This window comes from Streptomyces flavofungini, from assembly GCF_014650815.1.
GTDB classification, from domain to species: Bacteria; Actinomycetota; Actinomycetes; order Streptomycetales; family Streptomycetaceae; genus Streptomyces; species Streptomyces flavofungini.
In genome coordinates, this window is sequence record NZ_BMVR01000002.1 from 230,686 (window position 1) to 286,521 (window position 55,836).

Sequence of the window (55,836 nt, forward strand, 5' to 3'; positions counted from 1 at the left end):
GACCAGCCCGGCCCGTCGGCGGGCCCCGAGGTGGTCGTCGCGTGCACCTCGCCGTCCAGCGTCCGGCTCGCCGCGGCCCGCGGTCTGCCGATGCTGCTCGGCATGCACGCGGGCGACGAGGAGAAGGCCGAAATGGTGGCGTTGTGGAACAGGCACGCGCGCGCCGCAGGGCGCACACCGGAGGAGGTGGCGCGCGCCGCGCACGTCTCGGCCGGGGTCGCGCAGATCGCGGACCGGCGCGTGGAGGCCAGCGAGACGCTCACAAAGGCCATGCCGGGCTGGCTGAAGTACGGCCTCGACGCCCATGTCACGGTCGACGGCCGCGTTCGCGCCATGCGCGACCCGCTCGGGTACACGGAACTGCTGTGCGGCATCCACCCCGTGGGGACCCCGCAGGTGTGCGCGGACCGCCTCGCGGCGACCTCGGAGCGCACCGGTATCACGCGCTTCGCATTGCTCGTGGAGGGCTCCGGCGACCTCGCGACGACGGAGGAGAACGTACGCCGTCTGGGCACGGAAGTACTGCCGCAGCTCACCTGAGACCCGCTGTGGCCGGATGCCCGGTTTCGATGGCCCCGTTCGACGGGGCGAACGCCGTATGAGGGGCTGCCGCCCCGGACTGAAACACCTCCCGCGTACGGAGCGGCAGCAACTGTCCTCAGCAGTCGCGAAGCTCAGGCGACTGATTCAGCAACTGGCCACGGATCGAGGTGAACTTGGCCAGCCTGTCGTCTGCGGAGCCGTCCAGCGGGAACACCGCCACACGGTGGCAGTTCTGGAACGCCAGACGGACCCCGAAGTGGCGCTGCAGGGCGCCGCGAATCGCGTCACTCGCGAGCGCGCGCAGCAACTGACCACGCGCCTGCTCGTCCGGCGGCGGCGTCTGGTTGTCGGCGAACTCGCCGCCGTCGACCTTCAGCTGGGCCACCAGTGAGCTGACCATCTCCCACGCATAAGGCAGGGAGGTCCGGACGCAGTCGACGAATGCTGCTTCGTCGACCTCGCCTCGCTCGGCCTGTTCCAACAGTGCCGGTGAGACGTCGAGCGACATGGGTTCTCCTCTCGCACCCCCAGGGAGCAGGGGCTCACGGACAGGGAAGGAGCTCGCATACGCAGCGTGCACGTGCGACGACCTCCTGCTTATACGGTAGGCAACGGCTCGGTAGGGCACCAGGAGATTGGGCGCATAACCGGCCAGGATCGAACGGGTTCATCGCTGGACAAGTGGTGCGGCCGAAGGGCCTGTGGAGCCGTGCGTGACCCACGGAATTCGCCGCACCACCCCGCGTCGAGTAGCGTTGCCGACCATGCGTCTCGTCATCGCCCGCTGCTCCGTGGACTACGCGGGCCGGCTCACCGCCCACCTCCCGTCGGCCCCCCGCCTGATCCTCGTCAAGGCGGACGGAAGCGTCTCCATTCACGCTGACGACCGGGCCTACAAGCCCCTCAACTGGATGTCGCCGCCGTGCACCCTGAAGGAGGGCTCCGGCGACGACGCCGGTGTGTGGACCGTCATCAACAAGGCGGGCGAGAAGCTCATCATCACGATGGAGGAAGTCCTCCACGACTCCTCGCACGAACTGGGTGTCGACCCGGGTCTCATCAAGGACGGCGTGGAAGCACACCTTCAGGAGCTGCTCGCCGACCGGATCGAGACACTCGGTGAGGGATATACGCTGATCCGCCGCGAGTACATGACCGCGATCGGCCCGGTCGACATCCTCTGCCGCGACGCCGACGGGCAGACGGTCGCCGTCGAGATCAAGCGCCGCGGCGAGATCGACGGCGTCGAGCAACTCACCCGCTATCTGGAGCTGTTGAACCGCGACCCGCACCTGTCTCCGGTCAAGGGCATCTTCGCCGCCCAGGAGATCAAGCCGCAGGCGCGCGTGCTCGCCACCGACCGAGGCATCGGCTGCGCCGTCCTCGACTACGACGCGCTGCGCGGCATCGAGGACGACAAGCTCCGCCTGTTCTGAACCGCCCGCCCCACGACCGGGGCGACGCATGAAGGGGCCGGACTCCCTGGGGAGTCCGGCCCCTTCATGCGTGCGTGCGCGTCCGCGGGGCGTGACCCGTTCGCGGGCGCGCCCCCAGCTGTCCGTACACCTCCGTCAGCGCGTACGACCCGTCAGATCACCGTCGACGACCCGGCCCCCGCCGTCCCGCCCGTCCCCGAGTCGGAGGCGGCCGGGCTGGACGACGCCGGTCCGCTCGCCGAGTCGGAGGTGTCCGGCGAGGACGGCTGCGTCGACGGGGTGGTCGGCGGCGGGGTCGTCGGGGGCGTCGTCGGCGGGGTGGTGGGCGGCTTCGTCGGCGGAGTCGTGGGGGGCTTCGTCGGCGGCTTCGTGGGCTTGGTGGGCTTGTCCGTGGGCTTGGTCGGCTTGTCGGTCGGCTTGGTCGGCTTGTCCGACGGCTTCGTCGGCTTGCCGCTCGGCTTGTCCGACGGGTCCTTCGGATCGTCGCTCTCCGAGGGCCTGCCGCTCGTCCCCGGCTTCGGGTCGTCGGAGGTGCCGGGCACGCCGTCCTGGCCGGGGTCGGCCGGGCCCGCCGTGGAGCCGTCGCTCGGCTTGTCCGCGCCGATCCCGCCGCCGTCGTCGTCCGCGCTGGCCGACTGGTCGGTGCGCACCCGGTCGGGCGGCCCGTCGTCCTTGTCGGAGGTCGCGCCGAGCGTCACCACCGTGCCGAGCACCGCGACGAGCAGCGCGCCCGCCCCGGCCGCGACCAGGTTGCGCCGCGTACCGCGCACGATCGAGCGGCGCCTCGATCCGGCGCCGTTGCCGGAACCACCGCCGGAACCCCCGGCACCCGCCCCGGAGACGGCCTGCCGGGTGACGACTGTGTCGGCCTCCGGAGGCGGCGGCGCGGGCAGCGCGAACGCCGCGGGGATGCCGCCGGGCGGCGACGCCGACTCCTCGTACCGGGCGTCGGGCACCTCCTCGCCCGCCGTGGCGTGGCCGTCCGGCAGCAGGGCGCCGGAGCGGTCGGCGACCAGGGCGAGGGCCCTGCGGCCCGCGATCATGCCGCGCTTGTCGGCGAGGGCGCCGCGCAGCCCGATGGAGGCCTCCAGCTCGGCGCGGGCCCGGTCGAGGCGTCCGGCGCAGAGCGCGAGGATGCCCAACTCGTGGTGGAAGTAGGCCTCTTCGGCGACCTCGCCGGAGGTGCGTGCGGCTTCCTGGCCGGACCGCAGGGCCCGCTCCCAGGCGCCCCAGTGCAGTCCCCCGGCGAAGGCGGGCGCGGCCGTGCGGGCGAGCAGCACCGCGGCGGACGGCTCGCTGCCGCCGCTGTCGGCCCCGGTGGCGGGGCCGTTGACCAGGGCGGTGAGCGCGGCGAGGACCGTGTCGGCTTCGGCGGCGACCCGCTCGGGGGCGACCGAGGGGTGTCCGGACCACCAGGCGTAGTGCCGGGCGGCGGACTGGGCGTTCGCGGCGGCGTCGTCGGCGTACCCGGCGCCCTCCAGTTGGGTGCGCACCCCGGCCGCGAGGCGGTAGTGGCCGCCGACCGGGGTGACGAGGGCGCAGTCGACCAGTTCGGCGAGCGCGGCGTCGGCATGGGTGTCGCCGACGAGCGCGGGCAGGTGGGCCGGGTGCGGCAGTTCACCGCCGAGCGCGACGGCGATCCGCAGCGTGGCGCGCGCGGACGCGCTGAGGCGGGAGGCGAGGAGCGCGGCGGGCGCGGCACCGTCGGCGAGGGACGGCAGCGGTACGTCGGCGCCGTCGAAGGGCGCGTCCTGGGCCGCGGCGCCGGGGTTCTCGTACGCGTCGTACTCGTCGAAGGCGCCCGGGTCGGCGAGCAGCCGGTCGCGCTGCCGCAGCAGGGCCCCGGCCTGGACGAAGCGCAGCGGCAGGCCCTCGGACTCGAACCACAGGTCCCCGGCCCAGTTGGCCTCGTCGTCGGTGAGGACGCGGCCGACGACGCGCTCCAGGAGCTCCAGGCCGCCGCCGCGGCCGAGCCCGCCGAGGAAGACCTCTTCGAGGTGGGACTCGGGCGAGGGCGCGGCGATGTCGGGCGTCGCGGCGACGAGGAAGGCGCACTCGGGCGTCGCGTCCAGGAGCTCTTCGAGGGCGGCGCCGCCGAACTCCAGGTCGTCGAGGACGACGACGGCGCCGATGTCGCGGAGCAGCTCGCGCAGCAGGGGCCGGTCGGGGCGGTGCAGGGGCGCGTCGTGGACGGCGGCGAAGAGGTCGTACAGGAGGTCGCTGACGGAGCGGTGGTAGCCGCTGAGGCGGATCACGCCGTCGGGGGCGAGGTCCGCGCAGTCGTCGGCGACGGCGCCGAGGAGCGCCGTGCGGCCGGATCCCGCGGGTCCGGTGAGGCGCACGGAGCGGCCGCGGGCGAGGAGGCGCACCAGGCGCTCGCGTTCCTCCTGCCGTTCGAGCAGCGGCAGGCGGGGCAGGGCGGGGCCCGGCGGTACGGGCGGCTGGGCGGCGCGGCGGCGTTCGGCGCGCTCGACGGCGGAGTGCTTGGGCGGGTGTCCGGGCTGCTCCCCCGGCGGGCAGGGCTCTATCTCGCTGCCGTCGACGGGGTTCACGGTGAGCAGGAAGTCGCCGGACACCACTTGGACGGTGCGGGCGACGGCGGGCGGCCCGAAGTCGGCACCGGCAGGACCGCCCGCGGCGGGCGGGCCCGGTGGGGCGTCCTGGGGCGCGTGCTGCTCGTGCGCCGCCGCGCTGTCGGCGTGGGTGCCCTCGTGGCCGATCCCCGCGTCGTCGTGGCCGTACTCTTCTGGTCCCCGGTTCATCGGGTCCATGGTCTCAGCCCCCCAGATGCGTCGTGTGCGAAGCCCCCTCCGGCCCCAGCACACCGCGCTGTCGCTTCTGGTCCGGTGCCTCCCGTGCGGGTTCGTCTCTCGGCAGGCGACCGAACCCTAAACCGTCCTCAGTATCCCCGCCGATGGCGGGGTACCGCCCGGTCCGAGACGTCACAGTCTCGTGAGGATTGTGCGTGAGGGAGCACTCCCGCCCCCCTCGCGCGGCTTATACGCGAGGGAGGGATTCGACCCCGATGCCGCCTTCGATGGCGAGGATGCGGTGGAGCCGGGTGGCGACGAGGAGGCGCTGCATCTGCGGGGGCACGCCGCGCAGTACGAGGCGGCGGCCGCAGCGTCCGGCGCGGCGGTGCGCGCCCATGATGACGCCGAGTCCCGTGGCGTCCCACGAGTCGAGTTCGGACAGGTCGAGCACCAGGTCGCCGGCGCCGTCGTCGACGGCCGAGTGCAGGACCGTACGGGCGTCCGCCGCGCTGCGTACGTCGAGGCGTCCCCCGACGACCAGCTGGGCCTGGTCGCCCCTGATGTGCATATGCGCTCCCCAAGAGTGCGGTGTCGTATGTGGCGCCTGTGCCGCGAGGCGTCTGTGTATGTCACAGCAACTGACTGCCGCTCGGGTACGGAAGTTGCCGTCTGTAAGCGAACCGATACCGAATTCACCCCGAGGGGTGATCCCAGGAGGCGTACAGGCGTCGGTATCCGCCGTCAGTGCTTGTAGAAGCCCTGCCCGCTCTTGCGCCCGATGTCACCGGCGTCAACCATCCGGCGCATCAGCTCCGGCGGGGCGAACTTCTCGTCCTGGGACTCCGTGTAGATGTTGTCGGTGGCGTGCAGCAGGATGTCGACGCCGGTGAGGTCGGCGGTGGCGAGCGGGCCCATGGCGTGGCCGAAGCCCAGCTTGCAGGCGATGTCGATGTCCTCGGCGCTGGCGACGCCCGACTCGTAGAGCTTGGCGGCCTCGACGACGAGCGCCGCGATGAGCCGGGTGGTGACGAAGCCGGCGACGTCGCGGTTGACGACGATGCAGGTCTTGCCGACGGACTCGGCGAACTCACGGGTGGCGGCGAGGGTTTCGTCGCTCGTCTTGTAGCCGCGGACCAGCTCGCAGAGCTGCATCATCGGCACCGGCGAGAAGAAGTGGGCGCCGACGACCCGCTCCGGACGGTCCGTCACGGCCGCGATCTTCGTGATCGGGATGGCGGAGGTGTTGGAGGCGAGCACGGTGTCGTCGCGCACGATCTTGTCGAGCGTACGGAAGATCTCGTGCTTGACCTCGAGCTTCTCGAACACGGCCTCGACCACGATGTCCGCGTCGGCGGCGGCGTCCAGGTCGGTGGTGGTCGTGATGCGGCCGAGCGCGGCTTCGGCGTCGGCGGCGGCGAGCTTGCCCTTGCTGACGAACTTCTCGTACGAGGCCTTGATGCCGTCGGTGCCGCGGGTCAGCGCCTCGTCGGTGACGTCGCGCAGGACGACGTCCCAGCCCGCCTGTGCGGATACCTGGGCGATCCCGGACCCCATGAGTCCGGCTCCGATGACGGCGAGCTTCCGTGCCACGTTACGACTCCCCTTACTTACCGACGACTGAGCGCTTACACGCTGTTTACGTATCGCTCTGGCCCGGACATTAGCGCTCACAGCCGCTCAGGGGACCGCTAAGAGACGCACGCCACGTCCCATTTGACGGACATCACACCGGGAGGGGTCCCCGGGGGGTCGTCAGGGCGTCATGTGGCCGTGCGGATCCCGTAGTTGAGGACCTGCTCGCCGAGCAGCTCCTCCAGTTCGTCGAGCAGATCGAGGGCCTCGCGGGAGACCTCCGCGGGCACCCGGCGCCGCGCCATCTCGGCGCCGATCCAGGCGAAGACGGTGCCGTACGCCCAGCCGAGCTGGCCCGCGACGAGCTCGGGGAGGCGGCCGGGGACCGGGCCCGCCTCCGCGCGCAGGGTGGCCTCCAGGTCCGTGAGGGTCTCCTGGCGCAGGGCCCAGAGGCGGGAGCGCAGGGCGGGCGACGCGGTGATGACCTCCATGAAGTCGGCGTACCCGTCGAAGAGCCCGACGGTCGGCGAGACGCCCTCGACGAGGACGCGCAGCTCGCGCAGGACGGCGTCGGCGGGCGACTCCCCCACGCGGCGGCCGCGCACCCACCGGGAGAGCCGGTCGACCATGTCCAGGCCGCGGTCGAGGAACAGGTCCTCCTTGGCGGGGAAGTAGTTGTAGACCGTGTTGACCGAGACGTCCGCGGCGTCCGCGATCTCGGCGACGGTCACGGCGTCGAACCCGCGCTCCAGGATCAGACCCGTCGCGATGTCCGAGATCCGCTGCCTGGTCTGGCGCTTCTTGCGCTCCCGAAGTCCCTCAGCCATGCCCCCATCGTAGCTTTGTTGGGTTCGATGAAAACTTGGGGGCGTTGCAAAATTTCAGTGGCTCTGTTTTTGTACTCCTCATGGCGATCATCAGCACGGCCGGACTGGCCAAGACGTTCACGACGAAGGCGGGCCCCGTGGCGGCCGTGCGCGGCATCGACCTGACCGTCGCCCCCGGCGAGATCCTCGGCTTCCTCGGCCCGAACGGCGCGGGCAAGACGACCACGCTGCGCATGCTCACCACGCTCCTCCCGCCCACCGGCGGCGCCGCCACCGTCGCGGGCTTCGACCTCGCCCGCGAGCCCGCCGCCGTGCGCGGCCGGATCGGGTACGTGGCCCAGTCCGGCGGCGTCGACCTGAACATCTCGCTGCGCGAGGAGCTGGTCACCCAGGGACGGCTCTACCGCCTGCCGAAAGCCGAAGCCGTCGCCCGCGCCGAGGAGTTGGCCCGCGACCTGGGCCTCACCGACCTGCTCGACCGCAAGTGCGCCGCCCTCTCCGGCGGCCAGCGGCGACGGCTCGACATCGCCATGGGCCTGATGCACCGCCCCGCGATCCTCTTCCTCGACGAACCGACGACCGGCCTGGACCCCGGCGCCCGCGCCGACCTCTGGGACCTGGTGCGCCGCCTGCGCGCCGACCACGGCACGACCGTGTTCCTGACGACGCACTATCTGGACGAGGCGGACGCCCTGGCCGACCGGATCGTCGTCGTGGACGAGGGCGTCGTGGTCGCCGACGGCACCCCGAGCGCCCTCAAGCTCCAGTACGCGGGCTCGGCCGAGGCCGCACTCCAGCACGCGTTCCTCGCCATCACCGGCCGTGGCCCGGCCCCCGCCGACCGCACCCCGGTCGCCGTCTAGAGCCTCGCCGACCCATCGGACAGGCCCTGGCCGCCTCCCCTACGACCTCAGGACTCCCCATGCCCGCGCTCCTCTCCGACACCGCCCTGGTCTTCGGCCGCTACGCCCGCCAGACCCTGCGCTCCAAGTTCCAGATGCTCTTCGGCGTGCTCACGCCGCTGCTCTACCTGCTCTTCTTCGGGCCGCTGCTCACCGACCTGCCACTGGGCTCGCGCGGCGACTCCTGGCAGGTCCTTGTGCCGGGGCTGCTGCTCCAGCTCGGCCTCTTCGGGGCGACGTTCAGCGGGTTCGCGATCATCATCGAGAAGCAGTTCGGGGTGGTGGAGCGGATGCGGGTGACGCCGGTGAGCAGGCTCGCGCTGCTGCTCGGGCGGGTGCTGCGGGACGCGACGCTGTTCGTGTTCCAGGCGGTGCTCCTGGTCCTCGCGGCGCTCGTCATGGGGCTGCGGGCGCCGGTCGCGGGCGTGCTCATCGGCTTCGCGTTCGTGGGCGTCCTGACGCTGTCGCTGGCCGCGCTCTCGTACTCCCTGGCCCTGAAGGTCTCCAAGCCGCACGAGTTCGGGCCCGTGGTGAACGCGGTGAGCATGCCGTCCACGCTGCTGTCCGGCCTGATGCTGCCGATGGCCCTCGCGCCGGGCTGGCTGGACGTCCTGTCGCACTTCATGCCGTTCCGCTATCTCGTGGACGCGGTGCGGGCGGCCTACGTGGGCGACTACGCGAGCGGTGCGGTGCTGTACGGCGTGGTGACGGCCGCCGCGTTCGCCGCGCTGTCCGTGATGGTCGGCACACGCGTCTTCCGCACGGCCGGGGCCTAACTACTCTGGCCGCATGGTCAATCTGACGCGCATCTACACACGGACCGGCGACCAGGGCACCACCGCCCTCGGCGACATGAGCAGGACCGCCAAGACCGACCTCAGGATCTCCGCGTACGCGGACGCCAACGAGGCCAACGCCGCCATCGGCACGGCCATCGCCCTCGGCGGCCTCGCCCCGGAGGTCGTGGCGGTCCTCACCCGGGTCCAGAACGACCTCTTCGACGTCGGCGCGGACCTGTGCACGCCCGTCATCGACGACCCGAAGTACCCGCCGCTGCGCGTCGAGCAGTCGTACGTCGACAAGCTGGAGGCGGACTGCGACCGCTTCAACGAGGACCTGGAGAAGCTGCGCAGCTTCATCCTGCCGGGCGGTACGCCGGGCGCGGCCCTGCTGCACCAGGCGTGCACGGTGGTCCGGCGGGCCGAGCGGTCCACCTGGGCGGCCCTCGACGAGCACGGCTCCGCCGAGCGGGGCGGCAGCATGAACGCGCTCACCGCGACCTACCTCAACCGCCTCTCCGACCTCCTGTTCATTCTCGCCCGTACGGCGAACAAGGAGGTCGGAGACGTGCTGTGGGTGCCCGGCGGGGACCGCTAGCCCGCACGCGCCCCGGCGCCTCGCGGACGACTCCGGCGCTCAGACCTTGGTGAGGTCGTGCGGCCGCTCGTCCCGCTCCCCCGGGGCCGGGGCGGGCTTCCGCTTCGGGAACAGCGTGTAGCTCAGCGCGATCAGGCCGTGGATGCCGGCCGTGCGCCACGCGGTGTACATCCACGAGTCGAGCGACCCCGTGCGGCCCGGGTCGTCCACGTACCACTTGGCGAGCAGCAGCAGCCCGGAGGCGACCGCCGCCGCGACCACCGTGCCCAGCCAGACCTTGCCCTCGTGCCGGGCGCGCGGCCAGCCGTAGCGCGGCGGGCGCGGCACCGGGGTGCCGTTGAAGCGGTGTGCGGCGTGGCCGTCGAGCCACTTCACGGTGCGGTGGCCGTGGCCGACGGTGTAGCCGATGTAGACCGCCGCGAGGCCGTGCTTCCAGCTCGGGTCGGCCCCGTTCTTCAGGTCGACGGCGGTGACGACCAGCAGGAGCAGTTCGAGCAGCGGCTCACAGAGCAGGATCGCGAGGCCGAGGCGCGGCATCTTCAGCAGATAGCGGGCGCCGAGGCCCGCGGCGAGGATCACCCAGAAGCCGACCTCGCAGATGATGATCAAGGTGACGATCACGGCTCGTTCCTCCTGACACCGGCCCCGACGGCCCTGGTCCTCGTGTTCACCTCTCCAGGCTCCCGCCGGGAACGCGGCGGATCGTCGTCGGCAGTGACGAAGTGCGGCTGCATCCTTCGATGTACCGGTGCTTCACCCGTCATAGGGAGGCCGGGGCGCGCCGGGCCGTGTTGGATGGAGTCATGCCGCTGCCGCTCCCCCGCCGCCCGGACGTCGTCGACGTACGCATCTGTGTGGCCAGTCTGCTCAGCGGGCTCGGGCTGTGGGCGCTCGGCATCACGATGCAGACCCGCCCGTTCGGCGAGAGCTGGTCGTTGCTGCCGCTGTTCGCCATGGCGGGCCTGGTGCTGCTGCGCCGCACGGCCCCCACGTTCGCGCTGTGCGCGGGCAGCCTGGCGTTGATCGCCGATCAGTTCACGACGGGGAATCTGGCGACGGTCGTGATGTTCACGGACATCGTGTACGCGGCCGTGGTGTACGGCACGCCCGCCCAGGCCCGGCGCATCCCGGTCACGACGGGCCTGATCACGGTGGCGGTGACCGTCGGCTTCCTGGCTTGGTTCCGGCAGGCGGACGCGATCCTCGTGGGCGCCGTGACCGCACTCGTGACGTTTGCTCCCGCGACGACGGGCGTCCTCGTCCGCAACCACCGGGAGGCCGCCGACCTGGCCCGGCTGCGCGCCGAGCAGACCGCGCTGCTCGCCGAGATGGACCGTACGCAAGCCGTCACCGCCGAGCGCGCGCGGATGGCCCGCGAACTGCACGACATGGTCGCCAACCACCTGTCGGCCATCGCCATCCACTCCACGGCCGCGCTGTCCCTGGACGACCCGCGCACCACGAAGGACGCGCTCACCGTCATCCGCGAGAACAGCGTCGAGGGCCTCGCCGAGATGCGCCGCCTCATCGGCATCCTGCGCGACTCCAGCGGCGACCTGGAACCGGCCGCCGCGCCCACCCTGGACGGCCTCGGCGCCCTCGCCGAGAACGCCCGCACCAACGGCCTCGACGTCCGCCTCGACGACGCCCGCACCCCGCACGACCCACCGCTGCCCGCGCCGGTCGAGCTGGCCGCGTACCGCATCGTCCAGGAATCCCTCACCAACGCCCTCAAGCACGCCGCGCCCGGCCTGGTCACGGTGGCCCTGGCCCGGGAGCCCGACGGCCTGCGGGTGCGCGTGAGCAGCCCGTTCGGCGAGGCCCGGGGGCCGCGCGCGCCCGGCTCCGGCGCCGGGCTCGTCGGCATGCAGGAGCGGGCCGCGCTGCTCGGCGGGACCTTCGAGTCCGGCCCCGAGCCGCATCCGGAGCTGCCCGGCGCCAAGGTGTGGCGGGTCGAGGCCCGGCTGCCCATCGACCCCAAAGACCAAGGAGTCACCGAATGATCCGCGTGCTCGTCGCCGAGGACCAGTCCGCCGTGCGGGCGGGCCTGGTCCTGATCCTGCGCAGCGCGCCCGACATGGAGGTGGTCGGCGAGGCCGCGGACGGCGAGCAGGCGGTGGCCCTGGCCCGGGAGCTGCGGCCCGACCTGGTCCTCATGGACGTGCAGATGCCCCGCCTCGACGGCGTCTCCGCGACCCGCCAGGTGGTGGCCGAAGAGCTGGCGGACGTGCTCGTGCTGACCACGTTCGACCTGGACGAGTACGTCTTCGGGGCGCTGCGCGCGGGCGCGTCCGGCTTCCTCCTGAAGAACACCGAGGCCAAGGACCTCCTGGAGGCGGTGCGCACGGTCGCCCGCGGCGAGGGCCTGATCGCCCCCGCGGTCACCCGCCGCCTGATCGCCGAGTTCGCCACGCCCCGGCGCACCCCGCGCCAGGGCAGCACCGTCGACCCGGCGGTCATCGACTCCCTGACCCGGCGTGAGCGCGAGGTCCTCTCCTGCCTCGGCGAGGGCCTCTCCAACGCGGAGATCGCGACCCGCCTGGACATGGCGGAAGCAACGGTGAAGACCCATGTGAGCCGCCTCCTGGGCAAGTTGGAACTGCGCAGCAGGGTGCAGGCGGCCGTGCTGGCCCAGGAGCTGGGGGTCTGACCGAGGCCGAGGGCGGCCAACTCCAGCCCGTGCGGCCGACGGCGAGCGGCATATAGAGCCCGTCCGGCGATTGAGGACGAGACCGAAGGGCGATCGGCGGCGCCCCGAGGGCAGGGGCACCCGACTGCCCAAGGCCCAAGGGCCCGGGTCCCCTTGACCGTTGGTCCAGACCTTTCTATTCTCGCGGCACTGCGGTGGGCACATGGCAGGCACAGAACACACACTTCGTGCTCACGGGCGTCGCAGGGCTCCACCCCCACCCCCGGAACTCGACCGAGGAGCACCCCTTGCGCGTCAGACACAGGTCAAGACATCGGCTGACAGCCGGGCTCACCACCCTCCTGCTCCCCTTCGCCACCCTCGTCGCCCTCGGCGGCTCCGCCGAGGCGGCCCCGGCCACCGCGCCGCAGAGCGCGCAGGCCGCGCCGAAGGCCGCCGCCGGTGCCACCGCCACGTACGCCAAGACCCAGGACTGGGGCTCCGGCTTCGAGGGCAAGTGGACCATCAAGAACACCGGCACCACCGCGCTCAGCTCCTGGACCGTCGAGTGGGACTTCCCCGCGGGCACCAAGGTGACGTCGGCGTGGGACGCGACGGTCACCAACGCGGGCAACAAGTGGACCGCGAAGAACCTCGGTTGGAACGGCTCCCTCGCCCCCGGCGCGACCGTCAGCTTCGGCTTCAACGGCTCCGGGCCCGGCTCCCCCGCCAACTGTCTGCTGAACGGCGAGAGCTGCGACGGCGGCGGCCAGCCCGGCGACAACCCGCCCTCCGCCCCCGGCACCCCGACCGCGTCCGACATCACCAACACCTCGGTGAAGCTGGACTGGAAGGCCGCGACGGACGACAAGGGCGTCAAGAACTACGACGTGCTGCGCGACGGCGCGAAGGTCGCGACGGTGACCGGCACCACGTACGCCGACTCCGGGCTCACCAAGGGCACCGACTACTCGTACAGCGTCCAGGCCCGTGACACCGCCGACCAGACCGGACCCGCCAGCGGCTCCGTGAAGGTGCGCACCACGGGCGGCGGCCCCGACCCCGACCCGGGCGACAAGGTGAAGCTCGGGTACTTCACCAACTGGGGCGTCTACCAGCGCAACTACCACGTGAAGAACATCGCGTCCTCCGGCTCCGCCGAGAAGATCACGCACATCAACTACGCGTTCGGCAACGTCCAGGGCGGCAAGTGCACCATCGGTGACGCCTACGCCGACTACGACAAGGCGTACACCGCCGACCAGTCCGTCGACGGCGTCGCCGACACCTGGGACCAGCCCCTGCGCGGCAACTTCAACCAGCTGCGCAAGCTGAAGGCCAAGTACCCGCACATCAAGGTCCTCTGGTCGTTCGGCGGCTGGACCTGGTCCGGCGGCTTCACCGACGCCATGAAGAACCCGGAGGCGTTCGCGGACTCCTGCTACAAGCTGGTCGAGGACCCGCGCTGGGCCGACGTCTTCGACGGCATCGACCTGGACTGGGAGTACCCCAACGCCTGCGGCCTGAGCTGTGACACCAGCGGCCCGGCCGTGATGAAGACGATGATGCAGGCGTTCCGGAACAAGTTCGGCGCCAACAACCTCGTCACCGCGGCCATCACCGCCGACGCCTCACCGGGCGGCAAGATCGACTCCGCCGACTACGGCGGCGGCGCGCAGTACGCCGACTGGTACAACGTGATGACGTACGACTTCTTCGGTGCCTGGGACGCCAAGGGTCCGACGGCCCCGCACTCGCCGCTGACCGACTACCCCGGCATCCCGAAGGGCGGCTTCAACTCCGCGGCGGCGATCAACAAGCTGAAGGCCAAGGGCGTACCCGGCAAGAAGCTCCTGCTCGGCATCGGCTTCTACGGCCGAGGCTGGACGGGCGTCACGCAGAAGGAGCCAGGAGGCACGGCCACCGGGGCCGCGCCGGGAACGTACGAGGCGGGCATCGAGGACTACAAGATCCTCAAGAACTCCTGCCCGTCCAACGGCACGGTCGCGGGCACGGCCTACGCCCACTGCGGCAGCAACTGGTGGTCGTACGACACCCCGGCGACGATCCGCGCCAAGATGGCCTGGGCGAAGGAGCAGGGCCTCGGCGGCGCCTTCTTCTGGGAATTCAGCGGCGACACGGCGAACGGCGAGCTGGTGACGGCGATCAATGACGGCCTGAAGTAAGGGCCCACACGACGAAGCCGGGCTGACGGGAACGCCCCCCGTCAGCCCGGCTTCTCCATGCGACAGCGCCCTCAGGCGACATTCACGCGCTGGCCAGGGGGTGCGGCCTCCAACCAGGCCAGGAACCCGGTCAGCGCGTCCTCGCTCATGGCCAGCTCAAGCCGTACGCCCCGGTGCAGACAGCCCAGCACGACGGCGTTCGAGAGCAGCGCCAGCTCCTCCTCGCCGTCCGGAGCGCGCCGGTCGACGACCTCGATCGCCGAGCGCTCCAGGGTGCGGCGCGGCCGGGGAGCGTACGAGAAGATACGGAACCACTCGACCCGGTCGCCGTTGTAGCGGGCGACGCCGTAGCCCCAGCCCTTGCCGGGGACTCCGACGGGCTCCTCGGGGTCGGGGGCGTGCCAGCGCAGGCTGCAGTCGAAGGTGCCGCCGGAGCGCTGGATCAGCCGGCGGCGCAGTCCGAAGACGAAGAGCCCCAGCAACACCAGCGCGATCAACACAAGTCCGCACACGAGCAGAACGAGGATCATCGGCACCGACCTCCTCGCCTCAACACGACTTCTCGAAACGGACCAAACAACCGCACCCGGAACCGCACCCGCATCGCCTCAGCCGCGACCAGGTCCGGAGAGCTCCGGTCCTGGCCGCGGCTGAGTCACGTTACGCCGCGCGCCGAGGGTCAGCGCGCCGCCACCGAACGAAGTCGAACGTCGGCGCGCCGCTCGGCGGAGGCGTCGGCCTCCGACTTGGCACGCTCGAACGCCCGCTCCGCACGCTGGACGTCGATCTCGTCGGAGAGCTCGGCGATCTCGGCGAGCAGTGACAGCTTGTTGTCGGCGAACGAGATGAATCCGCCGTGCACCGCGGCGACGACCGTGTCGCCGTCGCTCGTACGAATGGTCACCGGGCCCGACTCCAGCACACCGAGCAGCGGCTGGTGACCGGGCATGACGCCGATGTCGCCGGACGTGGTACGTGCGACGACCAGGGTGGCCTCGCCGGACCAGACACTGCGGTCCGCGGCGACCAGCTCGACATGCAGCTCAGCAGCCAAGGGTGGCTCCTCGGGTCACCACCCGGCGGTTCAGCCGGGTGTTGGGTCAAATTCTAGTGGGCGTGGGGAGAAGGGCGGACACGACCCCGTGTCGCGGGGTGCACCCGCCCTTCTCCCGATGAGCTGCTGGGCTCAGGAGACGCCGAGCTCCTTGGCGTTCTTCTTCAGGTCCTCGAGACCACCGCACATGAAGAACGCCTGCTCCGGGAAGTGGTCGTACTCGCCGTCGCAGATCGCGTTGAACGCCGCGATCGACTCCTCGAGGGACACGTCCGAACCGTCCACGCCGGTGAACTGCTTGGCGGCGTGGGTGTTCTGGGAGAGGAAGCGCTCCACACGACGGGCACGGGACACGACGAGCTTGTCCTCTTCGCCGAGCTCGTCGATGCCGAGGATCGCGATGATGTCCTGGAGGTCCTTGTACTTCTGCAGGATTCCCTTGACGCGCATGGCGGCGTCGTAGTGGTCCTGCGCGATGTAGCGCGGGTCCAGGATGCGGGACGTGGAGTCCAGCGGGTCCACGGCCGGGTAGATGCCCTTCTCGGAGATCGGACGGGAGAGCACCGTCGTCGCGTCGAGGTGGGCGAAGGTGGTGGCCGGGGCCGGGTCGGTCAGGTCGTCCGCGGGGACGTAGATCGCCTGCATCGAGGTGATCGAGTGACCACGGGTCGAGGTGATGCGCTCCTGGAGGAGACCCATCTCGTCGGCCAGGTTCGGCTGGTAGCCCACCGCGGAGGGCATGCGGCCGAGCAGGGTCGAGACCTCGGAACCGGCCTGCGTGAAGCGGAAGATGTTGTCGATGAAGAACAGCACGTCCTGCTTCTGCACATCGCGGAAGTACTCCGCCATGGTCAGACCGGCCAGGGCCACGCGCAGACGCGTGCCCGGCGGCTCGTCCATCTGGCCGAAGACCAGCGCGGTCTTGTCCAGAACGCCGGCCTCCTCCATCTCGACCATGAGGTCGTTGCCCTCACGGGTGCGCTCGCCGACACCGGCGAAGACGGAGACACCGTCGTGCAGCTTGGCCACACGGACGATCATTTCCTGGATCAGCACGGTCTTGCCGACACCGGCACCACCGAACAGACCGATCTTTCCACCCTTGACGTACGGGGTGAGAAGGTCGACGACCTTCAGGCCGGTCTCGAACATCTCGGTCTTGGACTCGAGCTGGTCGAAGGCCGGGGCCTTGCGGTGGATCGTCCAGCGCTCGGCCTCGGCGACCGTGGACGGGTCGTCGTTCAGGACCTCACCGAGGGTGTTGAACACCCGGCCCTTGGTCACGTCGCCGACCGGGACGGAGATGCCCGCACCCGTGTCGGTCACCGGGGCCTGGCGGACCAGACCGTCGGTGGGCTGCATCGAGATCGCGCGGACCACGCCGTCGCCCAGGTGCTGGGCGACCTCGAGGGTCAGCGTCTTCTTCGCGCCCTCGGTCGACGGGTCGTCGACCTGGACGTGCAGGGCGTTGTAGATCTCCGGCATCGCGTCGACGGGGAACTCCACGTCGACGACCGGGCCGATGACCCGGGCGACGCGGCCCGTGGCAACGGCCGTCTCAACAGTGGTCGTCATTACTTGTCACTCCCCGCGGTCGCGTCGGACAGGGCTGCGGTGCCGCCGACGATCTCGCTGATTTCCTGGGTGATTTCGGCCTGGCGGGCCGCGTTGGCAAGCCGGGACAGATTGTTGATCAAGTCTCCGGCGTTATCGGTGGCCGACTTCATCGCGCGGCGCGTGGCGGCGTGCTTGGAGGCAGCCGACTGCAGCAGCGCGTTGTAGATGCGGCTCTCGACGTAGCGCGGCAGCAGGGCGTCGAGGACGTCCTCCGCCGACGGCTCGAAGTCGAACAGCGGCAGGATCTCGTCCTTCGCCGTCGACTCCTCGGCCACCTCTTCGAGGCTGAGGGGCAGCAGGCGGCCGTCGACCGCCGTCTGCGTCATCATCGACACGAACTCGGTGTAGACGATGTGGAGCTCGTCCACGCCGCCCTCGGCCGTCTCCGTCTCGATGGCCTCGATCAGCGGGCCCGCGACCGCCTTGGCGTCCGCGTACTCGGGCTGGTCGGTGAAGCCGGTCCACTGCTTCGCGACCTTGCGCTCGCGGAAGTTGTAGTGGCCCACACCGCGGCGGCCGACGACGTAGACGTCGACCTCCTTGCCCGCGGCCTCGAGGCGCGCGGTCAGCTGCTCCGCGGCCTTGATGGCGTTGGCGTTGAAGGCGCCGGCGAGACCGCGGTCGCTCGTGAGGAGCAGCACCGCGGCACGCGTCGACGTCTCCGGCTCGGTCGTCAGCGGGTGCTTGGTGTTCGAACCGGTGCCCACCGCCGTGACCGCGCGCGTCAGCTCGGTCGCGTACGGCGTGGAGGCCGCCACCTTGCGCTGCGCCTTGACGACGCGCGAGGCGGCGATCATCTCCATCGCCTTGGTGATCTTCTTGGTCGCGGTGACGGATTTGATGCGACGCTTATAGACCCGGAGCTGGGCTCCCATGAGTCAGGTCCCTTCCGTCGTCACTTGCCGGCAGCGGCAGGAACGTCCTCGCCGAGAAGCTTCCCGTCCGAGGTCTCGAACTGCTTCTTGAACTCCGCGACGGCGTCACCGATGGCCGTGATCGTGTCGTCCGACATCTTGGCGCCCTCCTTGATGGAGGTCATCAGGCCCTGCTCCTTGCGGTGCAGGTAGTCGAGCAGCTCGCGCTCGAAGCGCCGGATGTCGTTGACCGGTACCTCGTCCATCTTGCCGGTGGTGCCGGCCCAGACGGAGATGACCTGGTCCTCGGTGGCCATCGGCTGGTACTGCGGCTGCTTGAGCAGCTCGACCATGCGCTGGCCACGCTCCAGCTGCGCCTTGGACGCGGCGTCCAGGTCGGAACCGAAGGCGGCGAACGCCTCCAGCTCACGGAACTGGGCGAGGTCCACACGCAGTCGGCCGGAGACCTGACGGATCGCCTTGTGCTGCGCGGAACCACCGACTCGGGAGACGGAGATACCGACGTTCAGCGCGGGACGCTGACCGGCGTTGAACAGGTCCGACTCCAGGAAGCACTGGCCGTCGGTGATGGAGATGACGTTGGTCGGGATGAACGCCGACACGTCGTTCGCCTTGGTCTCGACGATCGGCAGACCGGTCATCGAGCCCTTGCCCATCTCGTCCGAGAGCTTCGCGCAGCGCTCGAGGAGGCGGGAGTGCAGGTAGAAGACGTCACCCGGGTAGGCCTCGCGCCCCGGCGGGCGACGGAGCAGCAGGGACACGGCGCGGTAGGCGTCGGCCTGCTTCGAGAGGTCGTCGAAGACGATGAGGACGTGCTTGCCCTCGTACATCCACTGCTGGCCGATGGCCGAGCCGGTGTACGGCGCCAGGTACTTGAAGCCAGCCGGGTCGGACGCCGGGGCGGCGACGATGGTCGTGTACTCCAGGGCGCCGGCCTCTTCGAGGGCACCGCGCACGGAGGCGATGGTGGAGCCCTTCTGACCGATGGCGACGTAGATGCAGCGGACCTGCTTGTTCACGTCACCGGAGCGCCAGTTGTCGCGCTGGTTGATGATCGTGTCGACGGCCAGGGCGGTCTTGCCGGTCTGGCGGTCACCGATGATCAGCTGACGCTGACCGCGGCCGATCGGGGTCATCGCGTCGACGGCCTTGTAGCCGGTCTCCATCGGCTCGTGCACCGACTTGCGCTGCATGACCGTGGGGGCCTGCAGTTCAAGGGCGCGGCGGCCGGACGTCTCAATCTCGCCGAGGCCGTCGATCGGGTTGCCGAGCGGGTCGACGACGCGGCCGAGGTAACCCTCGCCCACCGCGACCGAAAGGACCTCGCCGGTGCGCTGCACCGACTGACCCTCCTCGATGCCGCTGAACTCACCGAGGACGATCGAACCGATCTCGCGCTCTTCCAGGTTCAGCGCGAGACCGAGGGTCCCGTCCTCGAACTTCAGCAGTTCGTTGGCCATGGCCGAGGGCAGGCCCTCGACCTTCGCGATGCCATCGCCGGCCAGGGTGACCGTACCGACCTCCTCGCGCGAGGCCGCGTCCGGCTTGTACGCCTGGACAAAGTTCTCCAGCGCGTCCCGGATCTCCTCCGGCCGGATCGTGAGCTCCGCCATCTGGGTTCCCTGCTCTCCTTGTTGGGCCCGAAGTTTCTTTGGGGGATCTGGGGGCTCCCCCCAGAAACTTTGCATCCTGTGCACGGCCCAACCAGGGCCGTAGATCTTGCTTGTTGAGTTACTGGCCCGCCATACGGCGGTGCGCGTCCTCGATGCGGTCCGCGATGGAGCCGTTGATGACCTCGTCGCCCACCTGCACCCGGATCCCGCCGAGGACCGTCGGGTCCACGTCGAGGTTCAGGTGCATCTGGCGCCCGTAGATCTTCGCGAGCGCCGCACCGAGCCGCTGCTTCTGCTGGTCCGACAGCGGAACAGCGGAGGTGACGACGGCGACCATGCGCTGCCGGCGGTCCGCGGCCAGCTTGGAGAGGGACTCGAGGCCCTCTTCCAGGCTACGTCCACGGGGCACGGTCACAAGACGCTCGACCAGACGCTCCGTGACGACGTCCGCCCGGCGGTCGAGCAGGCCGTGCACCAGGCCGCTCTTGGCCGTGGCGTTCGCGGCCCGGTCGGTGAGCGCCGACCGCAGCTCGGTGCTGGAGGAGACGATCCGGCCGAACCGGAAGAGCTCGTCCTCGACGTTGTCCAGCGCGCCCGACTTCTGCGCGGCGGTCAGGTCGGCGAGGTTGGTCAGCTCTTCCAGGCCGTCCACCAGGTCGCGCGACTGCGACCAGCGGGAGCGCACCAGGCCGGCCACCAGGTCGGCGGTCTCGCCGCCGACCTTGCCGCCGAGCAGCCGGGACACCAGCTCCGCCTTGGCCTCTCCGGACTGCGCCGGGTCGGTCAGGACCCGACGCAGCGAGACCTCGCGGTCGAGCATCGCGGTGACCGCGGCCAGCTCGTCCGCGAGCTGCTTCGCGTCGACCGAGGTGTTGTCGGTCAGCGCGTCGAGACGCTCACGCGCGGCGGCCAGGGCCTCGCGGCTGGCTCCATGCGCTGTCATCGAGTGGCCTCTGCCTTCGCGTCGAGGTCGTCGAGGAAGCGGTCGATGGTGCGGCTCTGCCGGGCGTGCTCTTCGAGCGACTCACCGACGAGCTTGCCGGCCAGTTCGGTGGCCAGCTGGCCCACGTCCTGGCGCAGTGCCTGCGCGGCGGCCTTGCGGTCGGCCGCGATCTGGGTGTGACCGGCGGCGACGATCTCCTCACGCTGCCGCTGGCCCTCGGCCCGCATCTCGGCGATGAGCTGGGCGCCCTGCTCCTGCGCCTCCTGGCGCAGCCGCGCGGCCTCGTGGCGGGCCTCGGCGAGCTGAGCCTTGTACTGCTCGAGGACGCTCTGGGCCTCGGTCTGAGCGGCCTCGGCCTTCTCAATACCGCCTTCGATCGCCTCCCGGCGCTCGTCCAGAACCTTGTTGATGTTCGGGATGAGCTTCTTCCAGAAGAAGAAGAAAACGATGGCGAAGGCGATGGCGCCGACAAGCAGCTCGGGGCCCGGAGGAATGAGCGGGTTCTGCTCTTCCTCGGCCGCCAGCTGAACCAGGTTGGCGATCACATCAGTGCCTTTCGTCGAACGGGACTATTCGTCTGCGGCGATCAGGAGCCGTAGACGAACGGCATGACGATGCCGATGAGGGCGAGCGCCTCACAGAAGGCGAAACCGAGGATCTGGTTGGCACGGATCAGACCGGCGGCTTCGGGCTGACGAGCCAGGGCCTCGGTGCCCTTACCGAAGACGATGCCAACACCGATGCCGGGGCCGATGGCCGCGAGGCCGTAGCCGATGGAGCCGAGGGCCTTGATGTCACCCTGGAGGGCGGCGAGCTCGAGAGTCGCGGACATGCCGTTACTTCCTTCTCTTTCTTGGACCGGTGGGGGTTGGCCACCGGGCGCTTAGGGGGTTGCGGGAGGGTGCTCAGTGATGCTCGGCGAGAGCGCCCTGGATGTACGAGCAGGCGAGGAGCACGAAGACGTACGCCTGGACGGCCTGCACGAAGAGTTCGAAGCCGATCATCGCGATGGTCATCACGAAGGAGACACCGGCGGCCGGGATCAGCCAGCTGTTCAGCAGGTACCAGGAGGCGACGGTGAACATCACCAGCATCAGGTGACCGGCGAACATGTTGGCGAAGAGTCGCACCGCGTGCGTGAAGGGACGCACCAGCAGGTTCGAGAAGAACTCGATGAAGGCGACGAGCCACTTGATCGGGCCAAGGGAGTTGTCGTAGCCGGTGATGTTCTTCCAGCCGCCGACGAAGCCGTGGCGCTTGAACGTCAGGGGCACCCAGACGAAGTACACGATGCCCGCGAGGACGAACGGGTAGGCGATGACCGACGACACCGGGAACTGGGCCAGCGGGATCACCGACCAGATGTTCATGATCCAGATGAAGAAGAACAGCGAGACCATCAGGGGGACGTACTTCTCGCCGTCCTTCTTGCCCATGGTCTCGTACACGATCCCGCGGCGTACGAAGTCGTAGCCGGCCTCGCCGATCATCTGGACCTTGCCGGGGACCATCTTCGCCTTGCCGAAAGCGGCGTAGAAGAAGGTCACCACGAGCGCTGTCGAGATCAGAGCGAGCAGCATCACCTTGTTGAACTCGAACCCACCGACCTCGAAGATCGGCTTGAAGAGGAACGAGTGCAGGCCCGGAGCCGGGAAGCCACAGCCGTTGTCGGACATGATCCGACAGCTCCAGTCAAAGGCGAGCTCAGTTTGGTCAGCACTCACCGCGGGCTCCTTCGGCGTGACGCATAGGTACGGCAACCTCGTTGTCGTGTCGGCGCGGCGCGCAGCCGCGGGTCGGCACCGGACTGGTGTTTCGGAAGTGTGAGCGGCGATCAGGCATCGAGCCTCGCGATGGTGCAGGCGTCAGCTCAGATGCCCGCGCCTGCAGTGCCGCAGTTGGCACCGGACGATAGCAGCATCTCGAACTGGCATTTATCCCGGCCCTACCACTCACGTCGAGGACCCCGACTTCTCCGCCTTTTCGCTCTTCTCGGAAGAGTTGGCGGAGGAAGGTTCGGGTTCCGGGTCGACGTAGAAAATCTTGGCCTTCATGTGCGCGCGCGCCTGCGACGCCATCCACACGACGGTCGAGACGGCGAGCGCGAGCGCGAAGACCTTCGGGTTGAACAAGGTGGTGTCCTTGAACAGACCCATGAAGACGAGAAGCAGCAGCAACTGGGCGACATAGAGCATCATGCCCATCGCCTGGAACAACTGCGGAAGCGATTTTGCCGTCCGCTGGAGGACGTACACACCGAGTCCCATGAAGGCGACGACCACCGCGGTGCCGATGACAGCGCCGAGCGCTCCCTTGCCGCCCGAGACGAAGCCGCTGACGACGGCGATGACCGCGCCGGCGGCGGCCGTGGGCACGGCGCACTGCAGGAGATTCCGGGTGTCTTGAGACGGCATGGCGGCAACTCCGCTTACAGATGGGGGCAGGGTGTCGTCATGGACGAGCGTAGACCCGGTCCGAGTGGGGTCCTCGGGCCAAGAGACCGTCGCACTACGGTCCTTCGGCTCTGTCGCCGGGTTTCGTGAACGGTATCACAAACTATTTGATGAGGTCTTTACCTGCCAGGTGTGCTCGCCGTCACACATGAGAAGTAATCCGCGCGTCTGTGCACGCGAGCGGGCGACTTGTCTGCTAATGGACCGCTTTGGCGGCCGCGTCAACGCGACGAACCGGCCTTGCGCCGGTCCAGGAAGCGCGGGCGGGTGCCCAGGGCGGTCGCCCCGTTGACGCCCGCGCCCACGGGGCGCCGGGAGTGCCCGTCGCCGTCCGCCGCCGCGTCCTCGCCGGTGGCCTCTCCCGCGCCCTCTCCGGGCGTCTCCGCGGCCCCACCGGCCCCGGCCGCCACACCCGCGCCCTGCGCCCCGTACGCCGCCTCGGCGGCCGCCGCCCGCGCCGCCAGAGCCGCCCGCCTGCGCCGGTACCGCGGCGGCACGAAGCCCTCCGCCCAGCCGGGCGTGTGCGGGGTGAAGCGGGGCAGCAGGAGCAGAGCGAGGCCGACCGCGCTGAGGGCGACGATCAGGAGCAGGATCCACATGTTCGTGGAGTGCACCGAGTACGCGACGGTGCCGAAGGCGATGAGGGCCGACCAGAAGTACATGATCAGGACGGCACGGCTGTGCGAGTGGCCGACCTCCAGGAGCCGGTGGTGCAGATGGCCGCGGTCGGCGGCGAACGGCGACTGGCCCTTCCAGGTGCGGCGCACGATGGCGAGCACCAGGTCCGCGAACGGGATCGCGATGATCGTCAGCGGCATCAGCAGCGGGATGAAGACCGGGAGCATCGCGTGCGTGGCGTCCCGGGTGCCGCCCAGGTTCAGCTTCATCGCGTCCGGGTCGACCTGCCCGGTGATGGAGATGGCGCCCGCGGCGAGGACGAGGCCGATGAGCATCGACCCCGAGTCGCCCATGAAGATCCTGGCCGGATGCATGTTGTGCGGCAGGAAGCCCAGGCACATGCCCATCAGGATGGCCGCGAAGAGCGTGGCCGGGGCGGCGGCCTCGATGCCGTAGCCGTACCAGATGCGGTACGCGTACATGAAGAACGCCGCGGCCGCGATGCACACCATGCCCGCCGCCAGGCCGTCCAGGCCGTCGACGAAGTTCACCGCGTTGATCGTGATGACCACCAGGGCGACCGTGAGGAGCGTGCCCTGCCACTGGGTCAGGGAGACCGTCCCGGCGCCCGGGATGGGCAGCCAGAGGATCGTCAGGCCCTGCATGACCATGACGCCCGCGGCGATCATCTGGCCGCCGAGCTTGATCAGCGCGTCGATCTCGAACTTGTCGTCCAGGACGCCGATGAGCCAGATCAGCGCGGCGCCGGAGAGCAGCGCGCGCGGCTCGTTCGACTTCGTGAAGACCTCATTGAGGTTCGGCAGGTGGTCGGCGACCAGGAGCCCCGCGCACAGCCCGAAGAACATCGCGATTCCGCCGAGCCGGGGCGTCGGCTCCCGGTGCACGTCGCGCGCGCGGATTTCCGGCATGGCACCGGCCACGATCGCGAACTTCCGCACCGGGCCGGTCAGCAGATAGGTCACCGCGGCCGTGATGCAGAGCGTCAGCAGATATTCACGCACGGGCTTCCCCACAGGTATCGCTGGCCATCTCAGCACCACACCCTAGCTTCGCGCGCATAAGGTTGGGGACGTCTGGGTAGCGACGATCGTTGCACAAGTCCGCTACGCGGGTGCCGATCCCCCTCTCTCCGCACTCGTCCCCGCACTCGGATACGGCGGAAATCGGCCCGCCAGTTCCCGCACCCCGTCCCTGACTTTGGCCTCCTCGCGGACCGCGCCCGCGAACAGGGCAGCAATTCTTGCCATTTCACCCTCGCCCATGCCCTGCGTGGTGACGGCTGCCGTGCCGAGCCGCAGTCCGCGGCCGTCGCCGTGCGGCAGCGCGCAGGTGTCGAGGACGAGACCCGCCGCGGCGAGCCGGCCGCGGGCCACCGCCGCGGTCACGCCCTGTGGTGCGGGATCCGCCAGGATGAGATGTGTGTCCGTGCCGCCGGTGCTGATGTCGAACCCCTCCCCCGCCAACGCCTCCGCCAACACCTTTGCGTTCGCCACGACTTGATGCGCGTACGCGGTGAAGGCCGGCGTCGCCGCCTCGCCGAACGCCACCGCCTTCGCCGCGATCGTGTGCATCTGGGCGCCGCCCTGCGTGAACGGGAACACCGCCCGGTCCACCCGCTCCGCCAGCTCCCCCCGGCACAGGATCATGCCCCCGCGCGGGCCCCGCAGGACCTTGTGCGTGGTCGCGCACACGACGTCCGCGTACGGCACCGGGTTCGGCGCCGCGCCGCCCGCGACCAGGCCCACCGGGTGGGCCGCGTCCGCGATCAGATGGGCGCCGACGTCGTCCGCCACGGCGCGGAAGGCCGCGTAGTCGATGTGCCGGGGGTAGGCGATCGAGCCGCAGACGATCGCCTTGGGACGGTGGGTTCTGGCCAGGGCTCGGACCTGGTCGTAGTCGATCAGGCCGGTCTCCGGGTCGAGGCCGTACCCGACGAAGTCGAACCAGCGACCCGAGAAGTTCGCCGGGGAGCCGTGCGTGAGGTGGCCGCCGTACGGCAGGCCCATCGCCAGGACCGTGTCCCCCGGGCGCAGCAGGGCCGCGTACGCCGCCAGAACGGCCGCGGAGCCCGAGTGCGGCTGTACGTTCGCGTGGTCGGCGCCGAACAACGCCTTCGCGCGGTCCGTGGCGATGCGCTCCGCCACGTCCACCAGCTCGCAGCCGCCGTGGTGGCGGGCTCCCGGGTAGCCCTCCGCGTACTTGTTCGCCAGCGGGGAGCCCAGGGCCGTCAGGACGGCCTGGGACGTGAAGTTCTCCGCCGCGATCAGCTGCAGGCTCGTCGACTGCCTCGCGAGCTCGCCGAGCACCACGTCGGCCAGCTCCGGGTCCTGCCGTCGCAGCCCCGCGTACGCCGCCGTAGCGGCGGCGGGTTCCGCGTCGGCCGTCGTCATCTCTCCAATGTAGGCCGGGGGTGGGGGTGCTGCCCGGTGGGCGCTACCGCGGGGTCCCCAACCCCGCCCCTTTCCCGAAACTGGGGCTCCGCCCCAGACCCCGCTCCTCAAACGCCGGAGGGGCTACAGATGGCCCGTCCGGCGCTTGAGGACGAGGCGCGAAGCGTCGATGGCGAGGGCCCCTACGCGCGCGCCGCCGGTACCCCCGTCAGCGCCGTCACCACCGGCTCCAGCGCCGTCTGGATCTCGCCGCCGACGGAGCGGAAGAAGGGCAGGGGGGCGCCGTAGGGGTCGTAGACCTCGTCGGCCTCGGCGGAGGGGGCGAGGAGCCAGCCGCGGAGGGCGGCGGCGGCACGGACGAGGGCGCGGGCGCGCTCGACGATGCCGTCGGTGCCGTCGGGGTCGGGCAGCGTGGCCGGATCTATGGCGCGCACGAGCCGGGTGAACTCCTTCAGGGTGAAGGTACGGAGCCCGGCGGAGTGCCCCATGGAGATGACCTGCGCACGATGGTCCCGGGTGGCGGTGAGAACGAGGTCGGCCCGGATGACGTGGTCGTCGAGGAGCTCACGACCGACGAAGCCGGAGGCGTCCGCGCCGAAGTCCGCGAGTACGGCCTCGGCATTGGTCTCCATGGGCGCCCCCTCGTGCCCCCAGGTGCCGGCGCTCTCGACGACGAGCCCCCCGGTGAGCGGATCGCCGAGCCGGTCGGCGAGGGCATGCCGGGTCAGCCGCTCGGTGATGGGCGAGCGGCAGACGTTGCCGGTGCTGACGTGGAGGATGCGGAAGCTGCCGGGCGCACCCGCGGCTCCGAGGGATCCGAAGGACACCGAGTGCTCGGCTGTCTCGCTGCGGCCCGCTATGCCACGCCCCGGCTCAGGGGCCCTCAATTGGCCACCTCGAGGTCGGGTACGACCTTGCGCAGCTCGTCCGCGTCGAGCGCGCCGGCGCGCAGCAGTACGGGCACCTTGCCGGTGACGTCCACGATGGAGGAGGGCACGATGCCGGGCGTGGGGCCGCCGTCGAGGTAGACGGAGACGGAGTCGCCGAGCATGTCCTGGGCGGCGTCGCAGTCCTCCGGCGCCGGGTGCCCGGTGAGGTTGGCGGAGGACACGGCCATCGGGCCGACCTCGGTGAGCAGCTCGATGGCGACGGGGTGCAGGGGCATGCGGATGGCGACGGTGCCGCGGGTGTCGCCGAGGTCCCACTGCAGGGAGGGCTGCTGCCGGGCGACGAGGGTGAGGGCTCCCGGCCAGAAGGCGTCGACGAGCTCCCAGGCGGACTCGGAGAAGTCCGTGACGAGGCCGTGCAGGGTGTTCGGGGAGCCGATCAGGACGGGCGTCGGCATGGTGCGGCCGCGGCCCTTGGCGTCGAGGAGGTCGGCGACCGCCTCGGGGCTGAAGGCGTCGGCGCCGATGCCGTACACGGTGTCCGTGGGCAGCACGACCAGTTCGCCACGGCGGACGGCGGACGCGGCCTCGCGCAGACCGGTCGTACGGTCGGTCGCGTCGTTGGTGTCGTATCGCCGTGCCATCAGCTGGCCTCCTCGTACCCGTACGTCTCGTCGGCGTACATCACGTACATCGTCTTCTTCGTCGCCGCGGTGGTCACGGCAGCGCCTTGCGGGCGGTCGCGAACCGCGGCCGGTTGTTCAGGTCGGGGTGGTCGGCGGCGTCCGCCCAGCCCCGCTCCTCCGTGAAGATCCACGGCACTTGGCCGCCCTGGGTGTCCGCGTGCTCCACCACGACCACCCCGCCGGGCCGCAGCAGCCGGTGCGCGGTGCGCTCGATGCCGCGGATCAGGTCGAGGCCGTCCTCGCCGGAGAACAGGGCGAGTTCGGGATCGTGGTCCCGGGCCTCCGGCGCAACGTACTCCCATTCCGTCAGCGGGATGTACGGGGGGTTGGAGATGACGAGGTCGACCTGGCCGTCGAGTTCGGGGAACGCGTCGCGCGCGTCGCCCTGGCGCAGGTCGACCCTGGAGCCCTCGACGTTCTTGCGCGTCCACGCCAGCGCGTCCGCGGACAGCTCCACGGCGTGCACGCGCGAGCGCGGGACCTCCTGCGCCATGGCGAGGGCGATGGCGCCCGAGCCGGTGCACAGGTCGACGATCAGCGGCTCGACGACGTCCATCGCGCGGACGGCGTCTATGGCCCAGCCGACGACCGACTCGGTCTCCGGGCGCGGCACGAAGACGCCGGGCCCGACCTGCAGCTCCAGGTAGCGGAAGAAGGCGCGGCCGGTGATGTGCTGGAGCGGCTCGCGGGCCTCGCGGCGCGCGATGGTCTCCCAGTAGCGGGCGTCGAAGTCCGCGTCCTTGACGGTGTGCAGCTCGCCCCGCTTCACGCCGTGCACGAAGGCGGCCAGCTCCTCCGCGTCGTTGCGCGGCGAGGGCACGCCGGCGTCGGCGAGACGCTGGGTGGCCTGGGCCACTTCCGCGAGCAGCACGCTGCGGGGGTTCGGGGGTCGCCCCCCAAGGGGTTGCTGCACGCTGGTCCTCCGGGGCTCAGAGCGGATGCGAGCGGAAACGTACGGGAGCGGTGCCTACGCGGCGGCGAGCTTCGCGGCGGAGTCCGCGTCGACGCAGGCCTGGATGACCGCGTCGAGATCGCCGTCGAGCACCTGGTCCAAGTTGTACGCCTTGAAGCCGACGCGGTGGTCCGAGATGCGGTTCTCCGGGAAGTTGTACGTGCGGATCTTCTCGGAGCGGTCGACGGTGCGGACCTGGCTGCGCCGGGCGTCCGCCGCCTCCTTCTCCGCCTCCTCCTGCGCCGCGGCGAGCAGCCTGGAGCGCAGGATACGCATCGCCTGCTCCTTGTTCTGCAGCTGGCTCTTCTCGTTCTGGCAGGAGGCGACGACGCCGGTGGGGATGTGCGTGATGCGCACGGCGGAGTCGGTGGTGTTGACGGACTGGCCGCCGGGCCCGGAGGAGCGGTAGACGTCGATGCGCAGGTCGTTCGCGTGGATCTCGACGTCGACCTCCTCGGCCTCGGGCGTGACCAGGACACCGGCCGCGGAGGTGTGGATGCGGCCCTGCGACTCGGTCGAGGGCACCCGCTGCACGCGGTGCACCCCGCCCTCGTACTTCAGCCGCGCCCAGACGCCCTGGCCGGGCTCGGTGGCGCCCTGACCGCCCTTGGTCTTCACGGCGACCTGGACGTCCTTGTAGCCGCCCAGCTCGGACTCGGTGGCGTCGATGATCTCGGTCTTCCAGCCGACGCGCTCGGCGTATCGCAGATACATGCGAAGGAGGTCACCGGCGAACAGCGCGGACTCGTCGCCGCCCGCGCCCGCCTTGACCTCCAGGATGACGTCCTTGTCGTCGCTCGGGTCGCGCGGCACGAGCAGCAGCCGCAGCTTCTCGGTGACCTCGTCGCGGTCCTTGTCCAGCTCCTTGACCTCGGCCGCGAAGTCCGGGTCGTCGGCGGCGAACTCGCGCGCGGTCTCGATGTCGTCACCGAGCCGCTTCCAGGTGCGGTACGTCGAGACGATCGGCGTCAGCTCGGCGTAGCGCTTGTTGAGCTTGCGCGCGTTGGCCTGATCGGCGTGCACCGAAGGGTCGGCGAGCTTCTTCTCCAGGTCGGCGTGCTCGCCGACCAAATCCTCGACCGCCTCGAACATCGGGGGCTCCTGGTTCTGCGTGAAGGGGCTGCGGGACGGCAAACGCCGGTCCCGGCCGCCCCCTGGTGAGGGCGGCCGAAGACCGGCGCAGGTGGCTCGCTACTTCTTGGCGGAGCCGGCAGCCTTGCCGAAGCGGGCCTCGAAGCGGGCCACACGGCCACCGGTGTCGAGGATCTTCTGCTTGCCCGTGTAGAACGGGTGGCACTCGGAGCAGACCTCGGCGCGGATGGCGCCGGAGGAGATGGTGCTACGGGTGCTGAACGACGCGCCACAGGTGCAGCTGACCTGCGTCTCGACGTACTCGGGGTGGATGTCGCGCTTCAAGGTGTCTCCTAGTTTCGGGAGGGCACCGGGTCGCAGACGCGGGATGCGGATGCGTGAACCGGGGCCGACGTACCAGTCTGCCAGGACTGGCCGCATCTGCCCAAACCGGGGTCGGGCCGGAAGTATTCCCGGCCCGCTCCCGGAGGGCTCGATCGCTGGGCTCGGCCGCCGGCCGGCCGGGGTCATTCGCTGGTGACGACCTTGCCGGCGCTGCCCTTGTCGCCCGCGGACTTGTCGGTGGCGGACTTCGGGATGGCCTTGTCCGCCTTGAGGGCGTCCCAGACCTGCTTGTCGGCCTCTTCGAGGGGAATGACGCGGTTGCGGTCCGCCGGGTCGTACTCGACGGGCAGCGTGACCATCTTCATGTCGCCGGAGCCGATGCCCTTGAGGCCGTTGGCGAAGCCCGCGAGGTCCTTCACCGTGTCCAGGTCCGAGTCGGTGGTGATGGCGCTCGTCGAGGAGTCCGCGAGGTCGTAGAGCTTCTTCGGGTTGCCGAAGAGGTTGATGTCCTTGACCTGGTTGATCAGCGCCTTGATGAAGGCCTGCTGGAGCTGGATGCGGCCGAGGTCGCTGCCGTCGCCGACGCCGTGCCGGGTGCGGACCAGGCCGAGGGCCTGCTCGCCGTTGAGGCTGTGGGAGCCCGCGGGCAGGTCGAGGTGGCTGTCCTTGTCCTTGATCGGCTGCTTGGTGGTGATGTCCACGCCGCCGAGGGTGTCGATGAGCTTCTTGAAGCCCGTGAAGTCGACCTCGATGTAGTGGTCCATGCGGATGCCGGACATCTTCTCGACCGTCTTCACGGCGCAGGCCGGGCCGCCGACCTCGTACGCCGTGTTGAACATCTGGCGCTGCCCGCCCGGGTCGACCTTGCCGTCGCCGCCCTTGGCCGCGCATTCGGGCCGGGTGATGAGGGTGTCGCGGGGTATGGAGACCACGCTGGCCTTCTTGTGGCCCTTGTAGACGTGCACGATCATCGCGGTGTCGGAGCGGGCGGCGCCCTCGTCCTTGCCGTACTTGGAGTTCTTGCCGGAGCGCGAGTCGGAGCCGAGGACGAGGATGTCCTGGGAGCCGTTGTCGATGTCGTCGGGGCGGTCGGTGCCGAGCGCGGCGTTGATGTCGACGCCCTTGATGTTGCCGTTGAGCTTGAAGTACACGTAGCCGAGGCCGGTGCCCCCGAGGACGACCACGGCGGCGGCGGACCACGCCGTGATGACGAGCGCCTTCTTGCGCTTGCTCCGCGGCTTGCGTCGCCGGCCGCCCTTGCCGCGGTGCTTCGGCTTCGCGTCGGCGGGGCTGCTCTCGTCGGTCATGCGCTCCTCAGTCCTCGTCGGTCGGGTACCCCCTGCTTTCAGGGTCAGCTGCGGCTTTTCGTCAATTGTCAGACGTGGAAACCGAAAGAAGGGTTGCACAGCGCCCTGTGAGCACCCCGAGGTCCGATAGCTACGCACCGTGTGCATGGTCTAGTACTTTTGGCCCCCCACCTGGGGTTTCGCTTGCGAGAGCGCTACCGCCAGTGACCGTAAGAAACTCTTATCCATGTGGGCAAGGTCTCTCGGCCGGGCCCGGCCCTCATCAGTGCCGACCGGCCTCTCCATCACACCACGACATACGGAAGGGGCCGCTCCCGTCGCGAGACGGGAACGGCCCCTTCCGGTGCGCCTGGTCCAGGCGCCCGTGCCGGATCAGTCGTTGCCGTTGCCCGGCGCCGGCGTCGTCTTCTGGATCTGCAGCAGGAACTCGGCGTTCGACTTCGTCTGCTTCATCTTGTCCAGGAGCAGCTCGATCGCCTGCTGCTGGTCGAGCGCGTGCAGCACGCGGCGGAGCTTCCAGGTGATGGCGAGCTCGTCGCTGCCGAGCAGGATCTCTTCCTTACGGGTGCTGGACGAGTCCACGTCCACCGCCGGGAAGATCCGCTTGTCGGAGAGCTTGCGGTCCAGCTTGAGCTCGAGGTTGCCGGTGCCCTTGAACTCCTCGAAGATCACCTCGTCCATGCGCGAGCCGGTGTCGACCAGCGCGGTGGCCATGATGGTCAGCGAGCCGCCGTCCTCGATGTTGCGCGCGGCGCCGAAGAAGCGCTTGGGCGGGTAGAGGGCCGTCGAGTCGACACCACCGGACAGGATGCGGCCGGAGGCCGGGGCGGCGAGGTTGTACGCACGGCCCAGACGCGTGATCGAGTCGAGCAGCACGACGACGTCGTGGCCCAGCTCCACCAGCCGCTTGGCGCGCTCGATGGCGAGCTCGGCGACCGTGGTGTGGTCCTCGGCGGGACGGTCGAAGGTCGAGGAGATGACCTCGCCCTTCACCGACCGCTGCATGTCGGTGACCTCTTCCGGACGCTCGTCGACCAGGACGACCATCAGGTGGCACTCGGGGTTGTTGTGCGTGATCGCGTTGGCGATCGCCTGCATGATCATGGTCTTGCCGGTCTTCGGCGGGGCCACGATCAGACCGCGCTGGCCCTTACCGATCGGCGCGACGAGGTCGATGATGCGGGTGGTGAGCACGCCCGGGTCGGTCTCCAGGCGGAGCCGGTCCTGCGGGTAGAGGGGCGTCAGCTTGTTGAACTCCGGCCGCCCGCGCCCGGATTCGGGCGCCATGCCGTTCACCGAGTCGAGCCGCACCAGCGCGTTGAACTTCTCGCGGCGCTCGCCGTCCTTGGGCTGGCGCACCGCACCCGTGACGTGGTCGCCCTTGCGCAGGCCGTTCTTGCGGACCTGGGCCAGCGAGACGTACACGTCGTTCGGGCCGGGGAGGTAGCCCGACGTACGGATGAACGCGTAGTTGTCGAGGATGTCCAGGATGCCCGCGACCGGGATCAGGACGTCGTCGTCGGACACCTGCGGCTCGCCCGCGAAGTCCTCGCGGCCGCGACGGCCACGGCGGTCGCGGTACCGGCCGCGGCGGCCGCGACGGCCACCGCCGTCGTCGTCGAAGTCGTCCTGCGGGCCGTTGTCGCGCTGCTGGCGGTCCTGCCGGTCGGAGCGGTCCTGGCGGTCGGAACGGTCCTGCCGGTCCTGGCGGCCGCCCTGCTCCTTGCGGTTGCCGCCGCCCTGCTGGTCGTCGCCCTTGTTGCCGCGGCGGTCGCGGTCCCGGCCGCGGCCCTGGCGGTCGCGGCGGCCCTGACGGCCCTCGCCGTCGGACTCGCCCTTGGCCTCGGCCTGCTCGGCGCGGGCCTCGGTCTTCGGCTCGCTCTGGGCCTTGGCCTCGGCGGTCACGGTCTCGGGGCTGCCGGCCTCGGCGGTGACACGACGACGACCACGCCCACCCGTGGACTTGTCCTCACTCGCAGGCTGACCGGGGATGTCGATCTGCTGCTGGGCGGCCTTCGGCTGCTCGGCCGGGGCCTCGTCGGCCTTGGCGGACTTGGCGGCGGCCTTCTCGGCGGCCTCGCCGGTGCGCGCCCGGGAGGTGGCGCGGCGCTTCGGCTTGGTCTCGGCGTCCCCGGACGACGCGGCGGCCGGGGCGCTCTTCGCCGGGGCTCCGCCTGCGGCCTGCGCCTCCTTGATGACCTCGATCAGCTGGCTCTTGCGCATCCGCGCGGTGCCCTTGATACCGAGGCCCGATGCGACCTGCTGCAGTTCGGCCAGCACCATGCCCTCGAGGCCGGTGCCGCGGCGCCGCCGGGACCCGGCCGAAGCACCGGTGGCAGGCGCCGTGGAGGCGTCCGTGGCGGGCGTGTCGGCAGTCACGCCCATCAGATCGGTGGTGTCGCTCACGAAGGGTCCTTCCCTGGAGCGGACGTCGGCCTGTCTGGCTCGGCGACCGGTTGTGCTGTCCGGCGGTCCTTGGTGTGTGGACCGTGCCGGGGCGGTTGTCCGCCAACGCGGCGGAAGAGTTCACAGATGTGGCGATTCCCGATGCCGGGCCACTGAGGTGCGGTGGTCACTCGGCTCGATCACGCCGGTTCCGGAGCGTGCTCGGCACCGCTCAGTGCGGGGCACAGAGCAGTTTGGGAGGCTCCCGGAAGGATGGATGTCCCGGACGGGGACACAAAGCACCTCGCCATGGTGGGGTCGGGTGCAGACTTGAGGTTAACACTACCGGATCCAACAAACATTCCCCCTCTCCAAATCCGGACTCCGCGGTTCGCCGCCGGCCCTGTGTCAGGGCGCAAGCGGCAGCACGCTCGCTCCGGTGGCGTCGAGCGCCAGGCGGTTCGCGGCCCAGCCCTCCCCCGCCAGTCGTGCGACCTTGTCGGCCGCACTGTCCTCGGCCAGCGCGAGGACCGTGGGCCCCGCGCCGGAGATCACCGCGGGCACGCCGTCGGCGCGCAGTCGCTCCACCAGGGCGGCGCTCTCGGGCATGGCCGGGGCGCGGTACTCCTGGTGCAGGCGGTCCTCGGTGGCGGGCAGCAGCAGCTCGGGGCGCCTGGTCAGGGCCTCGACGAGCAGGGCCGCCCGGCCCGCGTTGGCGGCCGCGTCCACGTGCGGGACGGTGCGCGGCAGCAGTCCGCGGGCGGTTTCGGTGAGCACGGGCTTTCCCGGGACGAAAACCACCGGAACGATGGAATCAGCGGGATCCATCCTGATCGCGCGGGCCGCGGAGCCGTCCATCCAGGACAGCGTGAAGCCGCCGAGCAGGCAGGCCGCGACGTTGTCGGGGTGGCCCTCGATCTCGGTGGCCAGCTCGAGCAGCGCGGCGTCGTCGAGCTTGCTGTCGCCGCCTATGGTCACCGCGCGGGCGGCGACGATGCCGGCGCAGATGGCGGCGGACGAGGAGCCGAGGCCGCGGCCGTGCGGGATCCGGTTGGCGCAGACGATCTCCAGGCCGCGCGGCTGTCCGCCGAGCAGGTCGAAGGCGGTCCTGAGGGACCGCACGAGCAGGTGCGACTCGTCGCGGGGCAGGGTCTCGCTGCCCTCGCCCGCGATGTCGATGCCCAGGCCGGAGTCGGCGACGCGGACCACCACGTCGTCGTAGAGCCCCAGCGACAGACCCAGGGCGTCGAAGCCCGGGCCGAGGTTTGCGCTGGTGGCAGGCACGCGCACCCTGACGGCGGCGGCGCGGAACGCAGGACCGGCCATCGCTCGATGACTCTCCTTGAGCTCTGTTTTGTGGAGGACTTGCCGTCTGGACCAGCACGCGTCCGGCATGGGACGGCAGCACCCGGGAGCCGTCTCTGCGGACGGCACCACGGCATATGCGGCGGCATATGCGGGGTGGGTTGGCTACAGCCTATCGAAGGAAGGTTCTGCGGCGACATAGGGCGCACAGGAGGCGCACGATGCGTGTCGCGAGCCCCCTGTGCACCCCCTGTGGGGAGTTGAGAGGTTTGGGCGTTACGCCAGACCCAGGCGCTCGGCCGCGGCGGCCGCGTCGACCGGCACCGTGACCGGCTGCGGGGCGCCCGCGACGGCCCAGTCCGGGTCCTTGAGGCCGTTGCCCGTCACCGTACACACGATGCGCTGCCCCTTGTCCACCTTGCCCTGCTCGGCGGCCTTCAGCAGACCGGCGACGGACGCGGCGGACGCGGGCTCGACGAAGACACCCTCCTGGGACGCCAACAGCTTGTAGGCGCGCAGGATCTCACGGTCCGTCACCTCGTCGATGAAGCCGCCCGACTCGTCGCGCGCGGCGAGCGCGTGCTGCCACGAGGCGGGGTTGCCGATGCGGATCGCGGTGGCGATCGTCGAGGGGTCCTTGACGACCTCGCCGCGCACGATGGGCGCGGAGCCGGAGGCCTGGAAGCCCCACATGCGCGGGGTGTGCGTCGACACCGAGTCGGCCGCGTACTCCTTGTAGCCCTTCCAGTAGGCCGTGATGTTGCCCGCGTTGCCGACGGGGAGGACGTGGATGTCGGGCGCGTCGCCGAGGGCGTCGACGATCTCGAAGGACGCCGTCTTCTGGCCCTCGATGCGGAACGGGTTGACCGAATTGACCAGCGCCACCGGGTAGTTCTCGGAGAGCCCGCGCGCGAGGTTCAGGCAGTCGTCGAAGTTCCCGTCGACCTGGAGGATCTTCGAGCCGTAGACGAGCGCCTGACCCATCTTGCCGAGGGCGATCTTGCCCTGCGGCACCAGGACGGCGCAGACCATCCCGGCGCGTACCGCGTAGGCGGCGGCCGAGGCGGAGGTGTTGCCGGTGGAGGCGCAGATGACGGCCTTCGCGCCCTCCTCCTTGGCCTTGGTGATCGCCATGGTCATGCCGCGGTCCTTGAAGGACCCCGTCGGGTTCGCGCCCTCGACCTTGAGGTGGACCTCGCAGCCGGTGCGCTCGGAGAGCACCTGCGCGGGCACGAGCGGCGTGCCGCCCTCGCGGAGCGTCACGACCGGCGTGGTGTCGGAGACCGGGAGGCGGTCCCGGTACTCCTCGATGATTCCGCGCCACTGGTGGGTCATTGCTGCTTACTCCCCTTCAACCCGCATGATGCTGGCGACACCACGCACGGTGTCGAGTCGGCGCAGCGCCTCGACGGTGCCGCTGAGGGCGGCGTCGGGCGCGCGGTGGGTGACGACGACGAGGGAGGCCTCGCCGTCCTTGCCCGTCTGACGGACCGTATCGATGGATACGCCGTGCTCGGCGAAGACCGTCGCGACCTGGGCGAGCACGCCTGGTTTGTCGGCCACGTCGAGGCTGATGTGATACCGCGTGACGACCTCGCCCATGGGGCTCACGGGCAGTTGCGTGTACGCGGAGTCGCCGGGTCCGGTGGCCTCGCCGAGCTTGTTGCGGCAGACCGCGACCAGGTCGCCGAGGACGGCGGACGCGGTGGGCGCGCCGCCCGCGCCGGGGCCGTAGAACATCAGCTGACCGGCGGCCTCGGCCTCCACGAAGACGGCGTTGTAGGCCTCGCGGACGCTCGCCAGCGGGTGGCTGAGCGGAATCATCGCGGGGTGCACGCGCGCGGTGACGGAGCCGCCGTCGGCGGCCCGCTCGCAGATGGCGAGGAGCTTGATGGTGCAGCCCATGCGCTTGGCGGAGGCGAAGTCGGCGGCGGTGACCTCGGCCATGCCCTCGCGGTAGACGTCGTCGAGGCGCACGCGGGTGTGGAAGGCGATGCCGGCCAGGATCGCGGCCTTGGCGGCGGCGTCGAAGCCCTCGACGTCGGCGGTCGGGTCGGCCTCGGCGTACCCGAGGGCGGTGGCCTCGTCGAGGGCCTCCTGGTAGCCCGCCCCCGTCGAGTCCATCTTGTCGAGGATGAAGTTCGTGGTGCCGTTCACGATGCCGAGGACGCGGTTGACCTTGTCCCCGGCGAGGGACTCGCGCAGCGGCCTGATCAGCGGGATCGCTCCGGCGACGGCGGCCTCGTAGTACAGGTCGCGGCCGTGCTGCTCGGCGGCGGCGTGCAGGGCGGCGCCGTCCTGGGCGATGAGCGCCTTGTTCGCGGAGACCACGGACGCGCCGTGCTCGAAGGCGGTGGTGATGAGCGCCCGGGCGGGCTCGATGCCGCCGATGACCTCGACGACCACGTCGATGTCACCGCGTTTCACCAGCGCGGTCGCGTCCGTCGTCACCAGCGCCGGGTCGATGCCCTCGCGCACCTTGGAGGGGCGGCGGACGGCCACCCCGGCCAGCTCGACCGGGGCGCCGATCCTCGCTGTGAGGTCGTCGGCGTGCGTCGTCATGATGCGCGCCACCTCTGAGCCGACAACCCCACAGCCCAGCAGCGCCACCTTCAGCGGACGCGTACGCATCATCCGACCTCGTTTCCTTCTCCAACTGCGGTGGGACCAGTCTCACCCACCGGTACGGTGTTTCTGACCATAGTCCGGATCGTGAGACACGTATTTCACGAACCGGGAGTACTTCGGGGTGGCGGCGCCTTGTGTCGCGCGCCGCGTGTCACCCCACGTCGAGGGGCGATGTCACCCCACGTCGAGGCGGAGCAGGTCCTCCTCCGTCTCGCGGCGCACGATGACGCGGCCCGCGCCTTCGTTCACCGCCACCACCGGCGGCCGCAGCGCGTGGTTGTAGTTGCTGGCCATGGAGCGGCAGTACGCACCCGTCGCGGGCACGGCGATCAGGTCGCCGGGCGCCAGGTCGGCGGGCAGGAACGCGTCGCGTACGACGATGTCGCCGCTCTCGCAGTGCTTGCCGACGACGCGCACGAGCATCGGCTCGGCGTCGGACGACCGCGACACGAGCGCGACGCTGTACTCGGCGTCGTACAGCGCCGTACGGATGTTGTCCGACATGCCGCCGTCGACGGAGACGTACGTCCGCAGCCCGTCCAGCGGCTTGATGGTGCCGACCTCGTACAGCGTGAACGCCGTCGGGCCGACGATGGCGCGGCCCGGCTCGACGGAGATGCGGGGCGTGCGCAGGTTCGCCGCCGCGCACTCCCGCGTCACGATGGCGCGCAGCGCCGTCGCGATCTCGTGCGGCTCGCGCGGGTCGTCGTCCGAGGTGTACGCGATGCCGAGGCCGCCGCCGAGGTCGATCTCGGGCAGCTCGACGCCGTGCTCGTCGCGGATCTCGGCGAGCAGCGACACCACCCGGCGCGCCGCCACCTCGAAGCCCGCCGTGTCGAAGATCTGCGAACCGATGTGGCTGTGGATGCCGATGAGCTCCAGCCCGTCCAGCTTCAGCGCCCGCCGCACCGCCTCCGCCGCCTGGCCCCCGGCGAGCGCCAGGCCGAACTTCTGGTCCTCGTGCGCGGTGGCGATGAACTCGTGGGTGTGCGCCTCGACGCCGACCGTCACCCGGATCTGCACCCGCTGGCGCTTGCCGAGCCGGTCGGCGATGTGCGCGACCCGCACGATCTCCTGGAACGAGTCGAGCACGACGCGGCCGACGCCCGCCGCGACCGCGCGCTCGATCTCCTCCGCGTTCTTGTTGTTGCCGTGGAACGCGATGCGCTCGGCCGGCATACCGGCGTCGAGCGCCGTCGTCAGTTCCCCGCCCGAGCACACGTCGAGGTTCAGGCCCTCCTCGTGCAGCCACCGCACGACGGCGCGCGACAGGAACGCCTTCCCGGCGTAGAACACGTCGGCGTCCGGCCCGAACGCGTCGCGCCAGGCCTGGCAGCGGGCGCGGAAGTCCTGCTCGTCGAGGAAGTACGCGGGCGTGCCGAACTCCTCGGCGAGCCGCGTCACCGCCACGCCGCCGACGGTGACCTTGCCGTCGGCGGTGCGGGTGACCGTGCGGGACCAGACCTTGGGGTCCAGGGCGTTCAGGTCGGCGGGCGGAGCGGAGTAGTGCCCCTCGGGCAGGACGTCTCCGTGGCGGGGACCGGCGGGGTGGGCGGAGCGGCTCATGACTCTTCTGGCTCTTCTCGTCTCACAGGTGTGCGGGCGCGGTGATGCCGAGCAGGGACAGGCCGCCTGCGAGCACCGTCCCGGCGGCTTCGGCGAGCGCGAGCCGGGAGCGGTGGGCGGCCGAGGGTTTCTCGTCGCCGAGCGGCAGCACCGTGTGTGCCTGCGCGAGGAAGGCGTCGGCGGTCCGGACGAGGTGCCGGGTCAGGCGGTCCGGGGCGTGGCGGGTGGCTGCGGTCGCCAGGACGGTGGGGTGGTCGCCCAGGGCTCCCAGCAGCTCGTACGCGGACGCGTCGGTCTCGCCGGGGGCCGCCGTGAAGCCTAGGTCGGCGGCGTTGCGGGTGAGCGCGCGGGTCCTGGCGTAGGCGTACCGGATCCGGAACAGGGGGTTCGACTCGCGCTGGGCGAGGTGCTCGGGGCCGGTGCGGGGGTGGTCGTGGGGCGCGGGGTGCAGGAGGGCCCAGCGGGCCGCGTCGGGGCCCAGGCGGAGGGGGTCGGGGGTGGTGGGCGCCGGGACCGGGCGGAGGGTGGTCAGGGGGGTCGGGGGCCGCCCGTACGCGTCCACCCTCACCCCGAGCACCCGCACCCACTCCGCGTCCGGCTCCGCCTCGCTCGTCACCCGCACCAGCACGCCCTGCGAGCGCAGGATCCGCCGCGTCGCGTCGGCCACGACCACGGCGCGCAGGTCGTGCGGGGTGTGCAGCTGGGCGAGGGCCCCGGTGTCCGGGCTGACGTGCCCGTAGCGCTCCCCCCGCGCCCGCACTTCCGCTACGAGGCCGGGGCCGCCCTGGCCGTCCAGGGTGATGCTGACGAAGCCGGGGCCGGTGACGTCGGCGTGGGCGATGCCCGGCTCTTCGGTGAGGCGGGCCGAGAGGACCTCGGCCACGCGGCGGGGGGGTGCGCCCGCCGCACCGGCGATCCGGAGCGCCAGGTTCGTCGCGTAGTCCCCCGTGCCGCCCGGGCCCGGGCGCTCCACGTGGGCACGCTCCGGGACCTCGGCGCTGAGCTCCCCGGCGTCCACGGCGCGGCGCATGGCGCGCAGGACGGTACGGGAGAGCTGTGCCGGGGTCACGGGACAAGGGTATGGGAGGTGGGGGGTGGGGTGCGCTGGGGTTTCTGGCGGGGGGGGCTTCTCGCTGACGGGGCGCTTCTCGCTGACGGAGGGCTTCTCGCTGGCGGGGGCGCCTTGGGCAGCGGCGTGGCGTCTGCCGTCCCGCCCGGTGGGGAGCTGGGCCGCCCAGAGGGTCCGGGGGCCGGAAGGTCTCGGAAGGCCTCCGAGTGCCTCCGAGGCCTAGGGCGTTTCTGACGGCTCTTGAAACCGTCAGATGGCTGTCACGGGTGTGGGCGCCGGGGCGAGCAGCACCTCGCGGGGCAGCTCCCGTTGCGCCGACGATCTCCCTGGCGGCCGACCAAGAGCCATCAGAAACGCCCTAAGGGCAGCCCGGCACCGCGGACGGGTCCGGAGCCCAGCCCCGGGGACCCTGGCCCCGGTCGACCAGCTGCCGCACGATCCCGAGGAGCTCGGCCGGCTCGAACGGCTTCGCCAGGAACGCGTCGACCCCGACCTCGATCCCCGCCTCGACCTCGTACTGAGTACACGCACTCACCACGACAAGCGGAAGCCCCTGCGTACGCGGATCAGCCCGCAGCCGCGCCGCAGTGCGCAGCCCGTCAAGCCGCGGCATCACCACGTCGAGCGTCACCACATCGGGCCGCACCTGATGGACGACATCCAGACACTCGGCACCATCGGCCGCGGTCACGACCTCGAAGCCCTCCAGCTCGAGATTGACCCTGATCAGTTGCCGGATGACCTTGTTGTCGTCCACAACAAGCACACGGCCGGGCACGCCTGGCACAACTTGAGAGTAGGTCGACAGCCGCCATCGCGTCCGGGTTTTGCCTACTTCTGCCACTTGCGGGCGAGCCGCAACGCCCCGCCGAGGTCTGGACCAGGACCGACGCACGGACCCCGCACGTGAACCGCGACACCGTGTTGCCGAACACACGGACGCCCGCTGGCGCCGCCCCTCCCCACCCACGCACCACACAGGAATCCGCCAAGAGCCGATGCGGAAGCCCATGACGCCCCTTCAGCACGCCGACCGCAAGCGGAGGTTGGCGCCCCCGCGTCCCCCTCCCCCGCCGGACCGGGCGGTACGCTCCGCAACGCCCCACGCGCAAGGCGAGGCCGTGCACAAGGAGAGGCCGTCATGTCAACCTTCGTTGTATTCGACCTGGAGTTCACGACATGGCCGGAAGCGCTTGAGCAGGACTGGTCGGCCCCGGGCCAGTACCGCGAACTCGTCCAGATCGGCGCCCTGCGCCTGCGCCACGACTTCTCCGTGGTCGAGGAGTACGAGGCCCTGGTCCACCCGGTCATGAACCCGCGCCTGTCCCCGTACTTCACCGAACTGACCGGCATCGACCAGGATTCGGTGGACCGCGAGGGCCTCCCGCCGGCGGAAGCCCTCGGCTCCTTCCTCTCCTTCTGCCAAGGCCAGTCCGTGCTCTCCTACGGAAACGACATGGTCGTCCTCGGCGAGAACGTGGCCTGGGCCCGAGCCCGCGGCGAAGAAATCAAAGCCTCCTTCCTCACCCCCGGCTTCCTGAACATCCGCCCCTGGCTCAACAGCGTGGCTCCGGAAACAGCGACATCCAACGTCGGCCGCCTGTGGCGGGTGTTCAACCTTCCCAGGCCGACCACAGGCGGCGAACACTCCGCCCTCTTCGACTGCCACTCCTTCGCGGCGACCCTGAAACACCTGCACACCACCGGCGCGACCTTGCCCAGCGCCTTCCTCTGACAGCCAAGAAGCCCGCGCGGACGCGGGGCGCCCAATGCCCGCCGTCTTGCCCCGCGTTGCCCCTTTCGATCTTGATTGCTAGCGTTCTGGTCGCGCATACCGCATATGGGTTCCAGGAGGGGATTTTTGTGATGTCGAGAAAGACAACTCTCTTTATTGTTGGTGCAGTAGCCAGTGCCGCGCTCGCCGTGTCGGCCCCGGCCGCAAGCGCGGCCTCCAGCTCGGCCCCGGACGCCGCCCCTGTCTCGGCCAAGAGCGCCCCCGCTTACAAGCACATCAAGATCCTCAAGGACGGCATCAACATTCGCGCGAAGGCCACGACGAAGTCGGCCTCGCTCGGTCTTGCCTACAAGAGCCACAAGGTGGCGTTCCTTGCCAGCGTGCGCGGCGAGACCGTCAATGGCGAATTCAACTGGGTGAAGGTCAAGGACAACACGACAGGCGTTACCGGATACATCAACGCCGCCTACGTTGAGCTCATCCCCTAATTGTCCGGCAGTTATCCGGCGTCCGGCGATTGTCCGGCGCGATGACGGCCTCAGCGGCGTGAGAGACGCTCGCCGGGCCGGCACACGGGCCCGTGACCCATGAGGTCACGGGCCTTTGCCGGTCACCGCGTCGCCGTTCTCGTACGCGGACCGTGCGGATCCCCGCGTTCTCGTGAACAGGACCCAGGCTGCTCAACTTCTCGCTTCGGTCTCGTACGTCGGAACACGGGATCGCAAGAAGGGGCACCGCCTGGTGGGCTTCTACGCGGTCATGTACTTCGCAGGGCTCCGTCCCAGTGAGGCTGTGGGGCTCGGGAAGGCTGACTGCTTCCTCCCGGAGAAGGGGTGGGGCGTTCTGACGCTTCACGACACGCACCCCGTGTCGGGCAAGCAGTGGACAGACAGCGGAGAGCGCCACGACAAGCGCGGCCTGAAGTCGAGGGAAGCCAAGGAAGACCGGCCGGTCCTGATCCCTCCGCCGCTCGCGGCCGGGCTCCGCGCCCACCTGAAGGAGTTCGGCACAGCCAAGGATGGGCGGCTCCTCACGAACGAGCGGGGCGGCCTGGTGGGCACCTCCAGCTACTGGCGCGTCTGGCAGGAGGCCCGGCCTTACGCCTTCCCACCGCCGAAGATGCACGTCCTGGCGAAGAAGCCGTACGACGGCCGTGCCACGTGCATCACGGACTGGCTCCGCTCCGGCCTCCCGGTCGCCGAGGTGGCTCGCCGTGCGGGCACGTCCCCAGAGGTCATCGGCCGCCACTACGCCGGGCTCATCGACAACAGCGAGGAGGAGGAAAACAAGAAGATCGAGAGGACGATGGGGTGGGCATCGCCGGACGCGGAATGAGCCGTGCGTGGCTCACGCACTCCTCACGCACAACCAGTGGGAGACAACGAGAAACGGTCGGAGTCAGTGAGACTGACTCCGACCGTTTCATCAAGGCATCCGCGCTGGTCAGGACATGACTTCAGGTCTCTGACTGGCGAGTGCCCCCGGCAGGATTCGAACCTGCGCACACGGCTCCGGAGGCCGTTGCTCTATCCCCTGAGCTACGGGGGCGTGTCGGCCGCTGTTCGGCGGCGACGGGTAGAACCCTACCAGCTTCGTGGGGGTCGGCATGAACGGGTATTTGTGCAGCGTCCGGGGGGCCTGACGGGGTGCCGTCCGGGGGCCTGGCGCGGTTCCCGGGGAGGGCTGCCCGGGGGCCCGGCGGGGCCCCCGGACGGGGCGGGGAGGGGGGTGTCAGGGCTTGCGGGCCACGCCTGCGTAGGCGTCGGCTGCGATCGACGTGTCCGTGGTGGGGTCCGGGCGCCAGTGGGTGACCTGGGTCACTCCGGGGTCGGTGAGGGTGAGGCCGGTGAAGAAGCCGGTGATCTCCTCGACGCTGCGGACGTAGTAGGGGATCGCGCCGCTCTTGTTGTACGCGTCCGACGCCGCGATCATGCCCTCGCTCGTGGCCGTGGAGTCGCTTATCACCAGGTAGCTGCCCGACGGGAGGCCCGCCATGAGGCGGTTCACCAGGTCGCGCGCCTCGTCGTACGAGGAGACGTGGCCGAGGGTGTTCAGGATCATCAGCGCCACCGGCTCGGACAGGTCCAGCGTCTCCCCCGCCGCCGCCAGGATCGCCTCCGGCTCGTACATGTTCGCGTCGATGTACGACGTCACGCCCTCCGGCGTGCTCGTCAGGAGCGCCCGGGCGTGCGCGAGCACCAGCGGGTCGTTGTCCACGTACACGATGCGGGAGTCGGGCGCGACGCGCTGCGCCACGTCGTGCGTGTTGTCCGCCGTCGGCAGGCCCGTGCCGACGTCCAGGAACTGGCGGATCCCCTGCTCCCCCGCCAGGTGGCGGACCGCGCGGCCGAGGAAGTGGCGGCTGGTGAGGGCCACGTCCACCAGGCCCGGGAAGATCTGCTTGATCTGGTCGCCCAGCTCGCGGTCCTTCTCGTAGTTGTCCTTGCCGCCCACGAAGTAGTTCCAGAAGCGCGCCGAGTGCGGCTTACTCGTGTCGATCCGCGCGCGTATCTCGGCGGACGAGTCGAGCCTGGGGTCGGAGCCTGACACGGGGACCTCCTGTGGTGCTTGGGCCGTTCGATCAGGGGCAACCTAGCAAGTGGCCGTTGGCGCGCGGAGTCGTACTCACGCGACTCCGAGTACGCGGACCCATGTGTGCGGCCACCTCGCGGCGCGACTCTGGCGGCATGACGAAACCTCTGCGCAACCTCAAGTGGGCAGTCCTGCGCGGGCTGTTGGGTACGGTCGGGCGGTCCTCGCGAGGGATCCGGATCGGCTGTCGGCACGGGTTCGACAGCGGGACCATGCTGGATTACGTGTACGTGAACCGAGCCCACGGCGTCCTCGGGATCGGGCGTCTCGTCGACCGCGTGTATCTGAACGCCGTCGGCTGGCGCGCCATCCGCGCCCGGCGTGAACTCCTCCAGGACGTGCTGCGCGGGCAGATAGGCGCCCGGCCCGACCGTGAGGTCCTCGTCCTCGACGTCGCCGCCGGGCCCGGGCGCTACCTCCAGGACGTGGCCGCCGCGCACGGGCCCGGGCGGGTGCGCGTGGTGTGCCGGGACCTCGCCGTGGCGGGGCTGCGGCAGGGCGAGCGGCTCGCCCGGGAGCGCGGGATCGGCAACATCTCGTACGAGACCGGGGACGCGCTCGATCCCAAGGAGCCGGACGCGGGCGCTCCGGACGTCATCGTGGTGTCGGGGCTCTATGAGCTGTTGCTCGACGACGACGTCATCCGCGCCTCGATCGAGCGGCTGCGAGGGCTGCTCGCGCCCGGCGGCACCCTCGTCTTCACCACCCAGACCCACCACCCGCAGCTCGACTTCATCGCCAACGTCCTGCCCAACAGGGACGGGCAGTTGTGGGTGATGAAGTGCCGGGACGTCGCAGAGACGGAGGGGTGGGCCCGTGCCGCCGGGTTCGGGGCGGTCAGCAGTCGGCGGGAGGGGGTCGGGCTGTTCACGGTGACGGTTTGCGGGACGCGTGGGTGAGAGGGGTGAGAGGGATGAGTGGGGTGCCAGGGTGAGTAGGGCGAGTGGGGCGGTTGCGGTGAGTGGGTCGTAGTCGGCGGGTGAGGGTTGTGGAGGCGGGTGAGGGTTGCGGGTTGCCGGTTGCGGAGGCGCCTGCGGGGGTTCGTGGGTCTCTACGCCGACGCCCGCTTCGTCGTCTTCTTCGGCGGCGTCGTCGACTTCTTCGACGTGGTCTTCTTCGCCGTCGACTTGGTGGTCGCCGCGCCCGACGCCGTCTTCTTCGTGGTGCTCTTCTTCGGGGCCGCCGTCCTGGCCTTCGCCGGCGTCTTGGCCGTCGACTTCTTACCGCCCACCTGCTTGGGGGCCGCCGGGGACGACTTGCGGGTGGCGGACGCCGACTTCTGGGCGGACGCCGACTTCCGAGCGGGCGTCGACTTCCGAGCGGAGGCCGTCTTCCCGGCCGCCGACTTCTTGGCGCGGGAGCGCAGGGAGGTCACCTCGGCCTCCCGCGCCTGGTCCGCGTCCGCGTCGGACTGCTCGCCGCGCGCCGTGCGCGCCGCCCGCACGCTGTTCTCCAGCGCCGCCATCAGGTCGATGACCTTGCCGCCGCCCGACTCGGCCGCCGGGGCGGGGGTGTAGGTCCCGCCGCCCTCGACCTTCGCGGCGATCATCTCCTCCACGGCCTCGCGGTAGTCGTCGTGGAGGGAGTCGAGGTCGACCTCGCCGAGGGTGTCCATGAGGGCGTCGGCCAGGTCGAGTTCGGCGTCGCGGACCGTGACCTCGGTGTCGGGGGCGACGCTGTCGGTGGCGCGGATCTCGTCCGGCCACAGCAGGCCGTGCATCGCGATGACGTCGTCGACGACGCGCAGCATGCCGAGGCGTTCGCGGCCGCGCAGGGCGAACTTGGCGATGGCCACCTTCCGGCTGCGCTTCAGCGCCTCGCGCAGGAGGGTGTAGGGCTTGGCGGCGGGTACTCCGTTGGCCGACAGGTAGTACGCCGTGTCCATCTGGAGGGGGTCGATGCGGTCGGCCGGGACGAACGCGACGATCTCGATGGTCTTCGCGGTCGGGATCGGCAGGGCGGCCAGGTCGTCCTCGGTGATCGGGATGATCGAGCCGTCCGCGTCCTCGTACCCCTTGCCGATCTCCGCGGTCGTGACCTCGCGGTCCTCCAGCTCGCACACCTTGCGGTAGCGGATGCGGCCGCCGTCCTCCGTGTGGATCTGGCGGAAGGAGATCGCGTGGTTCTCGGTGGCGTTCACGAGCTTGATCGGGATGCTGACCAGGCCGAAGGAGATGGCGCCGTTCCATATGGACCGCATGTGGAGCACCTTTCGGCAGCCAGGGCGGGAGGGTGAGGCGGTGGCCTCGTATGTGTGCGTGGCCTCGCGTGTGTGCGGTGACCTTGTGCGTGGGCGGTGAGCTCGCGCGTGCGCAGTTGTCTTGTGTGCGTATGGGGCTTTAGTACGTGTTTCGTGGGATTCTCATCGTATGACGCCCATCACCGAGGTGGAGGGGCGAAGGCTCGCGCTCAGCAATCTCGACAAGGTGCTCTACGCGGCGAGCGGCTTCACCAAAGGCGAGGTGCTGCACTACTACGCCACCGCCGCGGGGGCCCTGCTCCCCCACCTCCGCAACCGGCCCGTGTCCTTCCTGCGCTTCCCGGACGGGCCCGACGGGCAGCGCTTCTTCGCCAAGAACGTGCCGCCGGGTACGCCCACCTGGGTGCGGACGGCCGAGGTGCGGCGGTCGGACGGGGTCTCGCGGCAGATCCTGGTGCAGGACCTGGCGACGCTGATGTGGGCGGCGAACCTGGTCACCGAGTTCCACACCCCGCAGTGGCAGGCGGACGCGCCCGGGCTCGCCGACCGGCTCGTCCTCGACCTCGACCCCGGGCCGCCCGCGAACGTCGTGGCGGCCTGCGCGGCGGCGCTGTGGCTGCGGGAGCGGCTGGTGGACGACGGGTTCGAGGCGTACGTCAAGACGTCCGGCAGCAAGGGGCTGCACGTGCTCGTGCCGCTGCGGCCAACGCCCAGCAAGGACGTCACGGCGTACGCGAAGGGGCTGGCCGTGGCGGCGGAGCAGGCGCTTCCGGGGCTGGTGGTGCATCGGATGACGCGCAGCCTGCGGCCGGGGAAGGTGTTCGTCGACTTCAGTCAGAACGCGGCGGCGAAGACCACGGCGACGCCGTACACCTTGCGGGCGCGCGCCGAGCCGACGGTGTCCACGCCGGTGACGTGGGCGGAGGTGGCGGCGTGCCGGGAGCGGGGGGACGCGGGGCTGCTGGTCTTCCTCGCGGACGAGTTGGGGGCGCGTCTTGAGCGGTACGGGGATCTGCTCGGGCCGTTGCTCGACCCGAGCCGGGGCGGGGTGCTGCCGACGCCGGGGTGACCCCACCCCTCCCCGGCCCCGCCTCTCCCTGGTCCCGCTCCTCCCTGGTCCCGCTCCTCCCTGGTCCCGCTCCTCCCAGGCCCCGCTCCCCTGGCCCCGCTCCTCCCCGGGGGTCAGATGCGGTTCCACGTCCTGCGGTCGCGCGCCAGCGCGTGCAGTGCCTCCACGTCCGCCGGTTTCAGGACCCCGCCCGTCCGCGCCAGCCCCGGCAGGTCCGCCTCGCACAGCACCCGCACCTCCCGGGGCGGCGCCGCGACCTCCACGTCCACCGCCCCCACCGGTACGAGCACCGCCCGCACCTCCGCCGTCAGCGCGAACGACGCCCGCCCGGCGTCCGCCCGCAGCTCCCGCAGCAGCGGCCCGGCCTGCCCCCGCCCCAGGGCCACCATCGGGTCGGCCACCCGCACGCGCTGCCTGCGGGCCGGTAACGCCCGTACGCAGAACAGGCCGCCGGGGCCGATGAGCAGATGGTCCACGCGCCGGCCGCCGGGCAGGCCGATCGAGTGCAGGGTGTGCCAGCCGACCGCGTCCAGGCGGTCGAGGGCGTCGCCGACCGCGGTCTGCGCCGCGAGCGCCCGGTGCCGGGGGTCGGAGCGGAGCCTGCGCGCGGACGGCGGGTCGCGGTCGAGGTCGACGCGCAGGGCCTCGCCGGGGCGGTTCGGGGCCAAGTCGTCGTCTGGGTGGAGCGTGAGCCGGGCCAGCTCCGCGGGGGTGGGGACGGGGGGTGGGCCCACCGTCACGTTGCCCGTCAGGAACGGGCCGAGTGCGTCCAGAACGTCGGCCTCGCGGTCGGCGCTCAGCAGGTTCACGCGGGCGGTGTCCCGGTCGTACCAGGCCACGTTCCCGCCGTCCGGCCTGCAGACGTAGAGCCGTTCCTGACCGTGCCTCCATGCCGGTACGACACGCAGTCCGCTCATGCCCCATCACCCCATGACCATGGGAGCAGCCCGGGCACCGCTCCGGCAAGCAGCTGACGGCGCTTCCGGGAAGTTGATGGCAATTCGCCCTGTGTTCGCCACCCCGGGCGAGTCCTTCCGCCAGGCCCGCACCCATCCCGTAACGGCACCGCTCGCACAGCTATGGCCCCCTGTTACAAAGTCGCCGAACCGCCGCAATGGCGGACACCTAGCTTCGTAGATGTCACTGCCCGCCGCAGAGCGCAAGGAACGTCCCGTGAGCAACCGCCGCCGCACCTCGGCCCTCCGTACCGCCGCCGTCGCCACGCTCGTCGGCGGCGCGCTGCTGCTCCCGGCGACGGGCGCGTTCGCCGACTCCCCGTCCCCCGCTCCCGCCCCGCACTCCGCCTCCGCCCGCCTCACCGGCGACGCCGCCACCCCCGAGGGCGGCGTGCGGGCGGGCGCCGACGGGGTGCGGGACGCCGGGGATCCCGCGTTCCTGTTCGCGGGCGGTGCCATGGCGGCCGCGGGGGCCGCGGGGCTCGGGTTCGCGATGATGCGCCGCGGGCGCACGGACGCCTGACCGTCCGACCGGCGTCCGGCCCGGATCCCTCGCTTCCGGGTCGCTTCGGTCCCGTCCCGGTCCCGTCCCGTCCCGTCCAAGGAGTCCCCGTGCGCACCACCACCCCCACCCCCGGCGAAGCCGAGCGGGAAGCCCGCCCGAGCCGACCCCGCCGTACCGGCCACGGCGCCCCCGCCCGCCGCCGCCTCGCCGCCGCCGCGGCCCTCACCGCCGCCATCGGCGTCGGCCTCATCGCCTGCGGGCAGGGCGGCGGCTCCGGCGCCGCCGCCCCCGACGTGAGCGTCAAGAACGTCACGGCCGCGCGGGCGAAGCAGGCGCCGCCACCGATGGCGGAGTCCAGGCCGACCGGACTGCGCATCCCGGCCGCGGGCGTGGACGCCCGGCGGATGCTGGACCTCGGCATCGGCCCGGACCGGGAGCTGGAGGTGCCGCCCGCGTCGGAGGCGGATGTACCGGGCTGGTGGACGGGCGGTGTCACCCCTGGTCAGAAGGGTGCGGCGGTCGTGGTCGCGCACTACGACACGGCGAACGGTCCTGCGCTGCTCCGGAACGTCGCGAAGGTGCGGGCCGGCGACCGGATCATGGTGCCGAGGGCGGACGGCTCCACGGCGACGTTCAAGGTGCGTGCGATCCAACAGGTCGGCAAGGAAGACTTTCCAACCCATAAGGTGTACGGGGCGACCGACCGCCCGGAGCTGCGCCTCGTGACCTGCGGCGGCCCGATCAAGGACGGTCACCGCACCGACAACATCATTCTCTACGCCGACCTCGTGCGGTGAGGCCGCGCCCGGGCACCCCCGGCCCCGCGCCGAAGCCCCCGGCGCGGCCCCCGCAAGCAGGAGTGCCAGTTGAACCGCAGCCGCAGGCCGAGCCGTCGCAGGCCCGCCCGCCGACGCGCGCTCGCCGCAGCCGTCCTCGTGCTGGCCGCGGCCGCGCTGGCGTCGGGCTGCGGCGACCCCGGCGACCTGCGGGGCGCGGGCGCCACTCCGACGGCCGTGGGCCCCACCCGGCTGTGGCCGGACCTGCCGCCCGCGTCGTCGCCGGTCGGTGACTACGGCGAGGCGGACACCGAGGAGGTCAAGGGCGTCAAGGTGCCCGGCGGCGATCTGCACAAGGTGAACCCCGTCGACATCGTCAAGGCGGAGGTGACCGCGAACCCCGACGTCTACAGCGGGCCCGACGCGCTCTACAAGGACACCGTCACCGCCCTCAAGGACTGCGGCAGCGAGCCCAAGGACTGCCCGGTCCTCAAGGCGTACTACCGCGACTTCACCGGGGACGGGAAGGACGACCTGGTCATCGGCATCCGCATGCCCGAGGAGCAGCTCGCCGTCCGCGTCTACGCGATGGAGAAGGGGCACCTCACCCAGATCATGGGCACCTCCGACGCGGTGCTCGGCGTCGAGCTGGCCGGGCGCGACCTGGTGGTGCGCGCGGTCTCCGGCATCCCCGGGTACGAGTACCGCACGGCCTGGTCCTGGGACCGGCACCAGCGCGCGATGCTGCCCACCCGCGACGAGATCCTGCGCTCCTCCGACGCGCCCCGCCCCAAGGGCGCCCGCAGCCAGGTGCCCGCGCTGACGGAGGCGGAGCAGGGGGCGGGTCCCGGCCCCGGCGAGACCTCAGGTCCGGGCGAGCGCCCCACGCCGACCGCGGGGCCGACCGCCGACGACCGTCCCGGCGAGGGTTCATGACCGGCCGCGCCGAGCCCGCGGGCCCGCCCCCCGCCGACGCCGGTGCCCCGCCCCGCGCCCGCTCCTCCCGGCTGTCGCGCCCGCCCCGCCTCCCCTTCCGGCTGCCCGCCTGGACCGCGACGCTGACCTGGAAGGCCGCGGTGTTCATCGCCGTGATGTGCTGCGCGCTCGCGGCGCTCCTCGGCGTACTCGTCCATGTCGCGGTGACCAACCAGACCGTCGGCCAGGCCCGCGACCGCGCCCTGACCCGGCTCGACGACGCCACCAAGCAGTACGAGGCGGGCGGGCGGCTCGGCCCCGGAGCGGGCGTCGATCCGCCCGGCCTGCCGCGGCGGCTGCGCGACCTCGCGGTGAGCGGGGAGCGCGGCACGATGGTCGGCGACCACGACGAGCGGCCGACCGTGTGGGCGGCGGGTCCCGCCGACGGCGGGCGGGCCATCGCCGTGCAGGTCGACTACGCGCAGGGCGCCCGCACCATCGACGGGCTCGACCGGGCCATCGTCGGCTCGTCGGTGCTCGCGATCGGGGCGACGCTGCTCGTCGGCTCGTTCGCGGTGACGCGCGTGACGCGGCGGCTGCACCTGACCGCGCGGGTCGCGCGGCGCATCAGCGCGGGCGACCTGGACGCGCGCGTCAACGACCCCCGTACCCACGACGACGGCCGCCACCAGGACGAGGTGGCCACCGTCTCCGGCGCCCTGGACACGATGGCGTCCTCGCTCCAGGGCAAGCTCCTGAGCGAGCAGCGGTTCACCGCGGACGTCGCGCACGAGCTGCGGACGCCGCTCACCGGGCTGCACGCCGCCGCCGAGCTGCTGCCGCCCGGCCGCCCCACCGAGCTGGTCCAGGACCGGGTGGCGACCCTGCGCACCCTCACCGAGGACCTCCTGGAGATCTCCCGCCTCGACTCGCGCAACGAACGCGTGGAGCTCGACGCCGTCCGGCTCGCTCCCCTGGCCGAACGTGTCGTGCGGGCTTCGGGGGCCGAGGTGGAGCTGCTGGTCGTACGGGACATCGTGGTCGAGACCGATGGGCGGCGGCTGGAGCGGGTGCTGGGGAATCTGGTCGGGAACGCCCTGAAGCACGGGGCTCCGCCGGTTTCCCTGACCGTCGACGGGCCGGTGATCACCGTCCGGGATCACGGGCCCGGGTTCCCGGACTACCTCATCGAGCACGGGCCGCAGCGGTTCCGTACGGAGGGGACCACCAAGGGGCACGGGCTGGGGCTGACCATTGCTCTTGGGCAGGCGGAGGTGCTGGGGGCGCGGCTGGTGTTCGCCAACGCGGCCGAGTCCGGTGGGGCGGTGGCCGTGCTGACCCTTCCGTACGAAGTCGCCTCGGACGGCGTGGGGGACGTGGGCTGACCCCGCACGACCGGCTGTGATCGTTTGCGGGCTCCTCGTGTCGCTCCTAGCGTGAAATCGCGGCCCTTGACCCGGTCGCGTTCCCCCACTCCGCTCTGCTGAGGAGGCCTCATGGCCCTTCGTTCCCGGTCCGCCCTCGCCCGCCGTCTCTCCATACTCGTGGCCGGTGGCGCCCTCGCCGCCGCCACCGTGCTCACCGCCGCGCCCGGTGCCGCCGCCGAGGACGCGAACAACAATCCGCCGGTCTACAAGGGGCGCGTCACCGCCAAGTCGGGGCTGCTGCTCCGGGACGCGCCGACGCGGGGCAGCAAGGTCATCCGGACTGAGCCGTACGGGAAGGTCGTGCACATCTTCTGCAAGGCGCGCGGCGAGTACGTCCACCACAACGACCGCTGGTACCTGCTCACCGACGGGACCTGGGCGTGGGGCGCCGCGCACTACATCGCCAACATCGGGCCCGCGCCGCGCTGGTGCTGAGCCGCCGACGGGGCGCCGGGACACCGGCGACATAACCGGACATTAGGCCCGCAGCTTGCTACGTTCCGGGCATGACCGGAACAGCGGCGGAGCCCGCCGCCGTCGCCGCTGTGCGTGTCCCCCGGCGCCGTGGCACCGAGCTGGCGCTGATCGTCGTGGCCGTGCTGCTCTCGGTGTACGGCTACTGCGATGTGGGGCTCGCCCGAAACGGCTCCGTCCCGCCCGGCGCCGCCGGTTACGGCGCCGGGCTCGGGGTGCTCGCGCTGCTCGCCCATGTGGCGGTGCGCCTGCGGGCCCCGTACGCCGATCCGCTGCTCCTGCCGATCGCCGTGCTGCTCAACGGCCTCGGCCTGGTGCTCATCTACCGGCTCGACCTGGAGACCCCCGGCGACCGGGCGGCGCCCACCCAGCTCGTCTGGTCGACGATCGGCGTCGGCCTGTTCATCGGTGTCGTGCTGTTCCTGCGCGACCACCGCGTGCTCAAGGGCTACGCGTACCTGTCCGTGGTCACCGCGCTCGTCCTCATGATCGTGCCGATCTTCTTCCCCGCGGTGAACGGCGCCCGGATCTGGATCCGGATCGGCGGATTCTCCATCCAGCCCGGCGAGTTCGCGAAGATCCTGCTCGCGGTCTTCTTCGCCAGCTACCTCGCGGCCAACCGCACCGCCCTGGCGTACGCGGGCCGCACCGTGTGGAAGTTCAAGCGGCTGCAACTGCCCACCGGGCGGGTGCTCGGGCCGATCGTGGCGATCTGGCTGCTGAGCGTCGGTGTGCTCGTCCTGGAGCGCGACCTCGGCACCTCGCTGCTGTTCTTCGGACTGTTCGTGGTCCTGCTGTACGTCGCCACCGGACGCACCGGCTGGATCGCCGTCGGCCTGTTGCTCGCGGCGGTCGGGGCGTTCGCGGTGGGCTCGTTGGAGCCGCATGTGCACGGCCGCGTCGAGGACTGGCTGCACCCGTTCGCGTCGATCGAGGCGGGTGAGGGGCCGAACCAGCTCGCCCAGTCGCTGTTCGCGTTCGCGGCCGGAGGGATGCTCGGCAGCGGACTCGGGGACGGGCACTCGATCCTCATCGGCTTCGCCGCGAAGTCGGACTTCATCCTGGCGACGGCCGGGGAGGAGCTGGGGCTCACCGGGCTCACGGCGATCTTCCTGCTGTACGCGCTGCTGGTGGAGCGGGGCTTCCGGGCGGGGCTCGCGCTGCGTGACCCGTTCGGGCGGCTGCTCGCGATCGGGCTCGCGTCGATCGTGGCGCTCCAGGTGTTCGTGATCGCGGGCGGGGTGACGGGGCTGATCCCGCTGACGGGGATGGCCATGCCGTTCCTCGCGCAGGGCGGTTCGTCGGTCGTCACCAACTGGATCATCGTGGCGCTGCTCATCCGGGTCAGCGACTCGGCGCGCGCCCAGCCGGTGCCGGTGCCCGCAGCGGGGTCGGCGTCCGGGGTCGCGTACCAGATCGAGGAGGGCCGGGCATGACCCGTCACATCCGCCATGCCGCCGCGTTCTGCGCGCTGCTGCTCGTGGCGCTGCTCGTCAACGCGACCCGGGTGCAGATCGTCGACTCCGCGGCGTACGACGACAATCCCGCCAACCGCCGCACCGCCATCACCCGCTTCGACCAGCCGCGCGGCGACATCCTCGTGGACGGCCGCCCGATCACCGGGTCCAAGGACACCGGCCAGCAGCTCCGCCACGAACGGACGTACCGCAACGGCCCGTTGTACGCCCCCGTGACCGGCTTCGCCTCGCAGGTGTACGGCACCACGTTCCTGGAGCACGCCGAGGACGACATCCTCTCCGGCACCGACCCCATGCTCGCCCCGCTGCCCCTGTGGAACGACATCACCCGCGCCCAGAACCCGGGCGGCGAGGTCGTCACCACCGTCCGGGCGGCCGTGCAGCAGGCCGCGTACGCCGGGCTCGGCGGCAAGAAGGGCGCCGTGGCCGCCCTCGACCCGGCCACCGGCGAGGTCCTGGCGCTGGTGTCCACGCCGTCGTACGACCCCGAGCGGCTCGCGGGCACGGGCAGCGCCGTGACCGGTGCCTGGGCCGGACTGAACGCCGACCCGGACAAGCCGATGCTCAACCGGGCGCTCAGCCAGACCTATCCGCCCGGGTCGACGTTCAAGGTGGTGACGGCGGCGGCGGCGCTCGACGCGGGCGAGATCACCGACCTGGACGCGGACACCAGGTCCCCCGACCCGTACACCCTGCCCGGCACCACGACCAGCCTGGCCAACGAGGTCGAGGGGTGCGCGAACGCCAGCCTGCGGTACGCCTTCCAGTGGTCCTGCAACACCGTCTTCGCCAAGCTCGGCGCCGACACCGGCCAGGACGCCATGGCGGGCACCGCGAAGAAGTTCGGCTTCGACACCCCGGGCCTGCGCATTCCCTCGCCGGTCGCCACCAGCACCTTCGACACCGCCATGGACGACGCCCAGCTCGCCCTCTCCGCCATCGGCCAGTACGACACCCGCGCCACGCCCCTGCAGATGGCGATGGTGTCGGCGGCCGTGGCGGGCGGCGGCTCGGTCAAGGCGCCGTACCTGGTGGACCGGACGACGACCGACGACGGCGACACCGTCGCGTCGACCGGCACCCGGACGCTGCGGCAGGCGATGAACCCGGGCACGGCCGTGCGGTTGCGCGAGCTGATGACGGACGTCGTCGAGAAGGGCACGGGCCGCAACGCCGCCATCGAGGGCGTGACCGTCGGCGGCAAGACGGGCACGGCTCAGCACGGCATCGGCAACGCGGGCACCCCGTACGCCTGGTTCATCGCCTGGGCGCAGAAGCCGGGCGACGCGGAGCCGTCGGTGGCGGTCGCGGTCGTCGTCGAGGACGCGTCGGCGGACCGCTCGGACATCAGCGGGGGCGGGAGCGCGGCGCCGATCGCGAAGGCCGTGATGGAGGCCGCGCTGCGTTGAGGCGGACGTTTTCGGCACCACCGCCAACCAGGACCGTTCCTGTCCTAGTTGGCGTCTAGCGTGGCCGCATGACCGAAACCCAGGAGCTCCTGAACGCCCTGCGCGAGCAGCGCCGCACCCTCCTCATCGCCGTGCGGGGCCTCTCCGAGGAGCAGGCCGCCGCCCGGTCCACCGTCAGCGAGCTGACACTCGGCGGCATCCTGAACCACCTCACCCACGGCGAGCGCAACTGGACGCACGTCCTGAGCAGCGGGACCGGCGAGACGCCGCCCTCGATGTTCGACGTCGAG

Annotated in this window: 55 protein-coding genes and 1 tRNA gene (2 of these 56 cut by a window edge); 21 read left to right on the forward strand and 35 right to left on the reverse strand. The window is 71.1% G+C overall.

Features of this window, described 5'->3' with window-relative positions:
- Positions 1-540, forward strand: partial view of an LLM class flavin-dependent oxidoreductase gene (locus tag IE274_RS04810; protein WP_190114313.1) — the 3' end only. The gene continues 549 nt to the left of window position 1, outside the view; only the last 540 of its 1,089 coding nucleotides appear in the window; its start codon lies beyond the left edge, outside the window; its stop codon occupies positions 538-540.
- A 118-nt stretch (positions 541-658) separates the two neighbouring features.
- Here IE274_RS04810 and IE274_RS04815 read toward each other — a convergent pair whose 3' ends face one another.
- Positions 659-1,051 carry an SCO5389 family protein gene (locus IE274_RS04815; protein ID WP_016643275.1) on the reverse strand — a complete coding sequence of 131 codons (393 nt, stop codon included), beginning with the start codon at positions 1,049-1,051 and terminating at the stop codon, positions 659-661.
- Positions 1,052-1,307: 256 nt separating this feature from the next.
- On the opposite strand from IE274_RS04815, the gene nucS reads away from it, so the two are divergent.
- Positions 1,308-1,979, forward strand: a complete 672-nt coding sequence (gene nucS / locus IE274_RS04820) for an endonuclease NucS (RefSeq protein WP_190114314.1) — start codon at positions 1,308-1,310, stop codon at positions 1,977-1,979.
- A 152-nt stretch (positions 1,980-2,131) separates the two neighbouring features.
- Here nucS and IE274_RS04825 read toward each other — a convergent pair whose 3' ends face one another.
- The 4 genes from IE274_RS04825 to IE274_RS04840 all read right to left on the reverse strand — a co-directional run bounded on the left by IE274_RS04825 (position 2,132) and on the right by IE274_RS04840 (position 7,131).
- Positions 2,132-4,750 carry an ATP-binding protein gene (locus tag IE274_RS04825; protein ID WP_190114315.1) on the reverse strand — a complete coding sequence of 873 codons (2,619 nt, stop codon included), beginning with the start codon at positions 4,748-4,750 and terminating at the stop codon, positions 2,132-2,134.
- 226 nt (positions 4,751-4,976) lie between these two features.
- On the reverse strand, positions 4,977-5,300 hold the full coding sequence (locus IE274_RS04830; protein ID WP_030361223.1) for an STAS domain-containing protein: 324 nt from the start codon (positions 5,298-5,300) through the stop codon (positions 4,977-4,979).
- Positions 5,301-5,473: 173 nt separating this feature from the next.
- Positions 5,474-6,322 carry a 3-hydroxyacyl-CoA dehydrogenase family protein gene (locus tag IE274_RS04835; protein ID WP_190114316.1) on the reverse strand — a complete coding sequence of 283 codons (849 nt, stop codon included), beginning with the start codon at positions 6,320-6,322 and terminating at the stop codon, positions 5,474-5,476.
- Positions 6,323-6,492: 170 nt separating this feature from the next.
- Positions 6,493-7,131, reverse strand: a complete 639-nt coding sequence (locus IE274_RS04840; RefSeq protein WP_190114317.1) for a TetR/AcrR family transcriptional regulator — start codon at positions 7,129-7,131, stop codon at positions 6,493-6,495.
- Between the two features lie 80 nt (positions 7,132-7,211).
- Between IE274_RS04840 and IE274_RS04845 the strand changes: the two genes are divergently transcribed.
- The 3 genes from IE274_RS04845 to IE274_RS04855 are packed head-to-tail and all read left to right on the forward strand — an operon-like array spanning position 7,212 to position 9,410.
- Positions 7,212-7,994 carry an ABC transporter ATP-binding protein gene (locus tag IE274_RS04845; RefSeq protein ID WP_190114318.1) on the forward strand — a complete coding sequence of 261 codons (783 nt, stop codon included), beginning with the start codon at positions 7,212-7,214 and terminating at the stop codon, positions 7,992-7,994.
- A 59-nt stretch (positions 7,995-8,053) separates the two neighbouring features.
- Positions 8,054-8,809: an ABC transporter permease gene (locus IE274_RS04850; RefSeq protein ID WP_190114319.1), complete on the forward strand. Its 756-nt coding sequence runs from the start codon at positions 8,054-8,056 to the stop codon at positions 8,807-8,809.
- Positions 8,810-8,822: 13 nt separating this feature from the next.
- A complete protein-coding gene (locus IE274_RS04855) occupies positions 8,823-9,410 on the forward strand; it encodes a cob(I)yrinic acid a,c-diamide adenosyltransferase (RefSeq protein WP_190114320.1) in 588 nt (195 codons plus the stop codon).
- 39 nt (positions 9,411-9,449) lie between these two features.
- Here the strand turns inward: IE274_RS04855 and IE274_RS04860 are convergent, their stop codons facing one another.
- Positions 9,450-10,031, reverse strand: a complete 582-nt coding sequence (locus tag IE274_RS04860) for a hypothetical protein (RefSeq protein WP_190114321.1) — start codon at positions 10,029-10,031, stop codon at positions 9,450-9,452.
- Between the two features lie 182 nt (positions 10,032-10,213).
- On the opposite strand from IE274_RS04860, the gene IE274_RS04865 reads away from it, so the two are divergent.
- The 3 genes from IE274_RS04865 to IE274_RS04875 all read left to right on the forward strand — a co-directional run bounded on the left by IE274_RS04865 (position 10,214) and on the right by IE274_RS04875 (position 14,225).
- Positions 10,214-11,413 (forward strand): sensor histidine kinase, encoded by a 1,200-nt coding sequence (locus IE274_RS04865; RefSeq protein WP_190114322.1) that lies wholly within the window; start codon positions 10,214-10,216, stop codon positions 11,411-11,413.
- Positions 11,410-12,060: a response regulator gene (locus IE274_RS04870; protein ID WP_190114323.1), complete on the forward strand. Its 651-nt coding sequence runs from the start codon at positions 11,410-11,412 to the stop codon at positions 12,058-12,060. Before IE274_RS04865 ends, IE274_RS04870 begins: the two co-directional genes overlap by 4 nt.
- 287 nt (positions 12,061-12,347) lie before the next feature.
- Entirely contained in the window at positions 12,348-14,225 is a 1,878-nt protein-coding gene (locus IE274_RS04875; protein ID WP_190114324.1) for a glycoside hydrolase family 18 chitinase, read from the forward strand.
- A 71-nt stretch (positions 14,226-14,296) separates the two neighbouring features.
- Here IE274_RS04875 and IE274_RS04880 read toward each other — a convergent pair whose 3' ends face one another.
- From IE274_RS04880 to IE274_RS05000, 25 genes are all read right to left on the reverse strand, one after another.
- On the reverse strand, positions 14,297-14,755 hold the full coding sequence (locus IE274_RS04880) for a DUF2550 domain-containing protein (RefSeq protein ID WP_190114325.1): 459 nt from the start codon (positions 14,753-14,755) through the stop codon (positions 14,297-14,299).
- Positions 14,756-14,904: 149 nt separating this feature from the next.
- A complete protein-coding gene (locus IE274_RS04885; RefSeq protein WP_190114326.1) occupies positions 14,905-15,279 on the reverse strand; it encodes a F0F1 ATP synthase subunit epsilon in 375 nt (124 codons plus the stop codon).
- Positions 15,280-15,411: 132 nt separating this feature from the next.
- Entirely contained in the window at positions 15,412-16,854 is a 1,443-nt protein-coding gene (gene atpD, locus IE274_RS04890; protein WP_190114327.1) for a F0F1 ATP synthase subunit beta, read from the reverse strand.
- A complete protein-coding gene (locus IE274_RS04895) occupies positions 16,854-17,771 on the reverse strand; it encodes a F0F1 ATP synthase subunit gamma (protein WP_190114328.1) in 918 nt (305 codons plus the stop codon). The genes atpD and IE274_RS04895 overlap by 1 nt, the downstream gene beginning before the upstream one ends.
- Before the next feature lie 20 nt (positions 17,772-17,791).
- The gene (gene atpA, locus IE274_RS04900; RefSeq protein WP_190114329.1) at positions 17,792-19,384 is read right to left on the reverse strand and encodes a F0F1 ATP synthase subunit alpha; all 1,593 of its coding nucleotides are present in this window, start codon (positions 19,382-19,384) and stop codon (positions 17,792-17,794) included.
- Positions 19,385-19,502: 118 nt separating this feature from the next.
- The gene (locus tag IE274_RS04905) at positions 19,503-20,327 is read right to left on the reverse strand and encodes a F0F1 ATP synthase subunit delta (RefSeq protein WP_190114330.1); all 825 of its coding nucleotides are present in this window, start codon (positions 20,325-20,327) and stop codon (positions 19,503-19,505) included.
- Positions 20,324-20,872 (reverse strand): F0F1 ATP synthase subunit B, encoded by a 549-nt coding sequence (locus IE274_RS04910; protein WP_030361207.1) that lies wholly within the window; start codon positions 20,870-20,872, stop codon positions 20,324-20,326. The genes IE274_RS04905 and IE274_RS04910 overlap by 4 nt, the downstream gene beginning before the upstream one ends.
- A 41-nt stretch (positions 20,873-20,913) precedes the next feature.
- Positions 20,914-21,159 carry an ATP synthase F0 subunit C gene (gene atpE / locus IE274_RS04915; RefSeq protein ID WP_016643250.1) on the reverse strand — a complete coding sequence of 82 codons (246 nt, stop codon included), beginning with the start codon at positions 21,157-21,159 and terminating at the stop codon, positions 20,914-20,916.
- Positions 21,160-21,232: 73 nt separating this feature from the next.
- Positions 21,233-22,051, reverse strand: coding sequence for a F0F1 ATP synthase subunit A (gene atpB, locus IE274_RS04920; protein ID WP_030361205.1), 819 nt, complete (start codon positions 22,049-22,051; stop codon positions 21,233-21,235).
- A gap of 228 nt (positions 22,052-22,279) precedes the next feature.
- On the reverse strand, positions 22,280-22,741 hold the full coding sequence (locus tag IE274_RS04925) for a Cg1360 family ATP-synthase-associated protein (RefSeq protein ID WP_190114331.1): 462 nt from the start codon (positions 22,739-22,741) through the stop codon (positions 22,280-22,282).
- A gap of 260 nt (positions 22,742-23,001) precedes the next feature.
- On the reverse strand, positions 23,002-24,420 hold the full coding sequence (locus IE274_RS04930; protein WP_190114332.1) for an MraY family glycosyltransferase: 1,419 nt from the start codon (positions 24,418-24,420) through the stop codon (positions 23,002-23,004).
- Between the two features lie 102 nt (positions 24,421-24,522).
- Complete coding sequence (glyA, locus tag IE274_RS04935) at positions 24,523-25,809, reverse strand: serine hydroxymethyltransferase (protein ID WP_190114333.1); 1,287 nt, start codon at positions 25,807-25,809, stop codon at positions 24,523-24,525.
- A 182-nt stretch (positions 25,810-25,991) separates the two neighbouring features.
- Positions 25,992-26,696 (reverse strand): arsenate reductase/protein-tyrosine-phosphatase family protein, encoded by a 705-nt coding sequence (locus IE274_RS04940; RefSeq protein ID WP_190114334.1) that lies wholly within the window; start codon positions 26,694-26,696, stop codon positions 25,992-25,994.
- Positions 26,693-27,340, reverse strand: a complete 648-nt coding sequence (locus tag IE274_RS04945) for an L-threonylcarbamoyladenylate synthase (RefSeq protein WP_190114335.1) — start codon at positions 27,338-27,340, stop codon at positions 26,693-26,695. Before IE274_RS04945 ends, IE274_RS04940 begins: the two co-directional genes overlap by 4 nt.
- A 73-nt stretch (positions 27,341-27,413) precedes the next feature.
- Positions 27,414-28,253 (reverse strand): peptide chain release factor N(5)-glutamine methyltransferase, encoded by an 840-nt coding sequence (prmC, locus tag IE274_RS04950; RefSeq protein WP_190114336.1) that lies wholly within the window; start codon positions 28,251-28,253, stop codon positions 27,414-27,416.
- Between the two features lie 96 nt (positions 28,254-28,349).
- Positions 28,350-29,426, reverse strand: a complete 1,077-nt coding sequence (gene prfA / locus IE274_RS04955) for a peptide chain release factor 1 (RefSeq protein ID WP_190114337.1) — start codon at positions 29,424-29,426, stop codon at positions 28,350-28,352.
- A gap of 99 nt (positions 29,427-29,525) precedes the next feature.
- A complete protein-coding gene (gene rpmE, locus IE274_RS04960) occupies positions 29,526-29,750 on the reverse strand; it encodes a 50S ribosomal protein L31 (RefSeq protein ID WP_190114338.1) in 225 nt (74 codons plus the stop codon).
- 182 nt (positions 29,751-29,932) lie between these two features.
- Positions 29,933-31,057, reverse strand: coding sequence for an LCP family protein (locus IE274_RS04965; protein ID WP_190114339.1), 1,125 nt, complete (start codon positions 31,055-31,057; stop codon positions 29,933-29,935).
- A gap of 372 nt (positions 31,058-31,429) precedes the next feature.
- The gene (rho, locus tag IE274_RS04970; protein WP_190114340.1) at positions 31,430-33,463 is read right to left on the reverse strand and encodes a transcription termination factor Rho; all 2,034 of its coding nucleotides are present in this window, start codon (positions 33,461-33,463) and stop codon (positions 31,430-31,432) included.
- 387 nt (positions 33,464-33,850) lie between these two features.
- On the reverse strand, positions 33,851-34,768 hold the full coding sequence (gene thrB / locus IE274_RS04975) for a homoserine kinase (RefSeq protein ID WP_190114341.1): 918 nt from the start codon (positions 34,766-34,768) through the stop codon (positions 33,851-33,853).
- A 255-nt stretch (positions 34,769-35,023) separates the two neighbouring features.
- On the reverse strand, positions 35,024-36,082 hold the full coding sequence (gene thrC, locus IE274_RS04980) for a threonine synthase (RefSeq protein ID WP_190114342.1): 1,059 nt from the start codon (positions 36,080-36,082) through the stop codon (positions 35,024-35,026).
- Positions 36,083-36,088: 6 nt separating this feature from the next.
- A complete protein-coding gene (locus tag IE274_RS04985) occupies positions 36,089-37,378 on the reverse strand; it encodes a homoserine dehydrogenase (protein ID WP_190114730.1) in 1,290 nt (429 codons plus the stop codon).
- A 171-nt stretch (positions 37,379-37,549) separates the two neighbouring features.
- Positions 37,550-38,941: a diaminopimelate decarboxylase gene (gene lysA, locus IE274_RS04990; protein WP_190114343.1), complete on the reverse strand. Its 1,392-nt coding sequence runs from the start codon at positions 38,939-38,941 to the stop codon at positions 37,550-37,552.
- Positions 38,942-38,963: 22 nt separating this feature from the next.
- A complete protein-coding gene (gene nrtL / locus IE274_RS04995; protein ID WP_190114344.1) occupies positions 38,964-40,010 on the reverse strand; it encodes an ArgS-related anticodon-binding protein NrtL in 1,047 nt (348 codons plus the stop codon).
- A gap of 358 nt (positions 40,011-40,368) precedes the next feature.
- Positions 40,369-40,905, reverse strand: coding sequence for a response regulator (locus tag IE274_RS05000; protein ID WP_372446976.1), 537 nt, complete (start codon positions 40,903-40,905; stop codon positions 40,369-40,371).
- A gap of 246 nt (positions 40,906-41,151) precedes the next feature.
- On the opposite strand from IE274_RS05000, the gene IE274_RS05005 reads away from it, so the two are divergent.
- From IE274_RS05005 to IE274_RS05015, 3 genes are all read left to right on the forward strand, one after another.
- The gene (locus IE274_RS05005; RefSeq protein ID WP_190114346.1) at positions 41,152-41,745 is read left to right on the forward strand and encodes an exonuclease domain-containing protein; all 594 of its coding nucleotides are present in this window, start codon (positions 41,152-41,154) and stop codon (positions 41,743-41,745) included.
- A 131-nt stretch (positions 41,746-41,876) separates the two neighbouring features.
- On the forward strand, positions 41,877-42,233 hold the full coding sequence (locus IE274_RS05010; protein ID WP_190114347.1) for an SH3 domain-containing protein: 357 nt from the start codon (positions 41,877-41,879) through the stop codon (positions 42,231-42,233).
- Positions 42,234-42,486: 253 nt separating this feature from the next.
- On the forward strand, positions 42,487-43,080 hold the full coding sequence (locus IE274_RS05015; protein WP_307821950.1) for a site-specific integrase: 594 nt from the start codon (positions 42,487-42,489) through the stop codon (positions 43,078-43,080).
- A gap of 141 nt (positions 43,081-43,221) precedes the next feature.
- Here the strand turns inward: IE274_RS05015 and IE274_RS05020 are convergent.
- A tRNA-Arg gene (locus IE274_RS05020) sits at positions 43,222-43,293 on the reverse strand.
- 183 nt (positions 43,294-43,476) lie between these two features.
- Positions 43,477-44,295: an SAM-dependent methyltransferase gene (locus IE274_RS05025; RefSeq protein WP_190114348.1), complete on the reverse strand. Its 819-nt coding sequence runs from the start codon at positions 44,293-44,295 to the stop codon at positions 43,477-43,479.
- 137 nt (positions 44,296-44,432) lie between these two features.
- Here IE274_RS05025 and IE274_RS05030 point away from each other — a divergent pair, with 137 nt between their 5' ends.
- Positions 44,433-45,236, forward strand: coding sequence for a class I SAM-dependent methyltransferase family protein (locus IE274_RS05030; RefSeq protein WP_229909228.1), 804 nt, complete (start codon positions 44,433-44,435; stop codon positions 45,234-45,236).
- A 152-nt stretch (positions 45,237-45,388) separates the two neighbouring features.
- Here IE274_RS05030 and ku read toward each other — a convergent pair whose 3' ends face one another.
- Complete coding sequence (gene ku / locus IE274_RS05035; RefSeq protein WP_190114350.1) at positions 45,389-46,537, reverse strand: non-homologous end joining protein Ku; 1,149 nt, start codon at positions 46,535-46,537, stop codon at positions 45,389-45,391.
- A 169-nt stretch (positions 46,538-46,706) separates the two neighbouring features.
- On the opposite strand from ku, the gene ligD reads away from it, so the two are divergent.
- Positions 46,707-47,606: a non-homologous end-joining DNA ligase gene (ligD, locus tag IE274_RS05040; RefSeq protein WP_190114351.1), complete on the forward strand. Its 900-nt coding sequence runs from the start codon at positions 46,707-46,709 to the stop codon at positions 47,604-47,606.
- A 113-nt stretch (positions 47,607-47,719) separates the two neighbouring features.
- On the opposite strand, the gene IE274_RS05045 is transcribed toward ligD, so the two are convergent.
- Positions 47,720-48,523 carry a nuclease-related domain-containing protein gene (locus IE274_RS05045; RefSeq protein WP_190114352.1) on the reverse strand — a complete coding sequence of 268 codons (804 nt, stop codon included), beginning with the start codon at positions 48,521-48,523 and terminating at the stop codon, positions 47,720-47,722.
- A gap of 256 nt (positions 48,524-48,779) precedes the next feature.
- On the opposite strand from IE274_RS05045, the gene IE274_RS05050 reads away from it, so the two are divergent.
- The 8 genes from IE274_RS05050 to IE274_RS05085 form a co-directional block, all read left to right on the forward strand.
- Complete coding sequence (locus IE274_RS05050; RefSeq protein ID WP_190114353.1) at positions 48,780-49,085, forward strand: hypothetical protein; 306 nt, start codon at positions 48,780-48,782, stop codon at positions 49,083-49,085.
- Between the two features lie 215 nt (positions 49,086-49,300).
- Positions 49,301-49,864: a class F sortase gene (locus tag IE274_RS05055; RefSeq protein ID WP_190114731.1), complete on the forward strand. Its 564-nt coding sequence runs from the start codon at positions 49,301-49,303 to the stop codon at positions 49,862-49,864.
- A gap of 69 nt (positions 49,865-49,933) precedes the next feature.
- On the forward strand, positions 49,934-50,779 hold the full coding sequence (locus tag IE274_RS05060) for a hypothetical protein (RefSeq protein ID WP_229909232.1): 846 nt from the start codon (positions 49,934-49,936) through the stop codon (positions 50,777-50,779).
- Positions 50,780-50,934: 155 nt separating this feature from the next.
- On the forward strand, positions 50,935-52,143 hold the full coding sequence (locus IE274_RS05065; RefSeq protein WP_372446984.1) for an ATP-binding protein: 1,209 nt from the start codon (positions 50,935-50,937) through the stop codon (positions 52,141-52,143).
- 111 nt (positions 52,144-52,254) lie between these two features.
- Positions 52,255-52,620, forward strand: a complete 366-nt coding sequence (locus IE274_RS05070; protein WP_190114354.1) for an SH3 domain-containing protein — start codon at positions 52,255-52,257, stop codon at positions 52,618-52,620.
- A 71-nt stretch (positions 52,621-52,691) separates the two neighbouring features.
- A complete protein-coding gene (locus IE274_RS05075) occupies positions 52,692-54,095 on the forward strand; it encodes an FtsW/RodA/SpoVE family cell cycle protein (protein WP_190114355.1) in 1,404 nt (467 codons plus the stop codon).
- The gene (locus IE274_RS05080) at positions 54,092-55,546 is read left to right on the forward strand and encodes a penicillin-binding transpeptidase domain-containing protein (RefSeq protein ID WP_190114356.1); all 1,455 of its coding nucleotides are present in this window, start codon (positions 54,092-54,094) and stop codon (positions 55,544-55,546) included. The genes IE274_RS05075 and IE274_RS05080 overlap by 4 nt, the downstream gene beginning before the upstream one ends.
- Before the next feature lie 68 nt (positions 55,547-55,614).
- Positions 55,615-55,836, forward strand: the 5' portion of a protein-coding gene (locus IE274_RS05085) for a DinB family protein (protein ID WP_190114357.1). The gene runs 273 nt beyond the window's last position; the window shows 222 of its 495 coding nt (coding positions 1-222); its start codon is at positions 55,615-55,617; its stop codon lies beyond the right edge, outside the window.

What these genes read in the sequence shown, in the direction of transcription:
- IE274_RS04815 (WP_016643275.1), bottom strand. Translation starts at nt 1,051, where the DNA reads ATGTCGCTCGACGTCTCACCGGCACTGTTGGAACAGGCCGAGCGAGGC.
- nucS (WP_190114314.1), top strand. Translation starts at nt 1,308, where the DNA reads ATGCGTCTCGTCATCGCCCGCTGCTCCGTGGACTACGCGGGCCGGCTC.
- IE274_RS04825 (WP_190114315.1), bottom strand. Translation starts at nt 4,750, where the DNA reads ATGGACCCGATGAACCGGGGACCAGAAGAGTACGGCCACGACGACGCG.
- IE274_RS04830 (WP_030361223.1), bottom strand. Translation starts at nt 5,300, where the DNA reads ATGCACATCAGGGGCGACCAGGCCCAGCTGGTCGTCGGGGGACGCCTC.
- IE274_RS04840 (WP_190114317.1), bottom strand. Translation starts at nt 7,131, where the DNA reads ATGGCTGAGGGACTTCGGGAGCGCAAGAAGCGCCAGACCAGGCAGCGG.
- IE274_RS04845 (WP_190114318.1), top strand. Translation starts at nt 7,212, where the DNA reads ATGGCGATCATCAGCACGGCCGGACTGGCCAAGACGTTCACGACGAAG.
- IE274_RS04850 (WP_190114319.1), top strand. Translation starts at nt 8,054, where the DNA reads ATGCCCGCGCTCCTCTCCGACACCGCCCTGGTCTTCGGCCGCTACGCC.
- IE274_RS04855 (WP_190114320.1), top strand. Translation starts at nt 8,823, where the DNA reads ATGGTCAATCTGACGCGCATCTACACACGGACCGGCGACCAGGGCACC.
- IE274_RS04865 (WP_190114322.1), top strand. Translation starts at nt 10,214, where the DNA reads ATGCCGCTGCCGCTCCCCCGCCGCCCGGACGTCGTCGACGTACGCATC.
- IE274_RS04870 (WP_190114323.1), top strand. Translation starts at nt 11,410, where the DNA reads ATGATCCGCGTGCTCGTCGCCGAGGACCAGTCCGCCGTGCGGGCGGGC.
- IE274_RS04880 (WP_190114325.1), bottom strand. Translation starts at nt 14,755, where the DNA reads ATGATCCTCGTTCTGCTCGTGTGCGGACTTGTGTTGATCGCGCTGGTG.
- atpD (WP_190114327.1), bottom strand. Translation starts at nt 16,854, where the DNA reads ATGACGACCACTGTTGAGACGGCCGTTGCCACGGGCCGCGTCGCCCGG.
- IE274_RS04895 (WP_190114328.1), bottom strand. Translation starts at nt 17,771, where the DNA reads ATGGGAGCCCAGCTCCGGGTCTATAAGCGTCGCATCAAATCCGTCACC.
- atpA (WP_190114329.1), bottom strand. Translation starts at nt 19,384, where the DNA reads ATGGCGGAGCTCACGATCCGGCCGGAGGAGATCCGGGACGCGCTGGAG.
- IE274_RS04905 (WP_190114330.1), bottom strand. Translation starts at nt 20,327, where the DNA reads ATGACAGCGCATGGAGCCAGCCGCGAGGCCCTGGCCGCCGCGCGTGAG.
- atpE (WP_016643250.1), bottom strand. Translation starts at nt 21,159, where the DNA reads ATGTCCGCGACTCTCGAGCTCGCCGCCCTCCAGGGTGACATCAAGGCC.
- IE274_RS04925 (WP_190114331.1), bottom strand. Translation starts at nt 22,741, where the DNA reads ATGCCGTCTCAAGACACCCGGAATCTCCTGCAGTGCGCCGTGCCCACG.
- glyA (WP_190114333.1), bottom strand. Translation starts at nt 25,809, where the DNA reads ATGACGACGGCCGACGCGGAACCCGCCGCCGCTACGGCGGCGTACGCG.
- IE274_RS04945 (WP_190114335.1), bottom strand. Translation starts at nt 27,340, where the DNA reads ATGGCACGGCGATACGACACCAACGACGCGACCGACCGTACGACCGGT.
- prfA (WP_190114337.1), bottom strand. Translation starts at nt 29,426, where the DNA reads ATGTTCGAGGCGGTCGAGGATTTGGTCGGCGAGCACGCCGACCTGGAG.
- IE274_RS04965 (WP_190114339.1), bottom strand. Translation starts at nt 31,057, where the DNA reads ATGACCGACGAGAGCAGCCCCGCCGACGCGAAGCCGAAGCACCGCGGC.
- thrB (WP_190114341.1), bottom strand. Translation starts at nt 34,768, where the DNA reads ATGGCCGGTCCTGCGTTCCGCGCCGCCGCCGTCAGGGTGCGCGTGCCT.
- thrC (WP_190114342.1), bottom strand. Translation starts at nt 36,082, where the DNA reads ATGACCCACCAGTGGCGCGGAATCATCGAGGAGTACCGGGACCGCCTC.
- IE274_RS04985 (WP_190114730.1), bottom strand. Translation starts at nt 37,378, where the DNA reads ATGCGTACGCGTCCGCTGAAGGTGGCGCTGCTGGGCTGTGGGGTTGTC.
- lysA (WP_190114343.1), bottom strand. Translation starts at nt 38,941, where the DNA reads ATGAGCCGCTCCGCCCACCCCGCCGGTCCCCGCCACGGAGACGTCCTG.
- IE274_RS05005 (WP_190114346.1), top strand. Translation starts at nt 41,152, where the DNA reads ATGTCAACCTTCGTTGTATTCGACCTGGAGTTCACGACATGGCCGGAA.
- IE274_RS05010 (WP_190114347.1), top strand. Translation starts at nt 41,877, where the DNA reads ATGTCGAGAAAGACAACTCTCTTTATTGTTGGTGCAGTAGCCAGTGCC.
- IE274_RS05030 (WP_229909228.1), top strand. Translation starts at nt 44,433, where the DNA reads ATGACGAAACCTCTGCGCAACCTCAAGTGGGCAGTCCTGCGCGGGCTG.
- ku (WP_190114350.1), bottom strand. Translation starts at nt 46,537, where the DNA reads ATGCGGTCCATATGGAACGGCGCCATCTCCTTCGGCCTGGTCAGCATC.
- ligD (WP_190114351.1), top strand. Translation starts at nt 46,707, where the DNA reads ATGACGCCCATCACCGAGGTGGAGGGGCGAAGGCTCGCGCTCAGCAAT.
- IE274_RS05045 (WP_190114352.1), bottom strand. Translation starts at nt 48,523, where the DNA reads ATGAGCGGACTGCGTGTCGTACCGGCATGGAGGCACGGTCAGGAACGG.
- IE274_RS05065 (WP_372446984.1), top strand. Translation starts at nt 50,935, where the DNA reads ATGTGCTGCGCGCTCGCGGCGCTCCTCGGCGTACTCGTCCATGTCGCG.
- IE274_RS05070 (WP_190114354.1), top strand. Translation starts at nt 52,255, where the DNA reads ATGGCCCTTCGTTCCCGGTCCGCCCTCGCCCGCCGTCTCTCCATACTC.
- IE274_RS05075 (WP_190114355.1), top strand. Translation starts at nt 52,692, where the DNA reads ATGACCGGAACAGCGGCGGAGCCCGCCGCCGTCGCCGCTGTGCGTGTC.
- IE274_RS05080 (WP_190114356.1), top strand. Translation starts at nt 54,092, where the DNA reads ATGACCCGTCACATCCGCCATGCCGCCGCGTTCTGCGCGCTGCTGCTC.